The organism is Pseudomonas sp. XP1 (assembly GCF_053557675.1).
In genome coordinates, this window is the sequence record NZ_JBNRIJ010000014.1 from 16,628 (window position 1) to 59,067 (window position 42,440).

Annotated in this window: 39 protein-coding genes; 12 read left to right on the forward strand and 27 right to left on the reverse strand. The window is 63.1% G+C overall.

What is annotated here, in order from left to right:
• The first annotated feature begins 274 nt into the window (after positions 1-274).
• The 4 genes from ACK1U9_RS14380 (at position 275) to ACK1U9_RS14395 (ending at position 4,060) form a co-directional block, all read left to right on the forward strand.
• Complete coding sequence (locus tag ACK1U9_RS14380) at positions 275-1,084, forward strand: AraC family transcriptional regulator (RefSeq protein WP_046615789.1); 810 nt, start codon at positions 275-277, stop codon at positions 1,082-1,084.
• A 63-nt stretch (positions 1,085-1,147) separates the two neighbouring features.
• On the forward strand, positions 1,148-2,554 hold the full coding sequence (locus ACK1U9_RS14385; protein WP_108480934.1) for an NAD(P)/FAD-dependent oxidoreductase: 1,407 nt from the start codon (positions 1,148-1,150) through the stop codon (positions 2,552-2,554).
• 32 nt (positions 2,555-2,586) lie between these two features.
• Positions 2,587-2,928: a cupin domain-containing protein gene (locus tag ACK1U9_RS14390; RefSeq protein WP_046615791.1), complete on the forward strand. Its 342-nt coding sequence runs from the start codon at positions 2,587-2,589 to the stop codon at positions 2,926-2,928.
• A gap of 52 nt (positions 2,929-2,980) precedes the next feature.
• Complete coding sequence (locus ACK1U9_RS14395; protein ID WP_046615792.1) at positions 2,981-4,060, forward strand: polyamine ABC transporter substrate-binding protein; 1,080 nt, start codon at positions 2,981-2,983, stop codon at positions 4,058-4,060.
• A gap of 137 nt (positions 4,061-4,197) precedes the next feature.
• Here the strand turns inward: ACK1U9_RS14395 and ACK1U9_RS14400 are convergent, their stop codons facing one another.
• On the reverse strand, positions 4,198-5,781 hold the full coding sequence (locus tag ACK1U9_RS14400; RefSeq protein ID WP_003257876.1) for a peptide chain release factor 3: 1,584 nt from the start codon (positions 5,779-5,781) through the stop codon (positions 4,198-4,200).
• A gap of 559 nt (positions 5,782-6,340) precedes the next feature.
• On the opposite strand from ACK1U9_RS14400, the gene ACK1U9_RS14405 reads away from it, so the two are divergent.
• The 4 genes from ACK1U9_RS14405 to ACK1U9_RS14420 are packed head-to-tail and all read left to right on the forward strand — an operon-like array spanning position 6,341 to position 9,786.
• Positions 6,341-7,054, forward strand: a complete 714-nt coding sequence (locus ACK1U9_RS14405) for an ABC transporter permease (RefSeq protein WP_046615793.1) — start codon at positions 6,341-6,343, stop codon at positions 7,052-7,054.
• Between the two features lie 13 nt (positions 7,055-7,067).
• On the forward strand, positions 7,068-7,982 hold the full coding sequence (locus ACK1U9_RS14410) for a glycine betaine ABC transporter substrate-binding protein (RefSeq protein ID WP_108480933.1): 915 nt from the start codon (positions 7,068-7,070) through the stop codon (positions 7,980-7,982).
• Positions 7,979-8,632 (forward strand): ABC transporter permease, encoded by a 654-nt coding sequence (locus ACK1U9_RS14415; protein WP_046615795.1) that lies wholly within the window; start codon positions 7,979-7,981, stop codon positions 8,630-8,632. Before ACK1U9_RS14410 ends, ACK1U9_RS14415 begins: the two co-directional genes overlap by 4 nt.
• Positions 8,629-9,786, forward strand: a complete 1,158-nt coding sequence (locus tag ACK1U9_RS14420; protein WP_085600644.1) for an osmoprotectant ABC transporter ATP-binding protein OsmV — start codon at positions 8,629-8,631, stop codon at positions 9,784-9,786. Before ACK1U9_RS14415 ends, ACK1U9_RS14420 begins: the two co-directional genes overlap by 4 nt.
• Positions 9,787-9,924: 138 nt before the next feature.
• Here the strand turns inward: ACK1U9_RS14420 and ACK1U9_RS14425 are convergent, their stop codons facing one another.
• The 3 genes from ACK1U9_RS14425 to ACK1U9_RS14435 form a co-directional block, all read right to left on the reverse strand.
• Positions 9,925-12,354, reverse strand: coding sequence for a TonB-dependent siderophore receptor (locus ACK1U9_RS14425; protein ID WP_108480932.1), 2,430 nt, complete (start codon positions 12,352-12,354; stop codon positions 9,925-9,927).
• Positions 12,355-12,462: 108 nt separating this feature from the next.
• The gene (locus ACK1U9_RS14430) at positions 12,463-13,425 is read right to left on the reverse strand and encodes a FecR family protein (RefSeq protein WP_108480931.1); all 963 of its coding nucleotides are present in this window, start codon (positions 13,423-13,425) and stop codon (positions 12,463-12,465) included.
• Positions 13,426-13,445: 20 nt separating this feature from the next.
• The gene (locus ACK1U9_RS14435; protein WP_046615799.1) at positions 13,446-13,943 is read right to left on the reverse strand and encodes a sigma-70 family RNA polymerase sigma factor; all 498 of its coding nucleotides are present in this window, start codon (positions 13,941-13,943) and stop codon (positions 13,446-13,448) included.
• Positions 13,944-14,437: 494 nt separating this feature from the next.
• Here ACK1U9_RS14435 and ACK1U9_RS14440 point away from each other — a divergent pair, with 494 nt between their 5' ends.
• The gene (locus ACK1U9_RS14440) at positions 14,438-15,601 is read left to right on the forward strand and encodes a type III PLP-dependent enzyme (RefSeq protein WP_015269027.1); all 1,164 of its coding nucleotides are present in this window, start codon (positions 14,438-14,440) and stop codon (positions 15,599-15,601) included.
• A gap of 183 nt (positions 15,602-15,784) precedes the next feature.
• Here ACK1U9_RS14440 and ACK1U9_RS14445 read toward each other — a convergent pair whose 3' ends face one another.
• The gene (locus ACK1U9_RS14445; protein ID WP_085600650.1) at positions 15,785-16,534 is read right to left on the reverse strand and encodes a tetratricopeptide repeat protein; all 750 of its coding nucleotides are present in this window, start codon (positions 16,532-16,534) and stop codon (positions 15,785-15,787) included.
• Positions 16,535-16,537: 3 nt separating this feature from the next.
• Positions 16,538-17,218, reverse strand: coding sequence for a Fe2+-dependent dioxygenase (locus ACK1U9_RS14450; RefSeq protein ID WP_085600652.1), 681 nt, complete (start codon positions 17,216-17,218; stop codon positions 16,538-16,540).
• 222 nt (positions 17,219-17,440) lie between these two features.
• Here ACK1U9_RS14450 and ACK1U9_RS14455 point away from each other — a divergent pair, with 222 nt between their 5' ends.
• A complete protein-coding gene (locus ACK1U9_RS14455) occupies positions 17,441-19,714 on the forward strand; it encodes a TonB-dependent receptor (RefSeq protein WP_108480930.1) in 2,274 nt (757 codons plus the stop codon).
• Between the two features lie 260 nt (positions 19,715-19,974).
• Positions 19,975-22,530 carry a PepSY domain-containing protein gene (locus ACK1U9_RS14460; RefSeq protein WP_108480929.1) on the forward strand — a complete coding sequence of 852 codons (2,556 nt, stop codon included), beginning with the start codon at positions 19,975-19,977 and terminating at the stop codon, positions 22,528-22,530.
• 67 nt (positions 22,531-22,597) lie between these two features.
• Here the strand turns inward: ACK1U9_RS14460 and ACK1U9_RS14465 are convergent, their stop codons facing one another.
• From ACK1U9_RS14465 to trmJ, 21 genes are all read right to left on the reverse strand, one after another.
• Positions 22,598-23,389 (reverse strand): amidohydrolase, encoded by a 792-nt coding sequence (locus ACK1U9_RS14465; protein WP_085600658.1) that lies wholly within the window; start codon positions 23,387-23,389, stop codon positions 22,598-22,600.
• The gene (locus ACK1U9_RS14470) at positions 23,377-24,525 is read right to left on the reverse strand and encodes a pyridoxal phosphate-dependent aminotransferase (RefSeq protein WP_108480928.1); all 1,149 of its coding nucleotides are present in this window, start codon (positions 24,523-24,525) and stop codon (positions 23,377-23,379) included. The genes ACK1U9_RS14465 and ACK1U9_RS14470 overlap by 13 nt, the downstream gene beginning before the upstream one ends.
• Positions 24,526-24,734: 209 nt before the next feature.
• A complete protein-coding gene (gene der, locus ACK1U9_RS14475) occupies positions 24,735-26,198 on the reverse strand; it encodes a ribosome biogenesis GTPase Der (RefSeq protein ID WP_025337780.1) in 1,464 nt (487 codons plus the stop codon).
• A gap of 117 nt (positions 26,199-26,315) precedes the next feature.
• Positions 26,316-27,458: an outer membrane protein assembly factor BamB gene (gene bamB / locus ACK1U9_RS14480; RefSeq protein ID WP_108480927.1), complete on the reverse strand. Its 1,143-nt coding sequence runs from the start codon at positions 27,456-27,458 to the stop codon at positions 26,316-26,318.
• Entirely contained in the window at positions 27,459-28,097 is a 639-nt protein-coding gene (locus ACK1U9_RS14485) for a tetratricopeptide repeat protein (protein WP_108480926.1), read from the reverse strand.
• A gap of 39 nt (positions 28,098-28,136) precedes the next feature.
• Complete coding sequence (gene hisS / locus ACK1U9_RS14490) at positions 28,137-29,426, reverse strand: histidine--tRNA ligase (protein ID WP_108480925.1); 1,290 nt, start codon at positions 29,424-29,426, stop codon at positions 28,137-28,139.
• A 25-nt stretch (positions 29,427-29,451) separates the two neighbouring features.
• A complete protein-coding gene (gene ispG / locus ACK1U9_RS14495) occupies positions 29,452-30,561 on the reverse strand; it encodes a flavodoxin-dependent (E)-4-hydroxy-3-methylbut-2-enyl-diphosphate synthase (protein ID WP_038408727.1) in 1,110 nt (369 codons plus the stop codon).
• 2 nt (positions 30,562-30,563) lie between these two features.
• A complete protein-coding gene (locus tag ACK1U9_RS14500) occupies positions 30,564-31,619 on the reverse strand; it encodes a RodZ domain-containing protein (RefSeq protein ID WP_046615808.1) in 1,056 nt (351 codons plus the stop codon).
• Positions 31,616-32,377, reverse strand: coding sequence for a type IV pilus biogenesis/stability protein PilW (pilW, locus tag ACK1U9_RS14505; protein WP_108480924.1), 762 nt, complete (start codon positions 32,375-32,377; stop codon positions 31,616-31,618). Before pilW ends, ACK1U9_RS14500 begins: the two co-directional genes overlap by 4 nt.
• A gap of 14 nt (positions 32,378-32,391) precedes the next feature.
• Complete coding sequence (rlmN, locus tag ACK1U9_RS14510; protein WP_046615810.1) at positions 32,392-33,537, reverse strand: 23S rRNA (adenine(2503)-C(2))-methyltransferase RlmN; 1,146 nt, start codon at positions 33,535-33,537, stop codon at positions 32,392-32,394.
• 24 nt (positions 33,538-33,561) lie between these two features.
• Complete coding sequence (ndk, locus tag ACK1U9_RS14515; RefSeq protein ID WP_023382208.1) at positions 33,562-33,993, reverse strand: nucleoside-diphosphate kinase; 432 nt, start codon at positions 33,991-33,993, stop codon at positions 33,562-33,564.
• Between the two features lie 89 nt (positions 33,994-34,082).
• Positions 34,083-34,283: a Fe-S cluster assembly protein IscX gene (iscX, locus tag ACK1U9_RS14520; RefSeq protein ID WP_003257859.1), complete on the reverse strand. Its 201-nt coding sequence runs from the start codon at positions 34,281-34,283 to the stop codon at positions 34,083-34,085.
• A 10-nt stretch (positions 34,284-34,293) separates the two neighbouring features.
• Positions 34,294-34,635 (reverse strand): ISC system 2Fe-2S type ferredoxin, encoded by a 342-nt coding sequence (gene fdx, locus ACK1U9_RS14525; protein WP_013971020.1) that lies wholly within the window; start codon positions 34,633-34,635, stop codon positions 34,294-34,296.
• Between the two features lie 3 nt (positions 34,636-34,638).
• Positions 34,639-36,501 carry a Fe-S protein assembly chaperone HscA gene (hscA, locus tag ACK1U9_RS14530; protein WP_046615811.1) on the reverse strand — a complete coding sequence of 621 codons (1,863 nt, stop codon included), beginning with the start codon at positions 36,499-36,501 and terminating at the stop codon, positions 34,639-34,641.
• Between the two features lie 42 nt (positions 36,502-36,543).
• Positions 36,544-37,065 (reverse strand): co-chaperone HscB, encoded by a 522-nt coding sequence (gene hscB, locus ACK1U9_RS14535; protein ID WP_046615812.1) that lies wholly within the window; start codon positions 37,063-37,065, stop codon positions 36,544-36,546.
• Between the two features lie 8 nt (positions 37,066-37,073).
• Complete coding sequence (gene iscA, locus ACK1U9_RS14540) at positions 37,074-37,397, reverse strand: iron-sulfur cluster assembly protein IscA (RefSeq protein ID WP_003257854.1); 324 nt, start codon at positions 37,395-37,397, stop codon at positions 37,074-37,076.
• 28 nt (positions 37,398-37,425) lie between these two features.
• Complete coding sequence (gene iscU, locus ACK1U9_RS14545; RefSeq protein WP_003248539.1) at positions 37,426-37,812, reverse strand: Fe-S cluster assembly scaffold IscU; 387 nt, start codon at positions 37,810-37,812, stop codon at positions 37,426-37,428.
• A 46-nt stretch (positions 37,813-37,858) separates the two neighbouring features.
• Positions 37,859-39,073, reverse strand: a complete 1,215-nt coding sequence (locus ACK1U9_RS14550; protein ID WP_013971017.1) for an IscS subfamily cysteine desulfurase — start codon at positions 39,071-39,073, stop codon at positions 37,859-37,861.
• Positions 39,074-39,119: 46 nt separating this feature from the next.
• The gene (gene iscR, locus ACK1U9_RS14555) at positions 39,120-39,611 is read right to left on the reverse strand and encodes a Fe-S cluster assembly transcriptional regulator IscR (RefSeq protein WP_008092572.1); all 492 of its coding nucleotides are present in this window, start codon (positions 39,609-39,611) and stop codon (positions 39,120-39,122) included.
• Between the two features lie 179 nt (positions 39,612-39,790).
• Positions 39,791-40,576 carry a serine O-acetyltransferase gene (gene cysE, locus ACK1U9_RS14560; RefSeq protein ID WP_046615813.1) on the reverse strand — a complete coding sequence of 262 codons (786 nt, stop codon included), beginning with the start codon at positions 40,574-40,576 and terminating at the stop codon, positions 39,791-39,793.
• A 3-nt stretch (positions 40,577-40,579) separates the two neighbouring features.
• On the reverse strand, positions 40,580-41,335 hold the full coding sequence (gene trmJ / locus ACK1U9_RS14565) for a tRNA (cytosine(32)/uridine(32)-2'-O)-methyltransferase TrmJ (protein ID WP_108480961.1): 756 nt from the start codon (positions 41,333-41,335) through the stop codon (positions 40,580-40,582).
• Positions 41,336-41,486: 151 nt separating this feature from the next.
• Between trmJ and suhB the strand changes: the two genes are divergently transcribed.
• Positions 41,487-42,305 (forward strand): type III secretion system regulator SuhB, encoded by an 819-nt coding sequence (gene suhB / locus ACK1U9_RS14570; protein WP_025337769.1) that lies wholly within the window; start codon positions 41,487-41,489, stop codon positions 42,303-42,305.
• Positions 42,306-42,440: the final 135 nt, after the last annotated feature.

Here is a 42,440-nt window from a genome sequence, read left to right on the forward strand (position 1 = left end):
TCGGCCGCAAAGTGGCCCTAAAATCTCAATGCATGAAGAACCAGATCAGAATAATCACCGGAATCGGCACCCCAATCATCCAGAGCAGTATCGAGCGCATGGCCTTTCTCCTTGTTCGATGTTGAACAGACAGGTGCACGCGCCATGCCATCACGGTCAAAAAATCATACTCAACCGAATCAACGGTTTACTCCCCAAGCCGCTTGGCAAAACCGTGCAATATGCCGGATCCGCACCCTTGCAGCTGGGTGTTCTGCAATGCACTATCAGGCTCATGACCGCCCACACCCTCCCTGACGGCCCCGAGCAGACCCCGCTTACCGCCGACACCGTGCTTCGCTACCACCTGTGCTGGAAGCACCGCGATCTCGACGGTGTCATTGCGCTCTACCACCCGGACATTCAGTACCACGACTTCTTCCAGAACCGCGTGCTCGGCTATCAGGAACTGCGTGACTACGTGCGCGCCTGCCTGCCTCACGAAGCTGGCGAAGATATCGTGCACAGCGACCGCATCCGCGTGGACGGCTGCACAGCATTCATTCAGTACCAGGTCACGGTCCAAGGCGGCGACGGCCTGGTTGCGTTCCAGTCCAGCGAGGCGATTACCGTCAAGGACGGCCTGATCTGGCGGGTCAACGAATACGCCACGCTGGTCCGCCGGAACGGCAGTGGCCATGCCACTAACGGCCCGCGCCCGGCCACCAGCCGCCTGGGCCTGTCGCCCCGTCAACTGTCGACCATGGCCCAGGACCTGGAACACTACTTCCAGCGCCAGCGCCCCTACCTGGACCCGGAGCTGGACCTGCAGCAGGTGGCACACGCCAGCGGCTACAGCCGCAACCAGATCTCCTACCTGCTCAACCAGGTGCTCGGGCAAAGCTTCTACCGCTACGTCAACCAGGCCCGCCTGCAGCACCTGATGGCCAGCCTCGATGACGACAGCATCGAGGCCACGATCGACGAGCTGGCCTTCAATGCCGGCTTCAACTCCCTGTCGGCGTTCTACAAGTGTTTCCGCGAGCACACCGGGCTTACGCCCAAGGCATACCTGAAGCAAATTTCCCTGCGTGCACGCACGTAAGACAGCCGCCCGTAGACACCACTAGGATCGCCCACAGACCTGACGGATGTGGAGCCGAACCCGATGCAACCCCTGCGCACGCTCAGCCTGTGGATGGACCAGCTAGACGAGCCGTTGTGCGCCCGCCCGGCCCTGCGCGAGGACCTGGACGCGGACGTATGCATTATCGGCGCTGGCTACACTGGCCTGTGGACCGCCTACTACCTCAAGCGCCAGGCGCCGCAGCTGAACATTGCAGTAATCGACGCCTACATCGCCGGTTATGGCGCCTCGGGGCGCAACGGCGGGTGGCTGATGGGCAACCTGCTCGGCGAAGACCGCCTTCTGGCCGCCCTGTCGCCGCAGCAGCGCCGCGCCAGCATCGACTTGCTGCATGCCATCCCCGATGAAGTACATGGCGTGCTGCAACGCGAAGGCATCGACTGCGACTACCGCAAAGGCGGCGTGCTGTACTGCGCCGCACGCTACCCGGAACAGGAGCGCAGCCTGCGCACCTACCTCGACAACCTTTATCGCCAGGGCATGACCGAGGACGACTACCGCTGGCTGCGCCCCGAACAGCTTGACGCCCAGTTGCGGGTCAGCAATGCCTATGGCGCGATCTACAGCCCGCACACCGCGACCATCCAACCCGCCAAACTGGCGCGTGGTCTGGCCCGGGCGGTAGAGGCGCTGGGCGTACCCATCTACGAGAACACCCCAGCCATCGACTGGCAGCCGGGTGAGGTGCGCACCTCGCTGGCGCGCATTCGCTGCCAATGGCTGGTACCCGCCGTGGAAGGCTACGCCGTCAGCCTGCCGCCACTGGGCAAGCATCAGCTGCCGGTACAGAGCCTGCTGGTAGCCACCGAGCCCCTGCCGGAAGCCACCTGGGAACAGATCGGCCTGAACCAGGGCCAGGCCTTCAGCGAGAGCAGCCGCCAGGTCACCTACGGCCAGCGCACGGCCGACAACCGCCTGGTATTCGGCGCCCGTGGCGGCTACCGCTTCGGCGGCCGCCTGCGCGAAAACTTCCGCCTCACTGAACAGGAAATCGAGCTGCGCCGCTACCTGTTCGGCGAACTGTTCCCGCAGCTGAAGCACGTGCGCATCACCCACTCCTGGGGCGGCAACCTGGGCATGGCACGGCGCTTCCGCCCACACATGCTCTGCGACCGCCAGCGCGGCATCGCCCTGGCCGGCGGCTACGGCGGCGAAGGCGTCGGTGCCACCAACCTGGGCGGGCGAACCCTGGCGGCGCTGATCCTCGACCAGCACAACGAACTGACCGCGCAACCCTGGGTGCTCGATAACCGCCCGCTTTCAAGCCTGGCCAGTTGGCCACCCGAGCCCTGCCGCTGGCTGGGCTACAACGCAATCATCCAGAGCTTCGTCCACGAGGACCGGACCCTCGCCACCCCCGCCAGCGCGCCGTGGAGGCGGCGCCTTGCCAGCAATCTTGCGGACTTCATGGAAGGCTTCATGCACTGACTTCCCTTTCCCCGACACAGGATTTACCGGTCATGAGCATCACCCATTTCAAGAACACCGACAGCGTCGTGCTTGATAACTCCAGCCCCGTTGCGGTACCGCTTGGCGAGCCCGTGGCGGTAGCGTCGATCACCTGCGTGGAGCGCAGCGACGGCGTCGAAACCGGCATCTGGGAGTGCACCCCCGGGCGCTGGCGGCGGCAGATCGTGCAGCAGGAGTTCTGCCATTTCACCAAGGGCCGCTGCACCTTCACCCCTGACGGTGGAGAGCCCTTGTTCATAGAAGCCGGAGACGCACTGATGCTACCGGCCAACAGCACGGGCACCTGGGATATCCAGGAGACCGTTCGCAAGACTTACGTTCTGATTTTCTGATCCGCTGATCGCCTGCCTTCGATAACAACAGACAAAGCAAGGTAACCCCGACATGCGCACGCTCCTTCTCGCCCCTCTGATGCTGGCCGCCAGCGTGGCCGGCGCCGCCGAAACGGTGAAGATCTACAACTGGTCCAGCTACGTTGCCCCCGACACACTGAAGAACTTCCAGCAAGCCAGCGGTATCGTGCCCACCTACGACGTTTACGACAGCAACGAAACCCTCGACGGCAAGCTGATGACCGGCAACTCCGGCTACGACGTGGTGTTCCCGTCCAACCACTTCATGGCCCGGCAAATCCAGGGCAAGGCCCTGAAGCAGCTGGACAAGTCGCAGCTGCCCAACTGGCACAACCTCAACCCGGTGTTGCTCAAGGCACTGGAGGTAAATGACCCGGGTAACCAATACGGCTTCCCGTACCTGTGGGGCAGCACCGGCATTGGCTACAACATCGACAAGGTCAAGGCGGTGCTCGGCGACAATGTCCCGGTGGACTCCTGGGACCTGATCTTCAAGCCCGAGTACATGAGCAAGCTGAAAAGCTGCGGCGTCGCGGTGCTGGACAACGGCCCCGAGCTGTTACCGATCGCCCTGCACTACCTGGGCCTGCCGCACCACAGCCAGAACCCGGCGGACTACGACAAGGCCAAGGCGCTGCTGATGCAGGTGCGGCCCTACATCAGCTACTTCCATTCATCGAAGTACACCGGCGACCTGGCCAACGGCGATATCTGCGTGGTGGTGGGTTTTTCCGGGGATGTGCTGCAGGCGAAGAATCGTGCCGAGGAGGCGAAGAACGGGGTGAAGGTGGGCTACTCGATACCCAAAGAAGGTGCACCGATGTGGTTCGACATGGTCGCCATGCCGGCCGATGCACCGGATGAAAAGGCCGGGTATGCCTACATGAACTACCTGCTGCAGCCGGAGGTGATGGCCAACATCAGCAACCATGTGCAGTACGCCAATGGCAACCTCGCGGCGGACGGGCTGGTGGAGCCTGCGATGAAGGGCAACACGATGATTTACCCGAGCGAGGAAGTGATGGGCAAGCTGTATGCGCTGGAGGCGATGCCGGCCAAGATCGACCGTATTCGCACGCGGATCTGGACCAGTATCAAGGCCGGGAATTGATTTCGACCTTGACACGGTCCCTGTGGGAGCGGGTTCACCCGCGAATGCGATGTTGAGTTTACCGACGCATTCGCAGGTAAACCCGCTCCCACAAGGGACAGGAGCAGGCCCTGAAAATCAGGAGCAAGCTCTCGAAATCAGTGGTGCTCGCGGGTAGCGCGGAACTTGATGTCCGGCCAGCGTTCTTCCATCAGCGACAGGTTGACCCGGGTCGGCGCCAGGTAGGTCAGATGCCCGCCACCGTCGATGGCCAGGTTCTCCATGGCCTTGTTCTGGAATTCCTCGAGCTTCTTCTTGTCGTCACAGCCGATCCAGCGGGCCGACCATACGGTGATCGGCTCGTAGGCGCACTCGACCTTGTACTCTTCCTTCAGGCGACTGGCGACCACGTCGAACTGCAGCACACCGACTGCGCCGAGGATGATGTCGTTGCTGCGCTCAGGGAAGAACACCTGGGTAGCACCCTCTTCGGCCAGCTGTTGCAGGCCCTGGCGCAGCTGCTTGGATTTCAGCGGGTCCTTCAGGCGCACCCGGCGGAACAGCTCAGGGGCGAAGTGCGGGATACCGGTGAAGCCCAGCGCCTCGCCTTCGGTGAAGGTGTCGCCGATCTGGATGGTGCCGTGGTTGTGCAGCCCGATGATGTCGCCGGCATAGGCCTCTTCCAGCTGCTCGCGCTCGGACGAGAAGAAAGTCAGCGCATCGCCGATACGCAGGTCCTTGTTGATCCGCACGTGGCGCATCTTCATGCCCTTCTCGTACTTGCCCGAGCAGATGCGCATGAAAGCGATGCGGTCGCGGTGTTTCGGGTCCATGTTTGCCTGGATCTTGAACACGAAACCGGTGAACTTCTCTTCCACTGGCTCCACGGTGCGCTCGTGGGCAACCCGACCCAGCGGGCGCGGCGCCCAGTCGACGACGGCGTCAAGCACATGGTCGACACCGAAGTTGCCCAGCGCGGTACCGAAGAACACCGGGGTCAGCTGGCCGTTGATGAACTCTTCCTGGTTGAATTCGTGGCAGGCGCCCTGCACCAGCTCCAGCTGTTCGACGAACGAGTCGTACTGGTCGCCCAGGTGGGCACGGGCTTCGTCCGAGTCCAGCTTCTGGATGATCTTGGCTTCGGTGCGCTCGTGGCCGTGGCCCGGGGTGTACACCACGATGTAGTCACCGGTCAGGTGGTACACGCCCTTGAAGTCGCGGTAGCAACCGATCGGCCAGGTGATCGGCGCGGCCTTGATCTTCAGCACGGCTTCGATCTCGTCCAGCAACTCGATCGGGTCGCGGATGTCACGGTCGAGTTTGTTGATGAAGCTGACGATCGGCGTGTCGCGCAGGCGGCACACGTCCATCAGGGCGATGGTACGTGGCTCTACACCTTTACCGCCGTCGAGCACCATCAGCGCCGAGTCCACCGCGGTCAGGGTGCGGTAGGTGTCTTCCGAGAAGTCTTCGTGGCCGGGGGTGTCGAGCAGGTTGATCATGTGCTCGCGGTACGGGAACTGCATCACCGAGGTGGTGATGGAGATGCCGCGCTGCTTCTCCATTTCCATCCAGTCGGAGGTGGCGTGGCGGTCGGACTTGCGCGACTTCACGGTACCGGCGACGGCAATGGCCTTGCCCATCAGCAGCAGCTTCTCGGTGATGGTGGTCTTACCGGCGTCGGGGTGGGAAATGATTGCGAAAGTGCGGCGCTTCGCGACTTCGGCGGCCTGGTTGGTCATGGGAAATCGCCTGACTGGGGGATTAAAAAGGGGCGATATCATACCTGAAGTTGGGCCGGGACCAAAACTTGATGAACCGGCGGTGCCTGTTCCGGCCCTTTCGCGGGCACGCCCGCTCCCACAGGTACTGCACAGGCCCGCACAGCAGTGGAGATCCCTGTGGGAGCGGGCGTGCCCGCGAAGAGGCCGGCACTGCCATTACAAATTCAACAACCACCCGCTTTATCACGACAAATGGCCAAAGGTCAGTTATTTCAACGCCTACAGCGCACCAACCCGCTGCTTTTTCTCGTCAAGTTTCAGACTAACCAGTGATTAACACTGGCCAAATGCCGCCTCAGATGGGAACCTTTACGCCCACGGAGACGTCCACTCCCCTGCAACCCGCTTCGGTTGAGGAGCTGGTTTCATCAGCATTTTCGGGCCCGACGGGGTTCGGCTCATGGCCTGATCGCAGCCTTCGGCGTGCGTCACGCTGCTACTCGCGAACACACCACCCGCCGCCAGGACTGGCCGGCAACCAAGAAGTGTGCTCGCCGACAACACAAGGAGTCCGCCTGTGGCTAAACGCTACGGAAAAGGGCTGTTGGGATGGGCCGCCGTGCTCGTCATCCTGGCCCTGCTGGTCCACTGGATCGGCATCGACACGATCGCGCGTTATCGCGACGATCTTGGGTTCTACCTGCAAGCGCACCTGGTACTGGTGCTGGCTTCGATGGCGGCGGCGCTGGCCGTGGGCATCCCCGCCGGCATTGCGTTAAGTCGACCGCACCGGGTCGACAAAGCCGAGCGCTTCATGCAGTTCTTCAACGTTGGCAATACCATCCCTCCCCTGGCCGTTCTGGCCATCGCCCTGAGTATCCTCGGCATCGGCGCCGGGCCCGCGATCTTCGCGCTGTTCCTCGCCTCCCTCCTGCCGATCGTGCGCAACACCTACGAGGGCCTGAAAAACGTCCCCACCTCGCTCAAGGAAGCCGCCACCGGCATCGGCATGACCCCGCGCCAGCAACTGTGGCAGGTGGAGCTGCCCAACGCCGTGCCGATCATCGTTGGCGGTGTGCGCGTGGCCCTGGCGCTGAACGTCGGCACCGCTCCGCTGGCGTTCCTGATTGGCGCCAACAGCCTGGGCAGCCTGATCTTCCCCGGCATCGCCCTGAACAACCAGCCACAGCTCCTGCTGGGGGCTGCCTGCACCGCATTGCTGGCGCTGGCGCTGGACGCGGCGGTGAGTTTCTCCAGCAAGCGCTGGCTGGAACGTGGCCTGGCCCAATAAGGATAGGGAACGTATGAACAAGAAAATCGCCTTGCTGCTTGGCGCCGCCGTGCTGTTCGCAGGATTCGCCCAGGCGGCGGACAAACCGCTGATCCGCATCGGCGCGCGGGTGTTCACCGAACAGACCGTACTCGCCGAAATCACCGCGCAACACCTGCGTGCCAACGGCTATGACGTGCGCGTGACCACCGGCCTTGGCAGCAATATCGCGCGCCAGGCCCAGGAAACCGGCCAGCTCGACCTGATGTGGGAATACACCGGCGTGTCGCTGGTGTCGTACAACCATATCGACGAGCGCATGCCCAGTGCCGAGGCCACCTTCGCCAGGGTGAAGGCGCTGGATGCGAAGAAAGACCTGATCTGGCTGACCCCATCGAAGTTCAGCAACACCTACGCGCTGGGCCTGCCCAAGCAGGTCGCCGAGGCTTATCCGCAGATAAATTCGATCAGTGACCTCAACCAGGTACTGCGCGACGAAAGCCATCGCAACCACCTGGTGGCACTGGACACCGAGTTCGCCAACCGCCCGGACGGCCTGGTAGGCCTGAAACAGATGTACGACCTGCAAGTGGGGCGCGCCAACATCCGCCAGATGGATGCCGGCCTGGTCTACACCGCCATGCACAACAACCAGGTGTTCGCAGGCCTTGTGTACACCACCGATGGTCGCCTGAACGCGTTCAACCTCAAGCTCCTGGAAGACGACAAGCACTACTTCCCCGACTACACCGCGGCGCCGGTGGTGCGCAAACAGGTACTCGACGCCAACCCAAAACTGGCCAGCCTGCTCAAGCCACTGGCGGAGCAACTGGATGACGAAACCATGCGCCAGCTCAATGCCAAGGTCGACGTCGAACACCAGAACCCGACCACGGTCGCCGCCGCTTTCCTGCGTGAGCACCCAATGCCTAGCGAGGTACAGCCATGAGCCTGCTCGACACGTTTGCCCACCTCGACTGGGCCCAGGTGCTGCAACTGACCTGGCAGCACATCATGCTGGTCGGCGTCGCCGTGGGCCTGGCGATTCTGGTCGGGGTGCCGCTGGGCATCCTCATGACCCGCTTCCCGGCCTTTGCCGGCCCGCTGCAGGCCAGCGCCACCGTGCTGCTGACCATCCCTTCCATCGCCCTGTTCGGCCTGCTGCTGCCGTTCTACTCCAGGTTCGGCCAGGGCCTCGGGCCGCTACCGGCGATTACCGCGGTGTTCCTGTATTCGTTGTTACCGATCATGCGCAACACCTACCTGGCCCTGACCAACGTCGAGCCCGGCATCCGTGAAGCCGCACGCGGCATCGGCATGACCTTCGGCCAGCGCCTGCGCATGGTCGAACTGCCCATCGCCGTGCCGGTAATCCTTGCCGGCGTGCGCACCGCCGTGGTGATGAACATCGGCGTCATGACCATCGCCGCCACCATCGGCGCTGGCGGCCTCGGCGTACTCATCCTCACCTCCATCAGCCGCAGCGACATGTCGATGCTGCTGGTCGGCGCCGTGCTGGTCAGCCTGCTGGCGATCATCGCCGACCTGCTCCTGCAAACCCTGCAACGTGCCCTGACTCCAGAAGGACTGCGCTCATGATCGAACTGAAGAACCTCAGCAAAACCTTCAACGTCAACGGCAAGGACGTCAAAGCCGTCGACTCGGTAAGCCTCACCGTCAACGAAGGTGAAATCTGCGTGTTCCTCGGCCCCTCGGGCTGCGGCAAGAGCACTACCTTGAAAATGATCAACCGCCTGATCACGCCCACTTCCGGCCAGGTGTTCATCAATGGCGAAGACACCACCGGGCTGGACGAGGTCACCCTGCGCCGGCACATCGGCTATGTCATCCAGCAGATCGGCCTGTTCCCCAACATGACCATCGAGGAGAACATCACCGTGGTGCCGCGCCTGCTCGGCTGGGACAAACAGAAGTGCCATGAACGCGCCCGCGAGCTGATGCACATGATCAAGCTGGAGCCCAAGCAGTACCTGCAGCGCTACCCGCGCGAGCTGTCCGGCGGCCAGCAGCAGCGTATCGGCGTGATCCGCGCCTTGGCGGCGGAAGCGCCGGTGCTGCTGATGGACGAGCCGTTCGGCGCGGTCGACCCGATCAACCGCGAGATGATCCAGAACGAGTTCTTCGAGATGCAGCGGGCGTTGAACAAGACCGTGATCATGGTCAGCCACGACATTGACGAAGCGATCAAGCTGGGCGACAAGATTGCCATCTTCCGCGCCGGCAAGTTGTTGCAGCTGGACCACCCGGACACCTTGCTGGCGCACCCGGCGGATGAATTCGTCAGCAACTTCGTAGGCCAGGACAGCACCCTGAAACGCCTGCTGCTGGTGCGTGCGGAGGATGCGGCAGACAATGCGCCGTCGGTAAGCCCGCAGACGCCGGTGAGCGATGCGCTGGAGCTACTGGACGAGCACGACCGCCGGTACGTGGTGGTGACCGATGCACAGAACAAGGCGCTGGGTTACGTGCGCCGCCGTGATATGCATCGCCAGCAAGGGACTTGTGGCGACTTCCTGCGGCCGTTCAATGCCACGGCGTCGCATGATGAACATTTGCGCATCCTGTTGTCGCGGATGTACGAGTTCAACCGGGCGTGGCTGCCGGTGCTGGATGCCGAGCAGGTGTTCCTGGGCGAGGTGACGCAGGAGTCGATTGCGGCTTACCTGAGTTCGGGGCGTTCGCGCGGAGCAAAGACCTGCATTGTCTCGCCGGCCGAGGCGGTGGTTTCTTAATCCCTGGGGGCGCTGTGCGCCCCTTTCGCGACACAAGGCCGCTCCCACAGGTACCGCATCAGCTTCAGGATTGACGCGGTACCTGTGGGAGCGGCCTTGTGTCGCGATGGGCCGCACAGCGGCCCCGGCGATCTCGGCTCAGAACCCTACACTGGCCTGCACATAGAAGGTGCGCGGTTCACCCACATAGATGCCGGCATTGTTGTCACTGGAACGGGTGAAGTACTGCTTGTCGAACAGGTTCTTCACCCCCGCCGCCAGCTTCAGGTTGGACATCTGGGGCCCGAACTCATAGCCGCCACGGGCATGCCAGGTCACGTAACCCGGAATATCGCCGTACTGCCCGTCCGCACTCGGCTCGGTGATGTAGTCGCCGTTGAAGCTGCCATCGGCATTGATCCCGGTACCCGGCGCGCGCTGCTTGGATTGGGCGTAGGCATCCAGGTTCCAGGTCCAGTGGTTGACTGCGTAACGCACCCCGGCAGTGGCCACCTGGCGTGAATAGAACGGCAGGTCACGGCCCTTGAAGCCAGGAATGTCACCTTCATAAGTAGCGCGGGTATAGGTGTAGCCACCGCTCACCGACAGCCCTTCCAGGCGCGGGTCCAGCCCGTCCAGGTCATAGCGCACCGAAGCCTCGATACCCTGGTGCTTGGTCGCGCCGAGGTTGGTCCAACCCACATCGTTGTTGATGTACTGCAGTTCGTCGTCGAAGTCGATGTAGAACGCCGTCAGCTCACCGGCAAAGCCACCATTGTCATAGCGGGTACCGAGCTCGTAGGTCTTGGCCTTTTCCGGCTCCAGGCCATTGGCCGTGCTGTTGCCAGTACCACCCTGGCCCAGCTGGAAGTACTGCAGGCTGCCGAACGAGGTCTCGTAGTTGGCGAACAACTTCCACGCATCGGAGAGGTGGTACATCACGCTCAGGGCCGGTAGCGGCTCGTTGCTGGTGATGCTGCGTTTCTTCTCCGGCACCGGCTGGCCGTTGGCACCGAGCACCGGGCGGTCGCGCCAATCGGTGTTGATGTGCTCGAAACGGATACCCGGGGTGATGGTCCAGTTACCCACGTCGATCTTGTCGTCGATGTAGTAGGCACTTGCCTCGGTACCGCCACTGCGGTCCTGGAATACATGGCCGTCGGAGGTCGGGGTTGGCGTCGGCACGTTGTCGATCAGCGCCAGGCGGGTCGACTGTTCACGCATCGCTTCCTTCAGGTAGCGGTAGCCCACGCTGACTTCCTGGGTGGTCGGGCCGGCGAAGAAGATCCGCGACAGCCGCGGTTCGATGGCGAAGGTGTGGTAGTTGCGCGGGTACGACGACAGGGTCTTCATGTCGCGCGAGGCAATGGCGCTGCCGCGGAAGCTGTCGGTGTAGTAGGTCAGCACTTCGAACTGGGTGGCGTCGTCGAGCTGGCGCTGCCACTTGAACGACACGTCCTTGCGCCGACCGGCAAAGTAGTCGTAGTCGCGCAGCGACTGGTAAGGGTTGCTGTCGTACTGCGCCTGGGTCAGACCGCCAGGCATGTCGGCGCGGCCGTCGTAGTAGTGGAAGTTGAGCCAGAACTCGTCAACGTCGGTCGGCGCCCAGTGGGTCTTGAGGATGACGTCGTCGATGTCGTTGCCGTTGTTGCTTTCACGGTAGCCGTTGCCATTCACCCCGGTGTACAGCAGCGCCACGCCCATGCCGTTGTCCGCCGTGCCGCCGACGAAGGCCGACTCGGTATGCTTCCAGCCTCCGTGCTGGGAGGTTTCCAGGGTGGTGGACAGCTCCGCCGAGGCCTTCTCCGGGATCGCCCGGGTAACGAAGTTGATCACCCCACCGACGTTCTGCGGGCCATAACGCACGGAACCGGCGCCACGCACCACGTCGATGCTGTCGAGATTGCCCGAGGAAATCGGCGCCATCGACAACTGCGGCTGCCCATAGGGCGCGAAGGCGGCCGGGATGCCGTCGATCAGCACCGTGGAGCGTGGCGACAGGCGCGAAGTGAGGCCGCGAACACCCACGTTCAGCGACAGGTCGCTGCCGCCGGTGCCATTGGAATCCTGCACCTGCACACCCGGGATGCCGCGCAGCACGTCGCGCACGTTCATTGCGCCCTTCTCCACCATCGCCTCGCGGCGTACCACGGTGCGCGCGCCGGGGTGGTTCTGCACCACGCTCTGCTGGGCGTCTCCCAGCCAGTCACCCACCACCTTGATGTCGGTGGGCGCCAGCTCCAGGCTGCCGGTGGTGAGGATGCCATCGGCCTGAGCCGGCTTCACCACCACGGTGCCCTGGGACATCTCGTAGGTCAGGCCGCTGCCTTGCAACAACTGCTGCAGCGCCTGCTCGGGCGCCAGCTGGCCGGAAACCGCCGGGGCCTGCTTGCCGGCCACCAGCTCGGGGCTGAAGAACAGCTGCAGGTTGGTCTGCTGGCCCAGTTGGTTCAGCGCCGATGCCAAGGGTTGGGCTTGAATCTGGATAGTGCTGCCGGCCTCTGCGGCCTGGCTGTTGACGGCCACGGCGCTGACCGCCAGGGCCAGCGCCAGGGCGCGGAAGCGTGGGAAGGGCTTGTTGTTGTTCACGTCGTCGAGACTTCCTGGAGTACGGAATAAACGCCAACCGCATGCAAATGGAAATGCTTGGCAGTTGCAGCTGGCGGGGAAGACGAACGAGCGGAAAAAAACCTGAATCTATTTCGCGATTATTTCGCGCGAGCCATCTTCGTTGGCCTTGACGGCCACCGGCAGGATGCTCGGCAAGGCACGCAGCAGCGCGTCGGTGTCATCGGTGCTGAAGGTGCTGGACAGCCGCAGCTGCGCGACTTTGCCGGGGGCGACCCGCAGCGGCTGGCTACGGTAGCGCGAAGCTTCGGCCACCACCTCGGCCAGGGTGGCGTTGTCGAACACCAGCCGGCCTTGGCGCCAGGCAGTCAGGGCGCCGGTATTCACCGCATAGGGCGCGGCCACCTGGCCTTGTGCATCTATATGCGAGCCCTGGCCCGCCGTGAGCTGCGCCAGCGAGGCGCCCTTGCCCTGCACACGCACCGAGCCCTGCTCCACCGCCACACGGGTGCTGGCTGGGTCCAGACGGACGTCGAAACGGGTACCGGTGACAGTCACGCTACCCTGCGCGGTGTCGACCACGAACGGCCTGCCACTGTCATGGGCGACGGTGAACATCACTTCACCCGCCATCAGCCGGACATGCCGCTGGCCGGCGCTGAAAGCGACCTGCACTCGCGTGCTCCCATTGAGCTCAAGGTGCGAACCATCCGGCAGTTCGACCTGGCGGCGTTCGTTGAGGGCGGTCTGCAAGCTGCCCTGATGATTCAGTTGCTGGTAATGCCAGCCGCCCCAGCCCAGGCCCAACGCCAGTGCGGCCAGGCTGGCGGCCAAGGCCTGGCGCGCGAAGCGCCGACGTGGCAACTGGCGTACCGGGGCCGGCTGACACAGCGCTTCAAGGCGCTGGCGCGGGATGAAGTCGGCGGCCTGCCACAGGCGGGCGAGCTGCTGGTACTCATCACGGTGCCGTGCATCGCCTTCCAGCCAGGCATGCAGCTGCGCCTGCAGCCCGGCATCGCGCGGCGCATCCTGCACCCGGGCGAACCACGCCGCCGCCTGTTCGCGGACGGTATCGGTACCGTGCTGTTTCATCGAAAAGGTCTCCTGACTCATCATGCCGACACATCCAGGTGCTCACGCAGATGCCGGAGCGTGCGGATCATATACTTTTCGACCATGTTCTTGCTCAACCCCATGCGCTCGGCGATCTCGGCCTGGGTCAGGCCTTCGAGCTTCTGCCAGATGAACACCTGCCGGCAATTGAGCGGCAGTTCGGCCAGCGCCCGCTCGACACTGTCGGCCAGCTCCAGCGCATGCACGTAGGCTTCGGGGTCGTCACTGCCGGCCACGCCTTCGTCGAAGGTTTGCAGCTCCAGGGCCTGGCGGCGGTCCTCACGCCGGAAACCATCCACGGCAATATTTCGTGCGGTCTGGTGCAGGTAGGCGCGTGGCTGCTCGACCTGCTCGCGCGGGTTTTCCAGTACCCGGACAAAGGCATCGTGGGTGAGGTCCTCGGCCTGCTGTCGACTGCGCAACTTGCGCGTCCAGGTGCCGATCAGCTCGTGGTAGTGGTCGAGGAAGCCTTTGGGTCCGGACACGGTCGGGGTCATCAGGGAGGCAGACAAGGGTGCGAATAGTAATGTTTCTCATCCAGCACGGCAATTCCGCCAGTCGGTAACAAAAAATTTATCGTCTTTTTCATGCACGGCGGTGCCAGGAAAATGTGGCCATAAATATGAACACCTGAGGCCCTTTGGCGGGCAAGCCCGCTGCCGCGGCGATAGGGGAAACCCTGTGGGAGCGGGTTTACCCGCGAAGGCCGCAATACGACCCATTCCACAATTTTTTACGCTTGAAACCTCGCCGGGAACATCAGCCGGTCACATGGGTCGGTTATTCAAATGGCAGGTCGTCGATCCGCGTCGATCACGCCCGGATTGCCTGTTGATTCTGCATTCTTCACGCCCTAAAGTGCGCGCCGAACGTCCATGCTGGAAACGATCCATCCGGCTCAAGTACTGAGTAGGCGAACCAAAGTGGGGATACGGAGGACGTTCAGTTTGCAGCCACTTAAATTTTCAGTTTGCCCATGGAGTCCCTGAGCATGTCGATCCAGGTCGAAGACTATTTCGCGCGTGACACCTTCCAGAAAATGAAGGCGTTCGCCGACAAGCAGGAAACCCCGTTCGTACTCATCGATACCCAGATGATCAGCCAGGCCTACGACGACCTGCGTGCTGGTTTCGAATTCGCCAAGGTGTACTACGCGGTCAAGGCCAACCCGGCCGTGGAAATCATCGACCTGCTCAAAGAGAAAGGTTCGAGCTTCGACATCGCCTCGATCTACGAACTGGACAAGGTGCTGGGCCGCGGCGTCAGCGCTGACCGTATCAGCTACGGCAACACCATCAAGAAGTCCAAGGACATCCGCTACTTCTACGAGAAGGGCGTGCGCCTGTATGCCACCGACTCGGAAGCCGACCTGCGCAACATCGCCAAGGCCGCACCGGGTTCGAAGGTGTACGTGCGTATCCTCACCGAAGGCTCGACCACTGCCGACTGGCCGCTGTCGCGCAAGTTCGGCTGCCAGACCGACATGGCCATGGACCTGCTGATCCTCGCCCGCGACCTGGGCCTGGTGCCTTACGGCATTTCCTTCCATGTCGGCTCGCAGCAGCGCGACATCAGCGTGTGGGATGCTGCCATCGCCAAGGTAAAGGTGATCTTCGAGCGCCTGAAGGAAGAAGACGGCATCGAGCTGAAGCTTATCAACATGGGTGGCGGCTTCCCGGCCAACTACATCACCCGCACCAACAGCCTGGAAACCTACGCCGAAGAGATCATCCGCTTCCTGAAGGAAGACTTCGGTGACGACCTGCCGGAAATCATCCTCGAGCCGGGCCGTTCGCTGATTGCCAACGCCGGTATCCTGGTCAGCGAAGTGGTCCTGGTTGCACGCAAGTCGCGCACCGCCGTCGAGCGCTGGATCTACACCGACGTGGGCAAGTTCTCTGGCCTGATCGAAACCATGGACGAATCCATCAAGTTCCCGATCTGGACCGAGAAGAAAGGCGAGACCGAAGAAGTGGTCATCGCCGGCCCTACCTGCGACAGCGCCGACATCATGTACGAGCACTACAAGTATGGCCTACCCTTGAACCTGGCCATCGGCGACCGCCTGTACTGGCTGTCGACCGGTGCCTATACCACCAGCTACAGCGCAGTGGAGTTCAACGGCTTCCCGCCGCTGAAGGCTTACTACCTGTAATGCAGAACGGGGCCGCAAGGCCCCGTTTTCACTTGTGCTTTCCGCCTTCAGGCCTGTGCAACTCCCTGTAGGAGCAGCCTTGTGCTGCGAAGAGGCCATAGCTGCCAAAGGCCATCTTTTGTCATGCCGGCATCTTCGCAGCACAAGGCTGCCCCTCCAGGTACTGCGGGCCTTGAGGGAACCTCAAGCTTCCCGCCGTTCGATCTCCTCGGCATACCGCGCCGCAAAGGCCATCAACACCGGCCCCGCACCCTGCAAGGTCACCAGCGCGCTGCGCAGGAAATTCATGTTTCCCTCGACCCGCGCTCGTTCCAGCCAAGGCCCGGCTTCCGCCACTTGCCCCCGCTCGACAAGCACCAGCGCCAGGCTGAACATGCCACGAAAGTCCCCCGCCTGGGCCGAACGCCGGTACCAGCGCACCGCCCGTGCCGGGTTGGGCGCCGTGGCGATGCCTTGCTCCAGGTAACGCCCGTACAGGTTCATCGACTTGGCATGGCCCATGTGCGCGGCCTTCTCGTAGCACATCAGCGCCTGCGCCTGGTTGGCTGGTATGCCGCGCCCGGTAGCCAGCAGGTTGCCCAGGTTGTAAAGCCCCCAGTCCAGCCCGGCATCGGCCGCACGCGCATAGTGGATGGCTGCCTGCGCCTGGCTTGGTTCACCACCCCAACCATGCTCCAGGCAACGCCCCAGCATGTTGTGCGCCATGGCACTGCCGCCCTGCGCGGCGATGCCGAACCAGCGCCTGGCGACGGCAGCGTCCGCCTGAATGCCGCGCCCGTCCAGCAGGATCTGCCCCAGCAGCAACTGTGCCTCCACCGCGCCCTGCCCGGCCGCCGCCAGGATCGCCTGGGCGGCCTTGCCAGGGCTTTCTTCCAGCATGGCCTGCAAACCGGCCACATCGACCACTTCCTCACGCCGCAACTGATAGGACACGATTCAGACCTCGGCCCAGCGGCGCAGCAGGTTGTGGTAGGTGCCGGTCAGTTGCAGCAATGATGGATGGTCCGGCACATCGGCAGTCAGTTGCTGGATGGCATTGTCCATCTCGAACAGCAACGCCCGCTGGCTGTCCTCGCGCACCAGGCTCTGGGTCCAGAAGAACGCGGCGTAACGCTGGCCTCGGGTAACAGGGTTGACCTTGTGCAGGCTGGTGCCGGGGTACAGCACCAGGTCACCGGCAGCCAGCTTGACCTGCTGCACGCCATAGGTGTCCTGGATCACCAGCTCGCCGCCGTCGTAGCTGTTCGGCTCGCTGAGGAACAGCGTGGAAGACAGGTCGGTACGCACCCGCTCCGGGCTGCCCTTGGGCTGGCGCAGGGCATTGTCGATGTGGAAGCCGAAATTGCCGCCTTCGCGGTAGCAGTTGATCAGCGGCGGGAACACCTTGTGCGGCAAGGCTGCGGACATGAAGCGCGGGGTTTGCCACAGGCGGTCGATCAGTGCAGTGCCGATCTCCTTGGCCAACGGGTGGCCTTCCGGCAACTGCAGGTTGTGCTTGGCCTTGGCCGACTGATAGCCGGCCGTGATCTTGCCGTCGGCCCAGTCGGCCTGCTCCAGCGCCTCGCGGATACGGGCCAGTTCATCGGCGTCGAACAGGCCGGGGATGTGAAGCAGCATGGCGGCGCCACCGTTGGAAATTGTAAAGGTGCCAATGATATTGATTCCCTTTTGCGCTTCACAAGCCCCATTCGCCGCTTAAGACGTTTCAGCTTGATGAAACCGTAAACGGAAATTGTAAAGATTGTAAATTCTTCACGAATGGTAACTACTCTCAATTGTGACTCACAATTGCTTACATTAAGATCCGCGGCCTTACCACCTTGGGGAAGGTCCTTAGCAATGCGCCAATCCGTACCATCTGCAGTGAGTTCACCACGCCTGATCGTGTCTGCCATCGGCGTTGCCCTCAGTGCCTCCTCTGCCTATGCAGCCGACCCGGCCGCCAGCAGCGCTATCACCCTCGACGCCACCAGCGTCAACGGCAAGGCTGAACAGGCCAGCACCGATTACAAGGTCGACAAGGCCTCCTCGCAGAAGTACACCGCGCCGCTGGTAGATACCCCACGCTCGATCACCGTGATCCCGCAGCAAGTGATCAAGGACACCAGCGCCTTGACCCTGCAAGATGCACTGCGCACCGTGCCGGGCATCACCATGGGTGCCGGCGAAGGTGGCAACCCCTCCGGCGATCGCCCATTCATTCGCGGCTTCGACAGCCAAAGCTCGATGTACCTGGACGGCGTGCGCGATACCGGTTCGCAAACCCGCGAAATCTTCGCCATCGAATCGGTAGAAGTGGCCAAGGGCCCGAACTCCTCGATCGCTGGCCGCGGCGCTGCCGGTGGCACCATCAACATGGTCAGCAAGCGTGCGCACCTGGGCAATTCGCTCGACGGCGCCTGGACCTGGGGCAGCGATCAGACCCAGCGCTACACCCTGGATGGCAACTACCAGTTCAGCGACAGCGTCGCTGGCCGCCTGAACCTGATGACCCACAAAAGCAACGTCGCCGGCCGCGATGAGGTCAACTACGACCGCTGGGGCGTGGCTCCTTCGCTGGTGTTCGGTCTGGGCACCGATACCCGCGTGAGCCTTGATTACTACCACGTCGAAAGCGACGACCTGCCGGATTCGGGTATTCCCTACAGCCTGCGCTCCGGCAGCTCGGCCGCTCGCACCTCGGCCAACCCGGACAAGCCGACCCACGGCGGTGGCAGCAGCAGCAACTACTACGGCCTGGTCGGTCGCGATTTCTCCAAGAGCCGTGCAGATATTTCGACCATCAGCATCGAGCACGACCTGAGCGACTCGCTGACCATCAAGAACACCTTGCGCCACGGCAACACGCTGCAGGACTACATCTACAGCCAGCCAGACGACAGCAAGGGCAACATCCTCAACGGTGAAGTCTGGCGTCGCCCGAACAACCGTGTCGCCAACACCCGCACGACCACCAACCAGACCGACCTGTATGGTGATTTCTATGTTGGTGGCATGAAGAACAGCTTCTCCACTGGTATCGAGCTCAGCCGGGAAACATCGGTGAAATCAGGCTATGACGTCACCGGTTTCAGCGCTGGCAACTGCTCGAGCGCAACAGGCCAGATCTCTGGTGTCTGCACCTCGTTCCCGAACCCAAATCCGCATGAAGAGTGGGACGGCACCATCAGCCGCACCGAAGCCGGTGCCGATACTTCTGGCAACACGCGCGCCATCTACTTCACCGACACGCTGGAACTCGACCCGGCCTGGTTGCTGACCATGGGCCTGCGTTACGACCACTTCGACACCAAGGTCAAGACCAAAGCGGCCAACGGCTCCACCAGCTTCAAGACCGAGGACACCAGTGAATTCGTCACTGGCCAACTGGGCCTGACCTGGAAGCCTGCCGAGAACGGCAGCATCTATGTGTCCTATGCCACCTCCGCCACCCCGCCTGGCGCTTCGCTCGGCGAAGGTTCCGACGGCAACGCACTGCTCACGGCCACCACCACCAGCGAGCTGAAACCGGAAAAAACCACCAACTACGAAATCGGTACCAAGTGGGATCTGCTCGACGAACGCCTGGCGTTGACCGCAGCCATTTTCCGCACCGAGAAGGAAGACGCTCGTGTTCTGGTGGATAACAACACCTACCAGAACATCGGCAAGACCCGTGTCGATGGCCTGGAGCTCAGCGCCAGCGGCAAGCTGACCGACGCCTGGCAGGTATTCGCTGGCTACACCTACCTGGATGCCAAGCTCGTCGACGGCGGCGCGCAGCGGGTCGGCACGGTGTTCGTCGATGGTTACAACGATGGCAATCAGTTGCCCAACACACCGAACAACAGCCTGACCCTGTGGACCACCTACAACGTCACCCCGAAGCTGACCATTGGTGGTGGTGCCTTCTATGTCGATGAAGTGTTCGGCAACACCACCAACAGCGTGATGGTCGACTCGTACTGGCGCTACGACGCCATGGCCAGCTACAAGCTGACCAAGCACGTCGACCTGCAGTTGAACGTGCAGAACCTCACCAACGAGGTCTACTACGACAAGGCCTACAGTGGGCACTATGCCAACCAGGCCGCTGGGCGGACTGCACTGTTGACCACCAGCTTCCACTTCTGACGCCGGGATCGGACTGATCTGTTGAATGGGCTGCGCCTGTGCCGGCCCTTTCGCGGGGGAACCCGTTCCCACAGAGATATCCCTGGACCTGAGGTCAGTGCAGTACCTGTGGGAGCGGGTTCACCCGCGAAGAGGCCGGTACAGCCAACAAGCCTGACTGACTAGCCCACCCTGCCCCGTTCATTCCCGTGAGCGGGGCTTTTGCGTATCAAGGCATAATGCACGCCGCGCGGTGTGCGGCAGAAACACAAGGTGATCATGTGGTGAAGAAGACGCTGTTCCAATTGCACTGGTTCTTTGGCATCACCGCTGGCCTGGTGCTGGCCTTAATGGGTATCACCGGGGCCTTGTACTCGTTTCAGGAAGAGCTGCTGCGCGCGCTGAATGCCGATGTCCTGAAGGTCCAGGTGCGCCCGGAGGGCGTGCTGCCACCGGCCGAACTGGTCCGGCGGGTCGAGGCCCAGCAGCACGACAAGGTAGCGATGCTTTGGGTCGATGTGCGCGAAGGCAACGCCGCACGCGTCTCCTTCACCCCGCCACCAGGCGAGCGCCGTGGCCCGCTGCGCTACGCAGACCCATACACCGGCGAACTCAAGGGAGAAGTGGCCGGGCAAGGCTTCTTCAACCTCATGCTCAACCTGCACCGCTTCCTGGCCATGGGCGACAGCGGCCGGCAGATCACCGGTGCCTGCACCTTGATGCTGGTGTTCTTCTGCCTCTCCGGCCTGTACCTGCGCTGGCCGCGCAAGGCGCTGGACTGGCGCACCTGGCTGACCTTCGACTGGGCCAAGAAAGGCCGCGCCTTCAACTGGGACCTGCACGCGGTGGCCGGCACCTGGTGCCTGCTGTTCTACCTGCTGTTCGCCCTGACCGGGCTGTTCTGGTCCTACGAGTGGTACCGCGAAGGCCTGAACAAGCTGCTGGCCGACGCGCCGGCCGCCGGCCAGCAGCAAAAGCGCGGCGAAGGCCGTGGCCGCCACGGGCCGCAGAAGATCGACAAGAACGCCCCACCACTGGTGGTCGACTACGACGCGATATGGGCCAATCTCAAGGACGCGGCCGGCCCGGGCCTGGCGATGTACAACCTGCGCCTGCCACCCGTAGGCGGCCAGCCGGCCAACCTGTTCTACCTGCTGGACAACGCCGACCACCCACGTGCCTTCAACACCCTGGTGCTGGACCCGGTCAGCGGCCAAGTGAAAAGACATGACCGCTACACCGACAAGTCCTTCAAGGCCCAGTTGCTGCAGAGCGTCTACGCCCTGCACGTGGGCGAATACTTCGGGCTGCCGGGGCGCATCATCGTCACCATCGCCAGCCTGACCATGCCGCTGTTCTTCGTCACCGGCTGGCTGCTGTACCTCGACCGCCGGCGCAAGAAGCGCCAGGTGCGTGCCGCCCGTGGCAACGTCACCAGCAACACTACCAGCGGCGACAGCTGGCTGATCAGCTTTGCCAGCCAGAGCGGGCTTGCCGAACAACTGGCCTGGCAGAGCGCCGGGCAGCTTCAGGCCGCCGGCCTGCCAGTGCAGGTACGCGCCCTGGCAGAACTGGATGAAAGCGACCTGAGCCAGGCCCGCCGTGCACTGTTCGTGGTCAGCACCTTCGGCGACGGCGAAGCCCCCGACAGCGCCCGCGCCTTCGAACGCAAGGTGCTCGGCCAACCTTGGGCGCTGGAGAACCTCAGCTATGCCCTGCTCGCCCTCGGTGACCGCCAGTATCCGCACTTCTGCGGCTTCGCCCGCCGCCTGCAGGCATGGCTGGGTGAACGCGGTGCCACCAGTGCATTCAGCCCGGTGGAAGTGGACAACGCCGACCAGGCCGCGCTGCAGCAGTGGCAGCAGGAGCTGGCGCAACTGACCGGCGCCCAGCCAGTGGCTGCCTGGCAGCCGCCGAGTTTCGGCAGCTGGTCGCTGGTGCGCCGTGAACTGCTCAACCCGGGCAGCCAAGGCCAGCCGGTGTACCTGCTGGGCCTGCGACCGGAACAGCCTGCCAGCTGGGAAGCCGGTGACCTGGTGGAGATCCTGCCGCTCAATGGCCAGCCGAGGATCGACGCCTTCCTCGATGGCATGGCGCTGGACACCGGGGCCAAGGTGCAAGTGAATGGCCTGGGCGAAACCCTCGCCCAGGCCCTGGCCGGCCGCCAGTTGCCGACCCGTCGCGATCACCTGATCGGCCTGCAGCCGCAAGCTCTGGTCGACGCACTGGTACCGATCGGCAGCCGCGAGTACTCGATTGCCTCGATCGCCAGTGATGGCGTGCTGGAGCTGATCGTGCGCCAGGAACGCCATGCCGATGGCAACCTGGGCCTGGGTTCCGGCTGGCTGACCGAGTACCTGCCGCTTGACGGTACGCTGAGCATGCGTTTGCGGCGCAACAGCAGCTTCCACCTGCCGGAAACTGCTGCACCGCTGGTGTTGATCGGCAACGGCACTGGCCTGGCCGGCCTGCGCAGCCTGCTCCGCGCACGGGTGAATGCCGGCGAGCAGCGCAACTGGCTACTGTTCGGCGAACGTAACCGGGCGCATGACCTGCTGTGTGGTGACGAGCTGCAAGGCTGGCTGGAAAGCGGCGACCTGGCACGCCTGGACCTGGCATTTTCGCGGGATCAGGCCGAGAAGGTGTATGTGCAGGATGTGTTGCTGCAGCAGGCTGAAGAGTTCAAGCGCTGGGTGGCGGATGGCGCTTGTGTGTATGTCTGCGGCAGCCTGCAAGGCATGGCTGCCGGGGTAGATGCCGCGCTCAATGCCATCCTCGGGGAAGCTGTAATGCAACAGCTGATAGAGGATGGGCGGTATCGGCGGGATGTGTACTGATCGGAAACCGATGTAACCAGCACCGGCCTCTGCGCGGGTTTAACCGCGAAGAGGCCGGTACAGACTGTCAGTGCAGCTCGAAGGTGTCAGCATCCAGATTGGCCGGGAACTTGGCCCGATAGGCCGCCAGTTCCGCCGCACTCAACACCGCGGTAAACACCCCGTCCGCCTCCCCGGCACTGAGCAGGCTCTCGCCCTGGAAGTCCAGCACCTGGCTGTCGCCGGAATAGGCAAAGCCTTTGCCGTCGGTGCCCACCCGGTTCACCGCAGCCACATAACACAGGTTCTCGATACCCCGCGCCGGCAACAGGCGGTTCCAGTGCTGGCGGCGCGCAGCCGGCCAGTTTGCGGTGTACAGCAACAGGTCGGTGTCCTGGGCATCACGGCTCCACACCGGGAAGCGCAGGTCGTAGCAGATCAGCGGGCGAATCCGCCAGCCCTTGAGCTCGAACTGCACCTGGCGTTCGCCCGGGGTGTAATGCTTGTGCTCACCGGCCATGCGGAACAGGTGGCGCTTGTCGTAGTGCAGGATCTCGCCATCCGGCCGGGCCCACAGCAGGCGGTTGCGGTGGCTGCCATCAGCGGCCTGGATGATCACGCTGCCGGTAATCACCGTTTTGTACTTCTTCGCCTGGGCCTTCAGCCATTTGTAGGTCGGGCCGTTTTCCGGCTCGCACAGGCTTTCCGATTGCATAGAGAAACCGGTAGTGAACATTTCCGGCAGGATCACCAGGTCCACTTCGCCCACCTGCTCCAGCAGCACCTCGAAGTGCGCATAGTTGGCCTCGCGGTCGTGCCAGGCCAGGGTGGTCTGCACAAGGGCGACTTTCAGATTCGGCAGCGTGCTCAGATCGCGCATAGTTTTTCCGCTGCCTGACGCAGCGTCTCCTCTCGTTTGGCAAAGCACAGGCGGACCAGGCGTTGCTCGGGGATGGGTTGCTGGTAGAACACCGACACCGGGATGGTCGCCACGCCGTGCTCACGGGTCAGCCACAGCGACATGTCGACATCGTTCAGGTCCGGGCGGATCTGCGAATAGTCCACCAGCTGGAAATAGGTACCCGCCGTGCGGGTGAAACGGAACCGCGAGCCTTCCAGCAAGCCGCAGAACAAGTCTCGCTTGGCCTGGTAGAAGGCCGGCAGTTCATCGATATGCTCGGGGTGCTCGGCCATGAAATCGGCCAGGGCGCACTGCAGCGGGGTCACCCCGCAAAAGTTGACGTACTGGTGCACCTTTCGCAGCTCGGCGCTCAGTGCTGGCGGGGCGATAACGTAGCCGGTCTTCCAGCCGGTAACGTGATAAGTCTTGCCGAACGAGCTGACCACGAAGGCGCGTTGGTAAAGTTGCTCGTGGGCCAGCACGCTGGCATGGCGCACACCGTCGTAGACCAGGTGTTCATATACTTCATCGCTGACCAGGTAGATATCGCGGTCAGCGATCAGCCGCGCCAGCTGGTCGAGGTCATCGCGAGTGATCAGCGCACCGCTTGGGTTGTGCGGCGAATTGAGGATGACCATGCGCGTGCGCGGGCTGAGGGCATCGCTGAACTTCTGCCAGTCGATGCGGAAATCGCCGTCGCTCAGCTGTACATGCACGCAGCGGCCACCGGCCAGTTCCACGGACGGCTCGTAGCTGTCGTAGCAAGGGTCGAAGACAATCACCTCGTCACCAGCATGCACCACCGCCTGGATGGCGCAGAATATCGCCTCGGTGGCGCCAGGGGTGATGGTCACTTCCTGGTCGGCATCCACCTGCCCGCCATACAGCCGCGCGACCTTGGCCGCCACCTGCTGGCGCAGGGCCGGCAAGCCGGTCATCGGCGAATACTGGTTATGCCCGGCGGCCACATGCCGGCCGACTGCATCGAGCAGTGCCTGCGGGCCATTGAAGTCGGGGAAACCTTGCGACAGGTTGAGCGCGCCCGTCTGCACGGCGAGCTGGGACATGGTGGTGAAGATGGTCGTGCCGACATTCGGCAGTTTGCTGCGGATCATGGAGCCCTCTTTCCTGGGGTGTATCCGGCACGGGGTGGAGTCCGAGCATAGCGGATCGAGCGGTCAGGAAAAAGGTTGAAACAATAGGGGGATTGCGCTGGATCAAAGGGCCCCTTCGCGGGTAAACCCGCTCCCACAGGTACTGCACAGAATTCGAAAACTGTCTGGGACCTGGGAGCGGGTTTACCCGCGAAGAAGCTGGCGCGGAATCAGCGCTTGTCGCGGCGCTTCTTCTCGGCCTTCTTGTGGTGCGACATCAGGCGGCGCTTCTTGTTGACCTGGCGGTCGGTGAGGGTGTTCTTCTTGCCCTCGTACGGGTTCTCACCGCCCTTGTACTCGATGCGGATAGGCGTACCGACCAGCTTCAGCACGCGGCGGTAGGTGTTCTCCAGGTAACGCGAGTACGACTTGGGAATCTTGTCGGTCTGGTTGCCGTGGATCACGATCAGCGGCGGGTTGGCACCACCAAGGTGGGCATAGCGCAGCTTGATGCGGCGGCCATTGACCAGTGGTGGCTGGTGCTCGCTCACGGCATCTTCGAGGATCTGCGTCAGGCGGCTGGTCGGCCAGCGGGTCACCGCCGACTTGAACGCGGCCTGCACCGACTTGTACAGGTGGCCCACGCCGGTGCCGTGCAGGGCGGAGATGAAGTGGATGTCGGCGAAATCGACGAAGAACAGCCGGCGCTCCAGCTCGGTCTTCACGTAGTCACGCTCGCCCGGCTCCATGCCGTCCCACTTGTTCAGGGCGATGACGATGGCGCGGCCGGCTTCCAGGGCGAAGCCCAGCAGGTTCAGGTCGTGGTCCACCACGCCTTCGCGGGCGTCCATGACGAAGATCACCACGTTGGCGTCCTTGATCGCCTGCAGCGTCTTCACCACCGAGAACTTTTCGACTTCCTCGTGGATCTTGCCGCGCTTGCGCACGCCGGCGGTGTCGATGAAGGTGTACTTCTCGTCATCGCGCTCGAACGGGATGTAGATACTGTCGCGGGTGGTGCCCGGCTGGTCGTACACCACCACGCGCTCCTCGCCGAGCATGCGGTTGACCAGGGTCGACTTGCCGACGTTGGGGCGGCCGATGATGGCGATCTTGATACCATCCTTCTCGCTCGGGCCAGGGATGCGCACCGCCTCTTCGCCTTCGGCGACTTCGGCGTCCAGCGCTTCTTCGACCTGGTCGCGTGGCAGGTGGCCGAGCACAGCCTCCATCAGCGCGTTGATGCCGCGGCCCTGGGAGCCGGCCACCGGGATGGCGTTGCCCATGCCCAGCGGCGAGAACTCTGCGCGAGCCACATCGGCATCGATGTTGTCGATCTTGTTGGCAACCAGGATCGCTTCCTTGTTCCGCTTGCGCAGGTGCTCGGCGATCATCTGGTCGGCAGCGGTCATGCCGGCCCGGGCATCGACCAGGAACAGCACATAGTCGGCTTCTTCAATGGCCATGAGCGACTGCTCGGCCATTTTCTCGTCCATGCCCACTTCGTCACCGGTGATACCGCCGGTGTCGATCAGGATGAAGGAACGACCCTGCCAGCTGGCATCACCATACTGGCGGTCACGGGTCAGGCCCGACAGGTCACCGACGATGGCATCGCGGGTTTTGGTCAGGCGGTTGAACATGGTGGATTTGCCGACGTTCGGGCGGCCCACCAGGGCGATTACGGGAACCATTCGGCTCTCCACTCTTGAATTCTTGAAAATGCAAAGGCCGCTGCAAGGCAGCGGCCGGAGTTCGGGCGGCGTGTCCTGCGCCGCGGCTTGAAGCCCGCCAAGGCTTCAAGCATAGCTTCAGCGGATGGTCAGTGCCTCGAGCTTGCCGCTGTTGCCGAAGACGTAGATGGTGTCGCCGACCACAAGTGGGCGGGCACGCAGGCCATCACTGTCGATACGCTCACGGCCGACGAAGCGGCCATCGACCTGGCTCAGCAGGTGCAGGTAACCCTCGAAGTCGCCCACCGCCACGTAGCTGGAGAACACTTCAGGTGCGGTCAGCTGGCGGCGAGCCATGGTGTCGTTGGTCCAGAGGGCGCTGGACGAGCGCTCGTCGACACTTTCGACTGTACCCGAAGCTTCGCTGACGTAGACGTTGCCGAAGCCTTGGGCGACACCCACGTAGCTGGAGGCATCACGCTGCCACAGCACGCGGCCGCTTTCCAGGTCCAGGCCCGCGACGCGGCCCTGGTAGGTGCTGACGTACAGGGTACCACCCGACAGCAGCAGGCCACCGTCGATATCGACCACTCGGTCCAGCTCGGAACGGCCCTGCGGAATCGCCACGCGGCTCTCCCAAACCGGCACGCCGTTGTTGATATCCACCGCCACCACCTTGCCGGTGGACAGGCCGGCGACGGCCAGGCGGTTGGTGGCGATCGGTGCGCCGGTGCCACGCAGGGTCAGCACGGCCGGGGTGTTTTCGTAGATCCAGCGACGGTCGCCAGTGGCGGCATCCAGGCCGATCAGGCGATCGTCCTGGGTCTGCACCACCACCACCTCACCGTTGTTGGCAGGCGGGGCCAGCACTTCGCTGGTCACGCGGGAGCGCCAGCGCTCCTCACCGGTGCTGGAGTCCAGGGCGATGACTTCACCCTTGAGGGTACCGATCATGACCAGGCCGTAGCCCACGCCGACAGCGCCGGATACCGGCAGCTCGAGGTCCTTCTTCCACACCACGTCGCCGGTGATGCGGTCGAGAGCAAAGACTTCGCCGTTGACGTCGGAGGCGTAGATACGGTCGTTCTCGATGGCAGGTACCAGGGTGTTGTAGGTCTCACCCTGGCCATCACCGATCGAACGGCTCCACTGCTTCTTCAGCACCACTTCCTCGGTGAACTTGGTCAGCTCGGCCGGAGGCAGTTCCTTCTTGCTGTTGCTGCTGCAACCTGCGGCCAGTACGGCCAGGGTCAGCACTGCTGCATGTTTCCAACCGATCACTTACACGTCCCCTTTGGCCAAGTCATCCAGCTTCAATTGCAGGCCACCGACCGCCGCCTCATCGGACAACGCAGCCTTGGCTTTCTCGTAAGCGCTGTGCGCGTCGTCGGCGCGACCCAGTTGCACCAGCAGGTCACCTTTCAACTCTTCGCGGCTGGCCAGGAAGGCTTTGTCGGCGTCGCCATCGAGCAGCTTGAGGGCGTCCTCGGCCTTGTTCTGGGCAGCCAGCACACGAGCCAGGCGCTGACGCGAAATTTCGCCCAGGGTGGCATCGGCCGGCTTGTCCAGCACGCTCTTCAACTCGGCAGCAGCATCGTCAAGCTTGCCAGTCTCGACCGCGACCTTGGCCACGAACAGGCTGCCGTACTGGGCGTAGGCGGTACCGCCGAACTCGCTCTTGAGCTTGCCGGCCAGCTCCGCGACCTTGGTCGCGTCAGGCTGGCCAGTCGGCGTCAGGCTGGTCTCCAGCAAGGCCTGGTAAAGCTGCGAGGCACCTTGCGACTGATTGTTCTGGTACTTGTGCCAGGTATTCCAGCCCAACACCACCACGCCAGCCAGCAGTGCACCGGTCAGCAGCGGCTTGCCGTTGCGGTTCCACCAGTCCTTGACCCCTGCCAGTTCATCATCGGTACTCGACACCCCAATACTCCTTTTCGCCTATTCGCTTGTTGAACCGCGTTACGCCTGCACGATCGCGGTTTCCAGGTGCTCAGCCAGAGCATCCCAGGCAATGTTCTGTTGTTCGCCCTGACCACGCAGGGGCTTGAAGCCGATCTCTTGCTTGGCCAGTTCATCGTCGCCGAGGATCAGCGCGAACAGCGCGCCGCTCTTGTCGGCTTTCTTGAACTGGCTCTTGAAGCTGCCACCGCCGGCGTTGACAGCCAGGCGCAGGCCCGGCAGGCGGTCGCGCAGGCCTTCGGACAGGCGCAGGCCGGCCAGTTCCGCCTGTTCGCCAAAGGCGCACAGGTAGACGTCGATCTGGCGGCTGATGGACTCGGGCACCTTGCCCAGGGTTTCGAGCAGCAGGATCAGGCGCTCGATGCCCATGGCGAAACCGACGCCCGAGGTCGGCTTGCCGCCCATCTGTTCGACCAGGCCGTCGTAACGGCCGCCGGCGCAGACGGTGCCCTGGGCGCCGAGCTTGTCGGTGACCCACTCGAACACGGTCTTGCTGTAGTAGTCCAGGCCACGCACCAGCTTGGTATTGATCACGAACGGAATGCCGGCAGCGTCCAGGCGAGCCTTGAGGCCCTCGAAGTGCACGCGCGACTCTTCGTCCAGGTAGTCTTCCAGCTTCGGCGCGCCGACCAGCACCGCCTGGGTGTTCTGGTCCTTGCTGTCGAGAATGCGCAGCGGGTTGCTCTTCAGGCGGCGCTGGCTGTCTTCGTCCAGTTGCTCCAGGCGCGCCGAGAGGAACTCGACCAGCGCATCACGGTAGCGTGCACGGGCTTCGCTGGTGCCCAGGCTGTTGAGCTCCAGCTTGACTGCGTCCTGGATGCCCAGCAGGCCCCACAAGCGCCAGGTCAGCATGATCAGCTCTGCGTCGATGTCCGGGCCGTCCAGGTTGAACACTTCCACGCCAATCTGGTGGAACTGGCGGTAGCGGCCCTTCTGCGGGCGCTCATGGCGGAACATCTGGCCGATGTACCACAGCTTCTGCACCTGGCCGTTGCCGGTGATGCCATGCTCGAGCACGGCACGCACGCAGGCAGCGGTGCCTTCGGGGCGCAGGGTCAGCGAATCGCCGTTGCGGTCTTCGAAGGTGTACATCTCTTTTTCGACGATGTCGGTCACTTCACCGATGGAGCGCTTGAACAGCTCGGTGAACTCGACGATCGGCGTGCGGATCTGGCTGTACCCGTAGGTGTCCAGCAGGCCGGCCACGGTGCCTTCGAAGTAGCGCCACAGTGGCGACTGTTCTGGCAGGATGTCGTTCATGCCACGGATGGCTTGCAGCGATTTGCTCACGAAAAGTCCTTACGAATTCTGTGTGTCAGCCACGGACGATCAGCGCCGCGTCGGCTTCGGCCTTTTCGGCCGCTTTCTGGCGGATGAGCTTTTCCAGTTCATCGACCAGGTTGTCGTTGGTCAGCTTCTGTGCCGGCTTGCCGTCGATATAGACCAGGTTCGGCGTGCCGCCGGTCAGCCCCACATGGGACTCCTTGGCTTCGCCCGGGCCGTTGACCACGCAACCGATCACCGCCACGTCCAGCGGCACCAGCAGGTCTTCCAGGCGCCCTTCCAGCTCGTTCATGGTCTTGACCACATCGAAGTTCTGCCGCGAGCAGCTCGGGCAGGCGATGAAGTTGATGCCACGCGAGCGCAGGTGCAGCGATTTGAGGATGTCGTAGCCGACTTTCACTTCCTCGACCGGGTCGGCCGCCAGCGAGATACGGATGGTATCGCCAATGCCTTCGGCCAGCAGCATACCGAGGCCGACAGCGGATTTCACCGTCCCCGAACGCAGGCCACCGGCTTCGGTGATGCCCAGGTGCAGCGGCTGCACGATCTGCTTGGCCAGCAGGCGGTAGGCTTCGACGGCCATGAACACATCGGAGGCCTTGACGCTGACCTTGAAGTCCTGGAAGTCCAGGCGGTCGAGGTGCTCGACGTGGCGCAGGGCCGACTCGACCAGCGCCGCCGGGGTCGGTTCGCCGTACTTCTTCTGCAGGTCCTTTTCAAGCGAGCCGGCGTTGACGCCGATACGAATCGGGATACCCCGGTCACGGGCGGCATCGACCACCGCACGCACACGGTCTTCACGGCCGATGTTGCCCGGGTTGATACGCAGGCAGTCGACGCCCAGTTCGGCCACGCGCAGGGCGATCTTGTAGTCGAAGTGGATATCGGCAACCAGCGGCACGCTGACCTGCTGCTTGATGCGGCCGAACGCCTCGGCGGCGTCCATGTCCGGTACCGAGACGCGCACGATGTCCACGCCGGCATCGACCAGGCGCTGGATTTGCGCCACGGTGGCGGCAACATCGTTGGTGTCGGTGTTGGTCATGCTCTGCACCGCGATGGGGGCATCACCACCCACCGGTACATTGCCGACCCAGATTTTGCGGGATTCGCGACGTTTGATCGGAGATTCGCCGTGCATGATTACTGTCCCAACTTCAGGCGAGCTGTCTCGCCACTGGTGAACGGGGCAACATCGACGGCCTGGCCGTTGTAGCTGACCTGGGCGCCACGGGCAAAGCCCAGGCGTACCGAGAACGGCGGCTTGCCGGTCAGCTCGAGGTTGTCCCCCTTGCGCTTGATGGCGCTGAACAGCACCTTGCCGTTGCCGTCGGTGACCTGGGTCCAGCAATCGGCGACGAACTGGATGGCGACCTTGGCGCTGCCAGCCGGCACCACGGCAGGGGCAGCAGGCTCGGCAGCGGCCACGGCCGCTACGGGCGTAGCAGGTGCAACAGCCGCCGGGGCCGGAGCCGGGGCAACCGGTGCTACCGGCGCAGGCGCTGCAGCAGGGGCGCTGGCGACCGGTGGCACAGGCGCCTGCTGGGCTGGATTTGGCACCGCGGCAGCGGTAGCAGCAGGTGCCGGGCTTGCCGGTGCCTGTTCGGCGGCGGCAGGCTGCTCGGCAGCGCCCTGCTCCAGCGGCAGCGGCGCGCTCTCGGGCTGCTGCCCAGCGGAGACAGCCTGATCTTCAGGCTCATCGAGCGGGTGAATCTGGGTGGTACCGTCGGCGCTTTCGACTTCGACGTGCTCCAGGGCGATCTTGGCCAGGTCCTTGCCACGCAGGCTGCCCTGGTCCTGCCACCAGACAAAGCCGCCACCGACCACGGCCACCAGCAGCAGCAGGCTGACGCCGCGCAGGATATTGTGAGACAGCCGCACCGGCTCTTCGATACGGCCCAGCGAATGCACGTCGCTGCCTTTGGCGTGGGTACCGGTGTAACGGTCGAAGGCCTCCACCAGGGCAGCCTGGTCCAGGTCCATCAGCTTGGCATAGGCGCGGATATAACCACGGGCGAAGGTATGCCCCGGCAGCTTGTCGAAGGCGCCGGTTTCCACGTGGTTCAACGAACTGACAGTGAGGTTGAGCTTGCGGGCCACCTCGGCTTGTGACCAGTCCCGGTTCTCACGGGCCTGACGCAAAAGCTCACCGGGGTTCTGGCCAGGCGCTACTGCTACTTCGGGATGCGCGGCTTTCATCGTTGCTCCGACAGGTATTGCTGATATTCCGGCGTACCGGGATAAAGTCGTTGTAATTGCTGGCCCAGCTCGGCCAGTGTGCCCTGCTCGTCGAATACCCTGGCAAGGCGACTGCCCAGCAGCAGGCTACGGGCATCGTGGTCGCTCAACTGGCTGAAACGATCGTAGTATTCCCGGGCCGGCACATAATGCCTGTTTTCGTAGGACAACTCAGCCATTTCCAGCAAGGCTTTCGGCTGCCGCTGGTTGAGTTGCAAAGCTTTCAGCAGATACGCATGGGCCTGGTCGCGGCGCTCGAGCTTCAGAGCGGTCAGGCCCAGGTTCTCGTACACGCGTGAGCGCTCAGGATACAGGGTATCGGCGCTGGCAAGGCGAAACATCTGCTCGGCCTCGGCAAATCGCCCCTGAGCATAAAGGAAACTGCCGTAATTGTTGCGAATTCGCGTGTCGCCCGTGCGTGCGTGCAGCGCCTTGCGAAAGTGAGCTTCGGCCAGCGCCGGCTCGCCTTCGGCCTGGAAGACCAGCGCCAGGGCGGCGTGCGCGTCGGCATCTCCGCCATCCAGGGCCAGGGCCTTGCCCAGCGGCGCCTTGGCCTGCTCGGTCAAACCCTGTTGCAAATAACCCAGCCCAAGCTGCACATAGGCCCGCCCCGCCTCTGCCCTGCCCTGGCGGCTGGCCAGGGGGTCGCCCGCACCGCCCGACACGCAGCCGGCCAGCAGCGAAAGCGCAAGGATCGACAGCGCGGCGCGCAGGCTCATGGGCAAGGTCCCGGTCAGTGGCTGGCGGGGCTGTCTTGCAGCTCGGCGTCCGCGGACAGCTGGCGCACAGCGATGTAGCGCTCGCTGCGGCGGGTGCGGTCGTTGACCTGGCCGACCAGCTGACCACAGGCAGCGTCGATGTCATCACCACGGGTGGTGCGGGTAGTGACGTTGAAGCCACCGTGGTGCAACAGGTCCTGGAAACGGCGGATGGCGTTGTTGCTTGGCCGCTCGTAGCCGGAGTGCGGGAACGGGTTGAACGGGATCAGGTTGATCTTGCATGGTACGTCGCGCAGCAGCTCGATCATTTGCGCAGCATGCTCAGGCTGGTCGTTTACGTCCTTGAGCAGGGTGTACTCGATGGTCAGCACGCGCTTGCCACCCAGGGTGGACATGTAGCCCATGCACGATTCCAGCAGCATCTTCAGCGGGTACTTCTTGTTGATCGGTACCAGCTTGTTGCGCAGTTCGTCGTTCGGTGCGTGCAGCGACAGGGCCAGCGACACGTCGATGTGCTTGGCCAGCTCGTCGATCATCGGCACCACGCCCGAGGTGGACAGTGTGACGCGACGCTTGGAAATGCCATAGCCCAGATCTTCCATCATGATCTTCATGGCGGCGATGACATTGTCGAAATTCAGCAGGGGTTCGCCCATGCCCATCATGACCACGTTGGTAATGGCGCGGTCGATCTTGGCCGGAACGGTCCCGAAGGATTTGTTGGCAAGCCACACCTGGCCGATCACTTCGGCGGCGGTGAGGTTGCTGTTGAAGCCTTGCTTGCCGGTGGAGCAGAAGCTGCAATCCAGGGCACAGCCGGCTTGCGACGACACGCACAGGGTGCCGCGATCGTCGGTGGGGATGTAGACGGTCTCGACGCAGCTGCCGGAGGCAACGCGGACCACCCACTTGCGGGTACCGTCGGCGGAAATGTCTTCACTGACCACTTCCGGGCCCCGAATCTCGGCAACGGCCTCGAGCTTTTCGCGCAAGGCCTTGCCGACATTGGTCATGGCGGCGAAATCGTCGACGCCAAAGTGGTGAATCCATTTCATGACCTGACCGGCACGAAAACGCTTCTCTCCGATCGACTCGAAGAATTTTTCCATTTCCTGCAGGGTCAGGCCCAACAGGTTGATCTTGCCAGTCATGTCACTCATGGAATCACCCAAGACCTGCTTCGCTTAGCGAATGCGGTCGCACAGCTCGGTAGCGGAGAAGAAGTAAGCGATTTCGCGGGCAGCCGAAGCTTCCGAGTCGGAACCGTGAACAGCGTTTTCGTCGATGGAAACGGCGAAGTCAGCACGGATGGTGCCGGCAGCAGCTTCTTTCGGGTTGGTGGCGCCCATCAGCTCGCGGTTGGCCAGAACGGCGTTTTCGCCTTCCAGAACCTGAACGATGACCGGGCCGGAAGTCATGAAGGCAACCAGGTCAGCGAAGAAGCCGCGCTCTTTGTGCTCGGCGTAGAAGCCTTCGGCTTCGGCTTTGGACAGTTGCTTCATTTTCGAAGCGACGACGCGCAGGCCGGCTTTCTCGAAACGAGTGGTGATCTCGCCGATGACGTTCTTGGCAACGGCGTCAGGCTTGATGATGGAGAAAGTACGTTGAACAGCCATGGAAAACTCCAGAAATATGAGTGTTGCGAAAAATTAAACCCGCGAATTATACGCGGGTTCCAGGGGATTGCCTAACCTGCAGGACGCGTTCAGTCGGCTTCTTCGATCCAGGCCGCCTGGATGGCCTCGAGCACTTTCTCACCGCCGCGTGACGGATCGTCGCTGAATTCTGGCAACGCCAGCACCCAGCGGTGCAGATCGACGAAATTCACATAACGAGGATCGACTTCCGGCTTGCTTTCTGCAAGCTGGATGGCGATCTCAAGTACATCAATCCATTTCAGGCTCATGGGGCAAACCTCAGTGCGGCGCTTCGGCGGCGTGGTTGAGCGAATACTTGGGGATCTCGATGACCAGATCCTGGTCAGCGACGACCACCTGGCAGCCGAGGCGCGATTGAGCCTCCAGGCCCCAGGCCTTGTCCAGCATGTCCTCTTCCAGTTCGTCGGCTTCTTCGAGCGAGTCGAAGCCCTTGCGCACGATGCAGTGGCAAGTGGTGCAGGCCTTGACGCCGCCGCAGGCGCTTTCCATCTCGATGTGATGGTCGTGGGCCAGCTCCAGGATGTTGGTCCCGGTCTCGACTTCCACGGTCAGCCCTTCGGGGCAGAACTTCTCATGCGGCAGGAATGTCACCAGCGGCATCGGTTACTCCTCGATCTCATTCAGGTTGCGCCCGGCCAGTGCGGCTTTGACCGTCGAATCAAGGCGACGGGCGGCAAATGCGTCGGTCACCTGCGACAGACGCTTGGTCTGTTGCTCGATGGCTGCGCCATCGGTGCCGGCCAGCAAATCACGTAGTTCTTGCATCTGGAATTCGATGGCGTCGCGCTCGTCACTGCTGAGCAGGCGCTCACCGTCGGCGTCCAGGGCGCCCTGTACCGCTTCGAGCAGGCGCTCGCCGTCCACCTGGTGCTCGCGCAGCTGGCGGGCCTGCTTGTCGGAACCTGCGTGTTCGAAGGAATCCTTGAGCATGCGGGCGATTTCGCCGTCGGTCAGGCCGTAGGATGGCTTGACCTGAATGCTGGCTTCCACGCCCGAGCCCAGCTCGCGGGCGGCGACGCTGAGCAGGCCGTCGGCGTCGACCTGGAAGGTGACGCGGATTTTCGCCGCACCGGCGACCATGGCCGGGATGCCACGCAGCTCGAAGCGCGCCAGCGAGCGGCAGTCGCTGATCAGCTCGCGCTCGCCCTGCAGCACGTGGATCATCATGGCCGACTGGCCATCTTTATAGGTGGTGAACTCCTGAGCACGCGCCACCGGGATGGTGGTGTTGCGCGGGATCACCTTCTCCATCAGCCCGCCCATGGTCTCGAGGCCAAGCGACAGCGGGATGACATCCAACAGCAGCAGTTCGCCACCTTCGCGGCGGTTGCCGGCCAAGGTATCGGCCTGGATGGCGGCACCGATGGCCACCACCTGGTCGGGGTCGATCGAGGTCAGCGGAGTGCGGCCGAACAGTGCGCCGACAGCTTCACGCACACGCGGTACGCGGGTCGAACCACCGACCATGACCACGGCGCTGACTTCTTCCAGCTCGATACCGCTGTCACGCACGGCGCGACGGCAGGCCTTGAGACTGCGGGCGACCATGGGCTCGATCATGGCTTCGAAACCGGCGCGGCTCAGCTCGCCCTGCCAGGTGCCATGGCTGACGCTGACCACGTCGGCGTCGGTCAGGGCTTCCTTGGCAGCGCAGGCAGTCTGCAACAGCGCGCGCTGGGTGGCCGGGTCCAGGTCGGACGACAGCCCGGCCTGCTCGATGATCCAGCCAGCAATGGCGTGGTCGAAGTCGTCACCACCCAGGGCGGTATCGCCACCGGTGGCCAGCACTTCGAATACGCCGGCAGTCAGGCGCAGGATGGAAATGTCGAAGGTACCGCCGCCCAGGTCATAGATGGCCACCACGCCTTCGGCATTCTGGTCCAGGCCATAGGCCACGGCTGCGGCTGTCGGCTCGTTGAGCAGGCGCAGCACGTTCAGGCCGGCCAGGCGCGCAGCGTCCTTGGTGGCCTGGCGCTGGGCATCGTCGAAATAGGCCGGCACGGTGATCACGGCACCGACGAGTTCACCACCCAGGGTGGCTTCGGCACGCTCGCGCAGCACCTTGAGGATGTCGGCGGACACTTCCACCGGGCTTTTAGGCCCCTGTACGGTGTCGATGAACGGCATGTGCGACTCACCGCCAACGAAGCGGTACGGCAGCTGCTCGCCCAGTTGCTTGACGTCGGCCAGGCCGCGCCCCATCAGGCGCTTGACCGACAGCACTGTGTTCAGCGGGTCGCTGGAAGCGGCATCCCGCGCAGCCTGCCCCACTTCGCTGCGCCCTTCGAGGTAGCGCACCGCGGACGGCAGAATGACGTTGCCCTGTGCGTCGGGCAGGGGCTCGCTACGGCCGCTGCGCAGTGCGGCGACCAGGGAGTTGGTGGTACCCAGGTCGATCCCCACCGCCAGGCGGCGCTGATGCGGCTGAGGGCTTTGACCGGGTTCGGCAATCTGCAGTAGGGCCATGCTTATCTGAATACCTTAGGTGCCATCACGGGCAGCACCGGGTTAATCGTCGAGGCGCTCTTCCAGTTGGCGCACTTCTTGAGCGAGCTTGTCGAGGAACTGCATGCGGCGCATCAGGCGCTCGGCCTTGTCACGCTCGCCAGGGGCGTCCCAGCAGGCGGCGAAGTCCTCGTTCAGCGTGTCCTGAGCGGCTTTCAGGCGCTTCTTGAACACAGCCACGCCATCGAGGTCAGCTTCGTCCTGCAGTTCTTCGAGCTCTTCACGCCATTGCATCTGCTGCAACAGGAAGTCAGGGTCGTGGACCGTGACCTCCTGAGGCACTTCGTGGCCGCCGATGGCCAGCAGGTAGCGGGCGCGACGCGGCGCACTGCGCAGTGTCTGGTAGGCGTCGTTGAGGGCCGCGGATTTTTCCAGCGCCACGCGCTGCTCGCGCTCGGAAGCGTCGGCAAAGCGGTCGGGATGGACTTCGCGGGCCAGCTCGCGATAGCGAGTGGCCAGCTTGTCGAGATCCAGGCGGAAACTTGGCTGGAGGTCAAACAATGCGAAATGACAAGGAGTACCCACAGCCAGCCTCAAACGTTGAAGCTTTCGCCGCAGCCACACTCACCGCGCACGTTGGGGTTGTTGAACTTGAAGCCTTCGTTCAACCCTTCCTTGACGAAGTCCAGTTCGGTGCCATCGAGGTAGACCAGGCTCTTGGGATCGATGATCACCTTGACGCCATGGTTCTCGAACACCTGGTCTTCGTCCGCCAGCTCGTCGACGAACTCCAGCACGTAGGCCAGGCCCGAGCAACCGGTGGTGCGCACGCCCAGGCGAATGCCTTCGCCCTTGCCGCGCCCTTCCAGGGAACGCCGCACGTGGTTGGCGGCGGCTTCTGTCATGCTGATAGCCATCAGGACTCCTTACCTCGCAACAGGCGACTTAGATCAAGCCTTTCTTCTGCTTGTAATCGCGTACGGCTGCCTTGATGGCATCTTCGGCGAGTACCGAGCAGTGGATCTTGACCGGCGGCAACGCCAGTTCTTCAGCCAGCTGGGTGTTCTTGATGGTCTCGGCTTCGTCCAGGGTCTTGCCCTTCATCCACTCGGTGGCGAGGGAGCTGGAAGCAATGGCCGAACCGCAGCCGTAGGTCTTGAACTTGGCGTCTTCAATCACGCCCTGCTCGTTGACCTTGATTTGCAGGCGCATCACATCACCGCAGGCCGGGGCGCCGACCATGCCGGTACCGACGTCCGGGTCTTCGGCGTTCATCTTGCCGACGTTGCGCGGGTTTTCGTAGTGGTCGATGACCTTTTCACTGTATGCCATGGTGCAATTCCTTCCTCATCAGGGAGCCGCTCTTGCCGGCGACTGCTTAGTGGGCGGCCCACTCGATCTTGGAGATGTCAACGCCGTCTTTGTACATGTCCCACAGCGGCGACAGCTCACGCAGTTTGTTGACGGCCTCGCAGACTTTCTGCGCGGCGTAGTCGACTTCTTCTTCGGTGGTGAAGCGGCCGAAAGAGAAGCGGATCGAGCTGTGCGCCAGCTCGTCGTTGCGGCCCAGGGCGCGCAGTACGTAGGACGGCTCGAGCGATGCGGAGGTGCAGGCCGAACCGGACGATACGGCGATGTCCTTCAGAGACATCAGCAGCGATTCGCCTTCGACGTAGTTGAAGCTCAGGTTCAGGTTGTGTGGTACGCGGGCAGTCTTGCTGCCGTTGACGTACAGCTCTTCGAGGTCCGAAACCTGCTTGAAGAAGCGGTCGCTCAGGGCCTTGATACGCACGTTTTCTGCGGCCATTTCCTGCTTGGCGATAGCGAAGGCTTCGCCCATGCCGACGATCTGGTGGGTCGGCAGGGTGCCCGAACGCATGCCGCGTTCATGGCCACCGCCGTGAATGATGGCTTCCAGGCGTACACGCGGCTTGCGGCTGACGTACAGCGCGCCGATGCCTTTCGGGCCGTAGACCTTGTGCGCCGAGAACGACATCAGGTCGACCTTCAGCTTCTGCAGGTCGATTTCGACCTTGCCGGCCGACTGCGCGGCGTCAACGTGGAACAGCACGCCTCGCGAGCGGGTAAGTTCACCGATGGCGGCGATATCGTTGATCGAGCCGACTTCGTTGTTCACGTGCATCAGCGATACCAGGATGGTGTCGTCGCGCAGCGCCGCCTCGACCATGGCCGGAGTGACGATGCCGTCTTCGCCTGGCTCGAGGTAGGTGACTTCGAAACCTTCACGCTCCAGCTGGCGAGCGGTATCCAGGACCGCCTTGTGCTCGATCTTGGAGGTGATGATGTGCTTGCCCTTGGTCTGATAGAAGTGCGCGACGCCCTTGAGTGCGAGGTTGTCGGACTCGGTGGCACCACTGGTCCAGACGATTTCGCGCGGATCGGCGTTGATCAGCTCGGCAACCTGGCGACGACCGTTCTCGACCGCTTCCTCGGCTTTCCAGCCAAAGACGTGGGAGCGCGAAGCCGGGTTACCGAAGTTCCCGTCGACCAGCAGGCAGTCGGCCATCTTCTGGGCCACGCGTGGATCGACCGGGGTGGTCGCGGAGTAATCGAGGTAGATCGGCAACTTCATTTGTCTCTCCTATCAGGCGGTGGCGTCGCTCGTCGTCCCGGTGGGATCAATCGACGGCGGACGTCTCAATCTTGTCCAGCTGGGCGGTTCGGCCTGCGACACGACGCAGGTCCTGGCGCTGGGCGACTTCCTGCACCTCACGGCGCATGACGAGGTCGGCCAGGCTTATACCGCTGAGGAATTCATGGATCTGCTGGCTGAGGTCGCACCACAGGTGGTGGGTCAGGCAGGTGTCACCGGCATGGCAGTCCCCGAGGCCCTGGCAACGGGTGGCATCGACCGATTCGTTGACCGCGTCGATGACCTGGGCCACCTGGATGGTTTCCATGCCTCGCGACAGCTGGTAGCCACCGCCTGGACCACGCACGCTGGAGACCAGGCTACTGCGGCGCAGCTTGGCGAACAGCTGTTCCAGATAAGAGAGGGAAATGCCCTGGCGCTCGGAAATGTCGGCCAAAGACACCGGCCCATGCTGCGCGTGCAACGCCAGGTCGAGCATGGCGGTCACGGCGTATCGGCCTTTGGTAGTCAGTCGCATGGCTATTGGGTACCACGGGAGTTACAGGATGTGAGCGAGTATGCGATTCCCGAGCATTTAAGTCAACTATTAGACCTAGTGCTTTAGTCGGGTTTGCATCAGGGAGGCGGGCGCGATTGTAGCAGACAGGGGGCGTGAGCACACGCCCCGTATGTCACCGTGATTTCAGCGCGGCGCAATCAATGCGATTGAGTGTCGCGCTGAGCCACCTGGGCAACTTCCGTGAAGTCATCTTCCGGCAGGGCTGGCAGTTCCTTGGCGCAGTAATCGCTGCCCATCTTGGTCAGGGCGCCGCACATGCCCTCCAGCCGCTCGTCGACTGCCTGCAGGTGGTCGAGCATCTGGCCGATGGCACGAGCCACCGGGTCGGGCATGTCGCCACTGACACCATAGGCGTCGAAACCGATCTTCTCGGCCATGGCCTTGCGCTTGGCCTCGACCTCATTGTCTTCGCTCTTGACGATGATTCGCCCCGGGATGCCGACCGCAGTGGCGCCAGCTGGCACTGCCTTGGTCACCACCGCATTGGAACCGATCTTGGCTCCGGCACCGACGGTGAACGGGCCCAGCACCTTGGCCCCCGCCCCTACCACCACGCCGTTTTCCAGGGTGGGGTGGCGCTTGCCTTTGTTCCAGCTGGTACCACCCAGGGTCACGCCCTGGTAAAGGGTGACATCGTCGCCGATTTCGGCGGTTTCGCCGATTACGATGCCCATGCCGTGGTCGATGAAGAAGCGCCGGCCGATGGTGGCGCCGGGGTGGATCTCGATACCGGTCAGCCAGCGACCGAAGTTGGACACCAGGCGGGCCAGCCACTTGAAATCACGCTTCCAGAGGGCATTGCCCAGCCGGTGCAGCCAGATGGCGTGCATGCCCGGGTAGCAGGTCAGCACCTCGAAGGCGTTGCGCGCAGCAGGGTCACGGTGGAATACGCTTTGAATATCTTCACGCAGGCGTTCGAACATCTGTCAGTCCTTCCGTTTATGCGGCTCGCCCCGGACCACTTTCTGGGTCTCGGTGAGGATGCCGCGCAAAATGCTCATTTCCGAACGTTCGACCGCCACCCGCCCATACAGCCGACGCAGGCGCGGCATCAGGTGCTTGGGCTTTTCGGGGTCGAGAAAGCCGATACCGACCAAGGTCTTCTCCAGGTGGTCGTAGAACAGCTCCATTTCGTCCATGGTCGCCAGCTCGCTGGCGTCAACCTTCTCGACCTTGCCCGGCACCGCACCAGCGGCAAGCCAGGCCATGCGCACCTCGTAGGAGAGCACCTGGACAGCGGCGGCCAGGTTCAGCGAGCTGAAGTCGGGGTTGGAGGGAATGTGCACGTGGAAGTGACATCGCTGCAGTTCTTCGTTGGTCAGGCCGGCGTGTTCACGCCCGAACACCAGGGCGATTTCCTCGCCACCGTTGGCGTGCTCCACCGCCTTGGCACCGCACTCGCGCGGGCCGATCAGCGGCCAGGGGATGCTCCGCTCACGTGCACTGGTGCCCATCACCAGGTTACAGCCGACCAGCGCCTGCTCGAGGCTGTCGACCACCTGGGCGTTGTCCAGCACATTGTCGGCACCCGAGGCTCGGGCACTGGCATCCACGGCGGGGAATTCTTTCGGCTGCACCAGCACCAGACGCGACAAGCCCATGTTTTTCATGGCACGTGCAGCGCCGCCGATGTTGCCGGGGTGGCTGGTATTGACCAGAACAACACGAATATTTTGCAGCAAGGTGTTGTGCTCACAGATGCAGGAATCAGGGCCTTCGATCTTACAGAACCGACAGACGTAACGCCACGAAAGCAAATGTGACACTTCTGCCGCCAAAGTTTTCTGCTAGAATGATCGGCTTTCTTCTTTAACATCTCCAGGTGACCCGCCCATGCAGCCTATGCTGAATATCGCCCTGCGCGCCGCTCGCAGCGCCAGTGAACTGATTTTCCGCTCCATCGAACGCCTGGATAGCATCAAGGTCGATGAGAAAGAGGCAAAGGATTACGTCTCCGAAGTCGATCGCGCCGCCGAGCAGAGCATCGTCAACGCCCTGCGCAAGGCCTACCCGAACCACTCCATCCAGGGCGAGGAAACCGGCCTGCACGCGGGTAGCGGCGAAGAAGGCAAGGATTACCTGTGGATCATCGACCCGCTGGATGGCACCACCAACTTCCTGCGTGGTATCCCGCACTTCGCGGTCAGCATCGCCTGCAAATACCGTGGCCGCCTTGAGCACGCCGTGATCGTCGACCCGGTTCGCCAGGAAGAATTCACCGCCAGCCGTGGCCGTGGCGCCCAGCTCAACGGCCGCCGCCTGCGTGTCAGCTCGCGCACCAGCCTGGAAGGCGCCCTGCTGGGCACCGGCTTCCCGTTCCGTGACAGCCAGATGGCTGACCTGGACAACTATCTGGGCATGTTCCGCGCCCTGACTGGCCAGACCGCTGGCATCCGCCGCGCGGGCTCCGCCAGCCTGGACCTGGCCTATGTGGCCGCCGGCCGTTTCGACGCCTTCTGGGAGTCGGGCCTGTCCGAATGGGACATGGCAGCCGGCGTTCTGCTGATCCAGGAAGCGGGCGGACTGGTGAGCGACTTCAACGGTGGCCATGACTTCCTCGACAAGGGCCATATCGTTGCGGGCAACATCAAGTGCTTCAAGGCCGTGCTGACTGCTATCCAGCCGCACCTGCCAGAGAACATGAAGCGCTAAGCGCGGATTGCCGGCAAACAAAAAAGCACCCCTAGGGGTGCTTTTTTTGTGCCTGACAGTTTTGCATTGCCTGTGCCGGCCTCTTCGCGGGTGAACCCGCTCCCACAGGGTTTTGCGATCACTGTGGGAGCAGGT

What these genes read in the sequence shown, in the direction of transcription:
- ACK1U9_RS14385 (WP_108480934.1), top strand. Translation starts at nt 1,148, where the DNA reads ATGCAACCCCTGCGCACGCTCAGCCTGTGGATGGACCAGCTAGACGAG.
- ACK1U9_RS14420 (WP_085600644.1), top strand. Translation starts at nt 8,629, where the DNA reads ATGATCGAACTGAAGAACCTCAGCAAAACCTTCAACGTCAACGGCAAG.
- ndk (WP_023382208.1), bottom strand. Translation starts at nt 33,993, where the DNA reads ATGGCTGTTCAACGTACTTTCTCCATCATCAAGCCTGACGCCGTTGCC.
- ACK1U9_RS14410 (WP_108480933.1), top strand. Translation starts at nt 7,068, where the DNA reads ATGAACAAGAAAATCGCCTTGCTGCTTGGCGCCGCCGTGCTGTTCGCA.
- ACK1U9_RS14380 (WP_046615789.1), top strand. Translation starts at nt 275, where the DNA reads ATGACCGCCCACACCCTCCCTGACGGCCCCGAGCAGACCCCGCTTACC.
- ACK1U9_RS14470 (WP_108480928.1), bottom strand. Translation starts at nt 24,525, where the DNA reads ATGATCCGCAGCAAACTGCCGAATGTCGGCACGACCATCTTCACCACC.
- iscX (WP_003257859.1), bottom strand. Translation starts at nt 34,283, where the DNA reads ATGAGCCTGAAATGGATTGATGTACTTGAGATCGCCATCCAGCTTGCA.
- cysE (WP_046615813.1), bottom strand. Translation starts at nt 40,576, where the DNA reads ATGTTCGAACGCCTGCGTGAAGATATTCAAAGCGTATTCCACCGTGAC.
- ACK1U9_RS14465 (WP_085600658.1), bottom strand. Translation starts at nt 23,389, where the DNA reads ATGCGCGATCTGAGCACGCTGCCGAATCTGAAAGTCGCCCTTGTGCAG.
- iscA (WP_003257854.1), bottom strand. Translation starts at nt 37,397, where the DNA reads ATGGCTATCAGCATGACAGAAGCCGCCGCCAACCACGTGCGGCGTTCC.
- ACK1U9_RS14455 (WP_108480930.1), top strand. Translation starts at nt 17,441, where the DNA reads ATGCGCCAATCCGTACCATCTGCAGTGAGTTCACCACGCCTGATCGTG.
- fdx (WP_013971020.1), bottom strand. Translation starts at nt 34,635, where the DNA reads ATGCCGCTGGTGACATTCCTGCCGCATGAGAAGTTCTGCCCCGAAGGG.
- ACK1U9_RS14430 (WP_108480931.1), bottom strand. Translation starts at nt 13,425, where the DNA reads ATGAAACAGCACGGTACCGATACCGTCCGCGAACAGGCGGCGGCGTGG.
- ACK1U9_RS14415 (WP_046615795.1), top strand. Translation starts at nt 7,979, where the DNA reads ATGAGCCTGCTCGACACGTTTGCCCACCTCGACTGGGCCCAGGTGCTG.
- ACK1U9_RS14435 (WP_046615799.1), bottom strand. Translation starts at nt 13,943, where the DNA reads ATGACCCCGACCGTGTCCGGACCCAAAGGCTTCCTCGACCACTACCAC.
- ACK1U9_RS14550 (WP_013971017.1), bottom strand. Translation starts at nt 39,073, where the DNA reads ATGAAGTTGCCGATCTACCTCGATTACTCCGCGACCACCCCGGTCGAT.
- ACK1U9_RS14450 (WP_085600652.1), bottom strand. Translation starts at nt 17,218, where the DNA reads ATGCTGCTTCACATCCCCGGCCTGTTCGACGCCGATGAACTGGCCCGT.
- hscA (WP_046615811.1), bottom strand. Translation starts at nt 36,501, where the DNA reads ATGGCCCTACTGCAGATTGCCGAACCCGGTCAAAGCCCTCAGCCGCAT.
- ACK1U9_RS14440 (WP_015269027.1), top strand. Translation starts at nt 14,438, where the DNA reads ATGTCGATCCAGGTCGAAGACTATTTCGCGCGTGACACCTTCCAGAAA.
- ACK1U9_RS14395 (WP_046615792.1), top strand. Translation starts at nt 2,981, where the DNA reads ATGCGCACGCTCCTTCTCGCCCCTCTGATGCTGGCCGCCAGCGTGGCC.
- ACK1U9_RS14400 (WP_003257876.1), bottom strand. Translation starts at nt 5,781, where the DNA reads ATGACCAACCAGGCCGCCGAAGTCGCGAAGCGCCGCACTTTCGCAATC.
- ispG (WP_038408727.1), bottom strand. Translation starts at nt 30,561, where the DNA reads ATGCACGGCGAATCTCCGATCAAACGTCGCGAATCCCGCAAAATCTGG.
- rlmN (WP_046615810.1), bottom strand. Translation starts at nt 33,537, where the DNA reads ATGAGTGACATGACTGGCAAGATCAACCTGTTGGGCCTGACCCTGCAG.
- ACK1U9_RS14500 (WP_046615808.1), bottom strand. Translation starts at nt 31,619, where the DNA reads ATGAAAGCCGCGCATCCCGAAGTAGCAGTAGCGCCTGGCCAGAACCCC.
- ACK1U9_RS14390 (WP_046615791.1), top strand. Translation starts at nt 2,587, where the DNA reads ATGAGCATCACCCATTTCAAGAACACCGACAGCGTCGTGCTTGATAAC.
- iscR (WP_008092572.1), bottom strand. Translation starts at nt 39,611, where the DNA reads ATGCGACTGACTACCAAAGGCCGATACGCCGTGACCGCCATGCTCGAC.
- der (WP_025337780.1), bottom strand. Translation starts at nt 26,198, where the DNA reads ATGGTTCCCGTAATCGCCCTGGTGGGCCGCCCGAACGTCGGCAAATCC.
- suhB (WP_025337769.1), top strand. Translation starts at nt 41,487, where the DNA reads ATGCAGCCTATGCTGAATATCGCCCTGCGCGCCGCTCGCAGCGCCAGT.
- pilW (WP_108480924.1), bottom strand. Translation starts at nt 32,377, where the DNA reads ATGAGCCTGCGCGCCGCGCTGTCGATCCTTGCGCTTTCGCTGCTGGCC.
- iscU (WP_003248539.1), bottom strand. Translation starts at nt 37,812, where the DNA reads ATGGCATACAGTGAAAAGGTCATCGACCACTACGAAAACCCGCGCAAC.